Genomic DNA, 57671 nt, shown 5'->3' with positions numbered 1-57671 from the left:
GCGCCATCATCGAGATCAGGTCACCGCGCGGCTCACAATCGACCCGTTCGCTCCAAAGCCGCGTAAAATAGTCCAGGCACTCCGACAGCACCACCTTTCGCTTTTCCCAGCTGTCGATCTGGTCGCCCATTTGTGGAGTCAAGGCAGCTACGTCCGACCAGTAGGTCAGCAACCACCGATCCTGAAATGGAAAATCGAACAGCGTGGCCAGCATTTGGGTCGTCAACTCGATCGAGACCCTGTCGACCCAGTTGAAGGTATCGTTGCGCGGCAAACCGTCCAAAATCTTCTGAACCCGCGAGCGGATCAAGCCTTCAAGATTTGCCAAGTTCTCCGATGCCGCTATCGGACTGATAGTCTTACGTTGCTGAGCATGGAGAGGAGGATTCATTTTGATAAAACTGGGGGTCCAATACTCCTCCGGCGGGTCGACTATTGTGACGCTTCGCTCTGATGAGAATGTTGTGTGATTTGAGTCCACGGCTATGATGTCGCGGTATTTTGTTATCGACCAATATGGTCCGTATGGGCTGTTTTCGCAATAATGAACGGGATCTTCCCTTCGCAGCCGCTCGAAATAAGGCCAAACGGTATCATCCTCGAAGCGCTTGGGTTCGCTTACATCAAGGCGGCTCAGCGGGATATCAGTACTCTCGCAGGCGCTTTCTGTCGATGACGCTGTCATGATTGTCTCGCTGACATTGGCTTGCACTTTTGCTGGATCAGCTGAGTGCGCTGTCTAGAGTTCGGGGGAAGCGCGCTCGAAACACGACGAGCTTGGGCGGTGCACTAACAATGTGTCACGCATGATCATGGCTGGACTTCGCGCGAGGTCCGAAGTCTGAAATCATGTTACGGACTTTGGTTTGGTCCCCGTCAAAGAATAATGGAAAGGCGAGCGAAGCTCCCCTATCAGGATTGGGAGGCGCGCGAACGCGCCCTTTGTGGTACTCAACATCAAGCCGCAAGCACTCGCAGCTGTGGCACCCAGCCGGTTATCGTCATTTTCTCGGGCAGGCAGCCCCTTTGCCACTCGACCACTTACATTGCCGAGGCGACGGACGTCCGAACTGGCAACAAAGTATCTTCCATGCGCTGGAATAGAAGAGAATTGGCACAGCTGAAACAGCTCTGGTCCGAGGGACAGAGTGCCGCGCAGATCGCGGGTCATCTCGAGTGCAGTCGCAACGCCGTTTGCGGCAGGCCGACTCGGTTGGGTCTCACTCGAGGTCACAAGCCACCAACAGCACAAAACCCAAGATTAGATCGGTGCCCAAGCGGAGGGCCGACGTTGATGGCTGCCCGCCGCGATCGCGTCCGAAAGAAGCTGCTGCAATAGGCGCTAAAAACGCGGCCTCAGGAAATGAGCAAGCGCCAGCTTTACGCAATCCTAGCTGAGGCGGTCAGGAATACCGTCTAGAGCTATCGGCGCCGCGATCTCCCGGGGTCTAGGCCGCCGTAGTCGGTTCATTCGGGCTATTTGGTTTCGCGATTTGTGCCTATCCGACGAACAGTGGCGTCCAGTAGAACGTTCGCGGCAGGAGGGCTCGATCGTACATCAAGTCATCCAATCTCAAGAGGCCGGATGCGCTGAATTGGAGAGAAGAGAGCGTTCTGCTTATTGAGTTTTCCGGGTATGCGTTTTGGGGAAGCGCCCGCCGTCCTAGTTTGCGCGGTGTTCGGAACTTTCGGCACACCGCGCCCAACGAACTACACGAGACCGGGTGAAGCCGCTTGATCCTCAACCACTTTCGATATCTGCGACAGGCGTGTGGAGAGCTGGACTGGGACTGAACACTCGGCAAATCATCGAGGTACGACGTTTCCGGGGGTGAGCCCGGTGGCCCTCCGACTGTGATCGGACCTTCTGGGTTTAGACGAAGGCGCGAGTTTCCTCGCCGGCTTCGATAGGTTTGAGCTGACGGCGGAGATGAAACGGAAGAAGGTGAAGCGGTGAGTACCAGATAGCTCCACTATTCGATCTTCGCCTGTTCTCCCGAAAGAACCTCCGATAGAATCGCCTGTCGTCGGGCGGCGCTATGCTTAGCGTTGGAGTGGCTTGACGAGCTGCCCTCGCGGGATATTGCCTGACGTCGTTTAAAAGGTCGGCTCCTGCGGTGCGCAGACACACGAAAACGGCTACCACCAACGTAGGTGCCTTGACGTCTGCGCAAAACCGGCGGCGCCTCTGAGGCGGCCGGCTGTTCAAATGCACCCATCCGTTCTCGCTCACCTACCCGGCTCATTTCGTCACGCCAGCTGCGCGAGAGCCGCCGATAGGAGAGTTTCGCTCGTAGCGATATTGCCGCCGAGTAACGGACGCATGAAAGGACTTCTTCTGCGAGGGATCCATGAAGACGCCCACCGACAATCCCTTCATTGGCGAATTTCACTACATACCGGGACGGAGCCAAGCGGACCCATTATTCCTGGACCGATGGGGAATAGGCCACGCAGAATCAACTACCAACCTTGTCAGTTGACGGAGAATACGGGACCGTATCAATGTTGGTCATTGAACCTCGCACGAGTCAAATCGTGGAGCAGTTCGAGGTCTAGCAGCTTAAACGGCCCTGGTGGGTGTCTCGTTGCCGAAGATCAAAGATTATCAAGGCGGACGAATTGGGGACCCCGCCGTGGCTGTGTTGATTCGAGTATCTCGCTTGCAGAACTTGTTCTCTGTGTCCGAGGGGAGCGGATCGTCATCCGACAGCGCGTTCCTTCCGCAGATCGGCCGTCACGCAAGCTCCCAAGTGCCTAGCGACAGTCCCGATCGCCCTTGGCAAGCAAAGGGATGCAGGACAATTCGCTTGCGACGTAAAACTTCGTAAACATGGGATAACAATCCTTGCAGACCTCGATCTTAAGCACGTATTACGATGCTCGCCTTCCTTGGTACACCATCTATCCAACTGTAGCCCAGTTCTCCAAAGCAGTCGGCGGCGACCCCTGTGAGAGATGGCTGCAGCAGCTGCCGCTTGACCAATCGGTGTCGCTCTATTTCCACATTCCGTTCTGTCGATCGATTTGCTGGTATTGTGGCTTCGCTCGAAGCATCACTCGCCGGCAGTCTCCTATCCTCGACTTTTTGGGGGTTCTTCGTAAGGAGATCGATTTGGTCGCGGCGCAGGTTGCGCAACCGCTGCCTGTGAGCGACGTCCACTTCGGCGGTGGAACGCCGACCCTCATCGAGCCAACGGAATTCCGCCGGTTGATGGGGCTTCTGCGCCGACGCTTTGCGATTTCGAACACGGCCGCCATTGCTGTTGAGATCGACCCGCGCACGTTCACGCTCGCCACATGCGAAGGATTGGCGGCTGCCGGCGTGAACCGCGCGAGCCTCGGCGTCCAGAGCTTCGATCCAATTGTCCAAAAAGCCATCAACCGGGTCCAGAGTGAGGCACAAACAGAGCGCGTTGTCCAGGCGCTGCGGCAGCATGGAATCATGCGCGTCAACTTCGACCTCATCTACGGGCTGCCAAATCAGACGGTGCAGTCCTGCGTTCAGACCGCGACAACGGCGCTGGCAATGCGACCAGACCGGCTTGCGGTGTTCGGCTACGCGCACGTTCCTTCCTTCAAGAAGAATCAGCGCCTGATCGACGAGGCAGCGCTGCCAGACAGCCATGCCCGTGCAGAACAAGCAGCCGCGATGGCCAATACACTGACTGCAGCGGGCTACCGCCAGATCGGAATCGACCATTTCGCCTTGCCGCACGATGAGCTCGCGCTGGCGCAGAAAGCCGGTCGCCTGCGGCGGAATTCACTCGGTTACTCCGCCGACACCTGCAATAAAGTGATCGGCTTCGGACCGTCGGCGATCGGCCGGCTTGGCGAGGGTTACGTCCAGAACGAAGTTACAGCGGGTTCCTACAGCGGCCAAATCAACGCCGGCCGTCTGGCGACGTCAAAGGGCTACTGTCTCAGCCTTGAAGACCGCGTCCGGGCCGCGATCATTGAGCGGCTAATGTGCGATTTCGAGGTGGACGTGCCGGCAATTTGCGCTGCTCATGGATTTGACCCGATCGGCTTGCTCGGTTCAGGCGAACGCTTGGCAATGCTCGCTGAGGATGGGATCGTCGAAATGGAAAAGGGATTCCTCCGCGTGAGGCCGGAGCATCGTTTTCTCACCCGGGCTGTGGCAGCCGCATTCGATTGTTACTTTCGCGCCCCCTCTGTTCAGACCAGCCAACGCAATGATTGGATGAAATGAATCACGTTTTGCTGAACGCGCCAGGAAGCCTGAGGAATGCGTTCGCTCATCTGGCACACTCACAACCAGCTCCAAATCGATCAACGTAGCCGTGCGAAGCTGTGCGGCGGAGAGTCGCCCTGACCCGCGCCGCGAGGACAAGCTGGACGCACTGCTGCCGGGAATTGGACGCCCCGACAACAACGCTCCTCGCTCAAGCAGCGTGACCCTACATCTCGACAAGTTTCATCCCATCACCGCCATTAGCCGTGTAGCCAAGGATCTCGATGGGGACGACGACTGGTTGCGCGACGCCGCCAACCAACTGGAGATCGAGAACTGATCATCTTATGTCGTCGAGATGATGACATCTCGACGTTTAGGGACTTCCGGATCGAAAACCCTGATCGAGCTCGTCCGGATGGACAAGGACATCTGACCCTTGGCTCCGGCGGTGGCAGCCGAAATCATGCGTGATACGGCGCAAAGGATATTCGAGCGCCACAACTACAACCAGATCCGGCGGGATCACGGTCTTCGAAAAGATCGTTCCCTGTAAGAGCTTCGCGCGACGTGGATCGAAGCAAACGCCTAGAATTCACCCGCCGACGCTGCGATACCGATCGGCCGGGAACGCCGGGGCTGTGGAGTCGAGCGACACATTAGCTACGATTCACGCAGCGACAGCCGACCTCCCGCTCAGTCAACTACCAAACCTAGCAATTGATGGAGACGACGGACACATGCCAGTCAGTGGCGGTGAAATTCGCTCGGGCCACATAAGAAGTCGCCGCGCGATTTCATCGATCAATGGAGCTGATGAATGTCTTGCCTCGTCGTCCCCAGGTATCAAACTGTCTCCAATCGTGCCCTCCATCTTCCTCTAAGAGCCACTCGAGGGTTTGTGGCGGCGAGCTTACGGGCCGCCAAGGATGTTAGCCCCTTCTGCCTGCCCGTGCTTCATCCCATCGACCGAGCAGCGAGCGGCGTTTCTTGGATCGGGCGTGTTGTTCTGCGAGCCCCGCTATTGCCGCTGCTCTCTGTTGAAAACTATTCTCCTTCGTTTTGGCAGCGGGTTTGTCGCAAGGTTCCTGGGCTCCGTGTATCGGCCACCAATCTCTTGCTAGCGAACGCGCACACCGAGCAGCCCGTTAATGTCTCGACACCCTCCAGCAGAAGCTCGCCTTGATTAGCGATCGAGCGACTGGGTTGTTTTGCGCTGTGTACCCACACGTAGGCCAAGCGGCGCCGCTGTGGTGATAGCGCGCAAGGTGGGTCTCGCTGACATAGAGAGGCCGCCTGGTGTCAAGCGTCTCCCACCACATTGAGGGACAAGATTTGACATCCGCTCTAAGGCCGTCAGGTGGAAGTGCACTTTATTCAAATCGATGAGCGCGAAACTCACCATGCATCGTTGCGTTATAACGCCGCTATCAACGCAAGCATACCTGGCTGGCGTCGTTGCTTTCATGTCTGGACCAACTGCGAAGCCACGAGGTCGTATTGTCCTTTGTCTGATAGCTAGTCTCGCCAGCAGTTCGGCGGCGCCGAGTCGCGAGATCTCTGGCCCAAGAAGCCCCAGCCCCGATGAGCTCGATGAGGCGACAAGCAGAACAATTTCGGATCCGGCCATCACATTCCGAAGCGGGCGGCCCAAGGGAGCAGCGCGCCTTTCTAGGAGCTCCTTGCCAAAAACAGCTTTGACCACAATTAAGCGCGACGTTGCCATGGAGACGGCCAAGAGCAGAATTGAAAAGCCGATCGACCCATTCGCAAAATTCGAGAAGCTTCGCGAAAGAGGTGGCGCTTTCACGGCTCCTGGTCCTGCGGACACGATAGATCAGGTTACAGCTTCTCTCAGATCCCAATTTTCGGATCTCGGGATTGGATTTGCTGGCTGGACGCTAAACACGTTTGTCGACAATGAACTCGGCAATGCCGCCAGAAGCACCATCGCCAATCAGCAATATGTCGGCCAGAATCCGACATTTAGTACGGTCAACTCTATGATCGTTACTTATGACCTCGCTCGGCTTGGAATTCCCGATGGTCAGATCGTGGTCGGAGCCGAGCATCAACACTGGACATGGCAGAGCGCTGGGCCAGATCGGCTGGGCCTCAATGCAGTTTCTTACTATCAAACGTTATTCGACAGAAGGATCGAACTCAAAGTGGGCTACCTCAGGAACCAACATGAGTTTGCGGGCGCTGGAGACAAAGTGTTCGGACCCTCATCGAAAATGCTGTTCCAAGCTGGCATGAGCAACAATTGGGCGCCAACGCCGGCTCTTAATCTGAAGTACAATTTTGATGATCGCCTATATAACAAGCTCTCAATCCAGCGCTCGGTCAGTCCAGCAGGACAATATGCGCATGTAAGCGAGAATCCCACCGGCTTGAACTGGAGCACGCGCGACGCAGGCATTCTTTTGCTTGATGAGCTTTCCTACAGGAACAAGCCTACTCCGGGTGTAATGGAGACTTGGCTGCGGGCTGGCGCGGGCTTCAACAACAGCCGCTACACGGACCTGCAGCATCCGACAGAAGCGACGACCAAGGCCAACAGCGTCTACTATGTAGGTGCGGACAGGCAATTCTGGCAGTCTGCCGTCCACGGCTCGGCATCTCGCGGAGTCTATGGCGGGCTCTCTGCAATGTATGCTCCGCCTGACCTAAATAGAGCTAGTCAATACTACGAGATTCGCCTTTATACGAAGGGCCTATTGGACAGCCGGCCCACAGATCAGATGAGTCTTGTTGTCAGCAATACCATCTGGAGCCATGTCGCGGTGGACGCTGCACTGGCAAAAGAACAGCTGGCGCACCGTGACAGTACTGCTATTTCAGGACTGTACACGGCGCATCTGGCGCCGGGGATATATACAACCGTAGGACTGACCTACATCAATCACCCGACAAGCATTACCTACACACCCCAAACCGGACACGCCCTGAATATGTTAGTATCTACGTCGGTATTCTTCTAAGGGCTCAGGACTGGGCGTGAATTCACCGGCATGTAGTCGAAATCACAATCGTTCCCTTTCAACGGCTTGGGCCGGTCATCGCGGCGTTTTGCTATCTCTGTGCTCCTGGCGCGAGGCCGGGTACCGCGTGAATTTAGGCATGTCCAAGGTAGCCTGCTGTTGGGAATGGTAGCTTGGAGCCTTTGCTGATTCGGTCTACGAGCGATAGACCGGCGCCGTATCGCGCAAAAGTCGTATCCTCTTGCGGAGCGACATTGTTTCACGTTAGCTGCTCCTGCAGCTCGTCAGACTCGCGTCCGAGCTCTTACTCTGCCATGACAACGCCGAAATCGTGCCCTCGGAGATTCCCGCGACGAGACTTGGTAAGTGGAACCGCGACACAGATGCCAAAATTCAGCCAGCTCCGGCAATCGCGCTCTGTCTGTCCGACGGTCGTGCCGTCGTCCGAAAGGCGATGCGCAAGATCGGCGGAAACGCACCCCCTTCCGTGGGAAAGTCAACCGGACGCGGCCGGATGACTCGCGCCACTCGGCGGCGAATAATTTTCGGCCGGACGAGATGAGCTTGAGCATCTTACTTCAGCAAGTAGGTCGCCTCCCGCGTCTGCGCGCGCGTTAGCTCCTCCCATCCAATTGCGCGTGGCGTTCTGCTCGGCTTAACTTCTCTTCGCAAACATCTATTCGCGCGAACATGCGACAAGGCCAGTGCAATTATGTGAATTTGCCGCGCACTGCTAGGCAACTTTCGTGGACGGGTGCTTCGTCATCTTGAGGCGCGTCACACTGCATCGACCATCGACACTGACGGGCGCGTCACCATCGAGTGTGGCACGATGAACGACGCGATGCTGGTCACCGTAATCGTTAAGGGCATAATGCTGTGTTGCGCGATTGTCCCAAATCGCGACATCGCCTTCTTTCCAGGTCCAGCGCACGGTATTTTCGGGCGCCGTGATATAGGACTGGAATAGTTGAAACAGCTTCTGGCTGTCGCGTTTTGGGATATCAATAAACCTTTGCACCAGATCGCCGAGCACCAGCGCACGCTCGCCGGTCTCGGGATGTACACGGACCACCGGATGCTCCGTCTCATAGATTGTTTTGGTAAAGACCTCATCAAAATGCTTCTGATCGATGTCGCGAACACGGCAGGTCCCGGCGTAGTCGAAGGCGTTGCTGTGAACGGTCCAGAGTTCGTCGGCAAGCCGTTGGAGCGGCCGCGGCAGATCGAGGTAGGCCGCCACAGCATTCGACCAAATCGTATCGCCGCCGGACGATGGGATCACAATAGCTCGCAGCACCGCAGCTTTGGGATAAGCCGCTAGAAAGGTTCCATCGGTGTGCCATACATCGGCTCGGCTACCTCCACGCGCGGAATCAAGCTCGAGGATCGAGGTCGTTCCATTGATCGTACCGAGTGTGGGATGCGGCACCAGCTTTCCCAAACAAGCGGCAAAGCGCTCCTGCTCCGCGTCATCAAGATGCCGCTGATCGCGGAAGAAGATCACTTTGTGTTCGAGCAGCAGGCTATTGATTGCAGCGACGGTTTGGCTCGGCAAATCACCCGAAAGTTTGATATCTCTGATTTCAACACCGATGCGCGCGGCGCGCTTGACGATGTCGGTCGCTGGAATGACACGCTCGGTCGAAGCCGTTTCTTTCATTGCAATTTTTTCCAAGTTTTGCGGATTGTTCAAGCAGACGAGGGTGCATCTCACTCGCTTTCGATGACGAACCTCGCGCTGCGGGTACTCTTGAGCAAGCACCATGCCAGTCGGACACGAGCTGTGAACGTCAGGTTGATGATCCGAACAGCTTGCCAGGAGCTCGATGGCACCTCCAATCCGCTTGCAATCCGAACCCGCAAATACACCAGAGGTGAAAACTCTGAGGCTAGCGCCCCGGTTCGGGGCGAAAGGCACGCAACACCGAGAGGAATTGTACCGCTCGGTACCCGAACAGAAACGCGCCATACGGCCTTCGTGCAACTTTGAGCAGCGAGCCGTGCGTGCCGTTCTCGTCCAGTATGGCACCTGCCCAACTGTTTGCAGCAATCGGCCAAATACGGGCCGCGTCTGCGAACGAGCCATCACCGGCTCTGAAGGTGTCCGGGACCTGCCCTCGCCGCGATCACTACCGGCTTCATCCGCTGGAAATGGAAGAGGAATAGATGACCTTGGAAGAGACCCAAACGATTGAACTACTGTTTCATCCAGGCGAAAGCCATTGACCCGCGGCACTGGGATCGCGATGTTCTCGATGCACCGACGTCCGAGGGCGGTGAGGCAGATGCTCGGCATTGTCCCGGTGGCTTTGCCTAAGACGGCAAAGATATGTCCACTACCGGTCGTTATAGGTGTTTCAATGTTGTCGAAGTAATTACCCTCGACGAGTGCTTGCCCAGATGATCCAGCAACCACTGCATGGAAAACTCCGCAGCTGTGTTGCGCATTCGTGTTGTGGGAAGTAATTGTTAACGAGATGGATAATGGCCTGCGCACCGTCAATGTGCGGCGCCCGCCCCGAGATCTCATGAAAATAGTTATTTGCGATAGTGATCGTCTCCGGGACACCAAGAAACAGGAGGTTCCAATAGTATTTCCCGTTAGAATAGGAGGAATAGACATCGCTGCCATCGAAGTCGTTCCAGGAAAGCGTAATATTCGTCGTGGGGAAAAAGCCGCCGACAATCATCTGACGCCCGATATTGTGAAATCGGTTGTGATCGATCCACACCAGGTTGGCTCGTGCAATTGCAATAGCATCACCGGCAAATATCACGCCTTCATTGATATCACTGATGGTCAGGTTGCGAATAACGACGTTGCTGACCCCACCCCTTCACTTTGATTGTAGCGGCCGAGCCAATGCCGATCACCGTTTTGTTTGAGCCAATTTCCAGGGGGCGCTTGCCGGCCCTGTCGAATGCGACCGACGTCTTCTCCTTGCCATCGCAATGCGCGTCGTTTCCATCGATAAGAAGAAGGGACTCATGCTTGTAAGGTGCCGAACAGGCACGGCCGTATTGGGACCCCTGCCCTTCGCCTCGCCCCTCCGTACCGGTAAAGTCTATGGTTCCGATTACCTGGATCTCGCGCGAACTATCGTCATTGCACTGGCCGAAGCTGTACCACCGACATAACTCATAATTCAGAGCCTGGTTGATCTGACTTGAACTATCTCGCCTCCCAACCCGCCCGTCGCTGCAGAGCCAAAGCCCATGATGGCCTCCGATCGCACATCGTTCGGTCCGAGGAGGGACGAGACGCCGAGGACGGCAGCAAGTCCGCAGAGCACGCGCAACGAACGCTTGATGTGCTCCATCGTGTGTTTCATGGGCATATGATGCTCTCTCTTACCTCCGCAATTCCGCACGACAACCTGAATTTTCGAGCCGAAATGCTGAACTAGACGGGGCCATCAGCATGCGGCGTTAACGCCATTAGATCGTCGTCAATAAGGCAGGCTGGTAACATCGGAAGCATGCTAAACAACGGTCGAGGTGTGCAGCCGCAGGCACCGTGCCAGATGGAATCGACCTGGGTAGCCATTGAGCGGCTCACGACTGATGAAAACAGCGGTCGATGCTTCGAGAACGCGGTCAGAATGAAAGAACATCTTATCCCACGTTTCACCGTAACGCGCACGGCTCGAAGGCAACGGCGGGACCAGTGCAACCGCGCTCTTTGATTTGCGCCTTCGACGCTTGATGGGCTAGCTGCCCTAAGGCCCTGGAATGCAACTATCAAACCTGGCTGTTCCTGTGATCCCGAATGAGGCGTACCGCAGTTCAAATCATGAGACGCCCGGCTTCCGTCGGGCTGTCTGGGAGCTTCACTGATGTACACGCCGTCCTGCTTCCAAGTTCTCGATATCGCCGGCCTTCAACAAACAATGCGCGAGGCACGGACAGCGACACTGGTCACCGCCACTCACGAGGGGCTTGTTGGAACGTTGCTGCCCGTAGTACTCGACGAGAGCGCAGGCTCGATGGGCACGATTTACGCGCACGTGGCGCGTGCTAATCCGCAGTGGAAGCTGACACCAACCGGAGAGGCGATGGCAATTTTCGCTGGGGCGGAGGCCTATATCAGCCCTTCATGGTACGTGACCAAGCACGAGAGAGGCGAGGCCGTACCAACGTGGAACTATGTCGCTGTGCATGCCTACGGACAAGTTGAGTTCTTCGAGGATTCCGATCGGCTCCGCGAGGTAGTCACGCGGCTGACCGATGTACATGAGCGCTCAAGCAAAGACCGCTGGGCGGTCTCGGACGCACCTGCCGATTTCATCAAAGCGGAGCTCGAGGGGATTATCGGCCTGCGATTGCAAATTACACGGCTAGATGGTTCACGGAAGATGAGCCAGAACCGCAATGCCGCGGATCGCGCCGGCGTCATCGAGGGCTTATCCAAGAGCAACCGTGAGGAAGACCGTCGTGCGGCTCACCTCATTCCGAAAGGATGACGAACCCGAGCGAGGTGTTGTAAACGAACCGGTGTCACGTGGACTTCCTCCACTTCCTCGACTGCTGTCCTTCTGCACAACCACGCGCGGGCGGCGGGTTTCTGCTCGCGGCAGGTGCTTTACACAGCACAGGAACGCGCGGCGTCCGCGAGCGGCACCGCGAACGCCCAAGCCGCTAGGCCAACTCCAGCTTTTATGGCGTGCAAGTCTCAAGAGATTTGCAAGGAGCCCTCCAAGCGTCTGGAATCTGACATTGCGGTCAGATTGCAGACTCTCTGACACTTCACGACAATCTGCGGTCGCGCACACTCCCGACGGGCAGCAAGAAACGCGAATGTCTCACATTTGCAAGGTCGCGCAGCTCACTTCTGTCACAATGATCGGGGCTCCCGGACCACCTGCTCGACCTCGAATTCGGCCTAAGACGTCCAAGAGACCTGTTTCGCCTGCTCGACGCCCTCCGGCGCAACGGGTATGCTGAACTGAAAGAAGGCCCCGTGAGGATCATTGGCGCCCGCCCAGATCCGGCCCCCATGCGCCTCAATAATGGAATGGCAAATGGCCAGCCCCATGCCCATGCCTTCTGACTTGGTGGTGTAGAACGCCTCGAACATACGGTCTGCGCTGTTTGGATCGAGTCCTGGACCTGTATCCCGAAAGCTGACCAATACATTATTCGAGCCATCTGTGCGCGTCGTGATCAGTAATTCGCGTTCGCCTTCGTTGATCTCGCTCATAGCCTCGATGGCATTCGTGATCAGATTGAGAATCACCTGCCGTACCTGAACGCGATCTGCCCGAACGAGCGGCAAAGCCTCAGGCCTTCGGGTTTGCACCCACACGTCATTTTGTGCAAGTTCCGCGCGGACTAGGGCCAACACCTCTAAGATCAATTCGTCAATTGCAAGAAGCTCGGTTTGCATGGGCGCTTTGTTCATAAGAGCGCGGATCCGACGGATCACGTTTCCTGCGCGCATACTGTCACGAACAATCAAACCGAAGGTCTGCCGAACCTCTTCCAGATTTGGCGGTTGAGCACCGAGCCAATTTAGCCCCGCCCCCGCATTACTGCTGATCGCGGCAATCGGCTGGTTCACCTCATGCGCGATCGAGGCGGCCAGATGTCCCATTGTCGTGATCCGATTGGCATGTGCAAGGCCCATCAGAGTCTCGCGATAGCGCCGTTCGCTTTCGCGGGCCTCCGCTTCCGCTCTCTTTCGTTCTGTCAGGTCCAGGACGAAGCCAACACCTTGGTCCTCTCGCGCATCGAACACGGCGAGGCCAACGAGCACTGGCACGCGACTGCCATCCTTCCGAACATACTCTTTCTCGAACTGCTGAACAGCTCCGGTCCTTTTTGCTTCTGTGTGAGCATCCATTGTGCGCTCGTGCCATTCTGGAGGCGTCAGATCGAGACCGTTCACTCGGCCTGCGAGGAGATCTTTTTGCTCGTATCCAACCATCGTGAGGAAGGCTTGATTTGCTTCGATGATCTCGCCCCCTTCGTGAATGATAAAGATTCCGATGATGTTAGCGTCGAGCAAGCGCCGGATTTTCGCCTCCCGTTGCTGAACTTCGCTGTACAACCGGCTGTTTTCGAGCGCTGTTGCAGCTTGAGAGGCAAGCATTTTCTGCATTGATGTTCGGGCAGCCGAGAATATGCGCGGGGCGAGATTATTCTCCAGATAAAGTACGCCGATCAGCTTGCCCTGCGTGATGAGTGGCAGGCAAAGAATAGAACGCGCTTTGCGCTCGCGGATATAAGGATCTTCGGCAAATGAAGGCTGGACGACAGCGTCTTCGAGAACCACGTTTTCGCGGACACGTAGCACGAAATGCAGCACGGATTCGGGAAGAGCCATCGGAGTTACGGGCTGTTCATCCACCTTTATAACGAGCGCATCTGCTACCGTTTTGCCTTCCGCTTCGATCCGTGGCTCGTCGCCATGCAGCAGAATCAACACACCTCTTTCGGCGCCGGCCTGCTCAATGGTAGTCCGCATAAGCTTGTCAATTAGCTTCTGAAGCACAATCTCGCCGGAAATCGCCTGCGACACTTTGATCACCGTCGCCAGATCAAGTTGCTCAACCGGAGCTCCGATCGTCATGCCATTCACGGCAAGCGGGGGCTCCTGATGCATGAGATGCGGATGCAGCTCCTCGAGTTGACGCACCTTACCATCCGCTCCCCAACGAAGGTAGCCGCGCCGCGCGTCCTGCAGGTAAACCCGGGAGATCCTGGCAAAACCGCGTGCAGCATAAAAGCGCGCTGCAAGTTCACAAGCGATCCCCTCGTGGTGGGGGAAACCGTTACGTCCTGCGGTTTGGATTGAGTGTTCGTACAGTCGCATTGCGTCTGCATCCCGGCATTCTAACCTCGCAATTTCAGCGCCGACCAAGGCAGCCCGATTCTCGAAGTTGTCGGGGCAATTCGTCGCCCATGTCTGCAGTTGCCTGTAATGAGCATCAATGACATCTCGGTGTGGCTGTTGTTCGCCTTCGCCCAGCCTGTCGCAATAACACGAGTGGGACAGCGCACCATAAAAGTGAAACTCCGCGGTCAAGGGCTCTGTTGGTATGGTCCATAGTTTGGGCTCGGCCTTCGAGCGAGCCTCAACAGCCGCAGCATAATCGCCGGATAGGAAGCGCGCCTGAAGTTTGCGGATCCAGTAAACGGTTTCGCTAGGTGACTCCGGACTTCCTGCCAACGATCGTTCAACGTCTAGCTCGTCAAATTGTTGGTCGTCGAAGCAACCGAGCGAGCGCGTGAGGCCGCGCATGGTTCTGACGATTGCGAGCTGAGCGGCTACCGCCTCAGCAGCAAATTGTACCTTTCTGTTCCGGATCGTAGCAGCGCTTTTCTCTAACTCGTTCTGTACCTCTTTCAGGTGATCTCCGGCCATCATCATACTTCCGGTTAGATGGACCGAACTGTACGCCTCATAGATGACATCACCGCTACTGACCGCGGCTTCGAGGGCTCGCCGGATCAAAACTCGGCCGTCTCTAAGCGGCTTCATCCACGGGATCACGGTGGCTCCGACGGCCAAATAGACGTGAGCCCGAAAACGAGAGAACTCGCCGCGATCAGCCAGATCGCAAGCAAGACGACCAAATTTATCGGCCGCTTGGTAGTCACCGAAGCGTCCGGCCGAGATTCGGCCTAACCATGCGTAATGGGCGCAGGAAGCATCAGTGTTGCCGTATTCGAGGCTGATGCTGACCGCTCGGCAGATCACTAAAGCGGATAAATTGGCGTCTGTGAAACCTGCAGCCGGAAGAATCCGCGTCAACACGGCGAGCGTGGCAAGCTTGGCCTGGTCTGTCATTCGAGGCAAACCAGCAAGATCCTCGATTGCGTCGGGCAGCTGTGACCACATCCGCTGATATTCGGCCAGCATTTCATGGTCCGTCGGACGCTGCGACCACTCGATCCCGACGTCGCGAAGATATTCGAGACCTATGAGCACTGCCCGGCCGTGCTGACCCAGCGTCAAGTAAATATCGACCCGCAAACATGCGACCGTTGCTCGTTGTGGCCCGTTCAAAGCTCGCTTCGACAGTGCGGACAAGAGACGCTCTGCAATCTCCAGCTGGCCTACCAAGAATTCGCATTCGGCCCGGCTGGTCTCGAGTGCGAACGCGAGCTCGCGGCGCCTTTGCCAAAAATTGGGCGCGAGCAGCGCAGCACCGACGGTGAAATATGCTAGCGCCGAGGCGTAGGCCGCCGAGGCCTTGGCACGCTGCCCTGCGATCAAGTTCAACTCGGCGAGCTGCTCTCGCTCCTGACCGGAAGCGATGAGCGCGACGCCTCGATTGAGCTGACTGACAATGTCGAAGATGGCCTCTTCGCGTTTGTGCGCAGGGATGTGTGCCGCGAGCATCCGACCGATCCGCAGATGGGAAGGAGCGCGCGAGGATTCCGGCATCAGCAAGTAGGCCGCCTCTTGAACGCGATCGTGGACAAAGCGGTAGGCTGTCCCATGCCGCACGATCAGTTCCTGCCGGATTGCCGGCCACACGGTCGCGTGCACTTGCTCCTCTGGAATTTCGAGCACAATCGCAAGCTCCGCCGTCCCGGCGATGTTGCCGAAACAGGCCAGCTGTTGCAGCGCTTCCTGCGTTTCCTTGGGCAGCCGGATGAGCTTGCCGAGCATCAGATCGACGACGTTCTCGGTGTACGCTTTTGCGTGAATTCGCTGCAGATCCCAACGCCAGCGCGCCGACACGTGATCGAACGTCAACAGCTGCTCTCCGGCTAGTTCAGACAAGAATTGAACGGCGAAGAACGGATTGCCCATCGTCTTCTGATGCACCAACTTCGCAAGCGGGGCAGCGCGTTTTGGTCCGCAGCGAAGGGTATGCGCGACCAACTGCCCGACGTCGTCTGCGCTGAGCGGCGATAGCGTGATCTCCTGTAGATTTAGGCCGGCTCTCCCGATGGACTCGAGCTTGCGTTTGAGCGGATGATCTGCATCAACTTCGTTGCTGCGGTAAGCTCCAATAAGCAGCAGGTGCAGATCCGGCTGGGTCAGCAGATCCTCGATCAGGTCGAGTGTTGCGGCGTCATACCACTGCAAATCATCGAGGAAGAGCACCAATGGATGGGTTCGCCGGGCGAACACGCCAATAAAGCGACGAAACACGAGCTGGAAACGGATTTGCGCTTGGCGGGCTGGAAGCTCAGCAACCGCGGGCTGCTCGCCGATAACAAGGCTCAAATCGGGGATCAATTCGACCATCAGCCGTCCATTCCCACCGAGCGCCTCCCGGAACGCCTGCCGCCAAGTCGCGAGTTCGCCCTCACTTTTGCTGAGAAGAGGACGCACAAGGCTCTGAAAGGTCTGCACTAGTGTCGCATATGGCACATCGCGCTTCACTTGGTCGAATTTGCCTGATACCAAGAGCCCGCGATAGGGCACGAGTACTTTGTGTAGCTCCTGGACGAGCGAAGACTTACCGATGCCGGAATAACCGGCAACCAGCACCAACCTCGGCGCGCCGCTCTTCACCGCTCGATCGAAAGAGCCAAGCAAGGTCTCGATCTCGCGGGCTCTCCCATAGAGCTTCTCGGGGACGATCAACCGATCAGGTGTGTCGTCTGCGCCAAGTTCAAAAGGCTCGATGCGACCATGGTTGGCCCATGCTGCCAGACAGTGTTGCAGATCGTGTTCAAGGCCAGCGGCAGTCTGGTAGCGTTCCTCGGCGGTTTTCGCGAGGAGTTTCATCGCAATTTGAGAGATTGGCTCAGGGACATTTTGCGATTTCTCGAGGGGCGGTGTTGCTTTTCTTGCAATATGACAATGAATCCACTCCAACGGGTCTGAGCCCGTGAACGGCAGCGCGCCGGTCAGCATCTGGTAGAATATCACCCCAAGTGAATAGAGATCACTGCGAGAGTCGACCGAGCGATTCATTCGTCCGGTCTGCTCGGGCGCCATGTAGGGCAGCGAGCCGGCGATGAACTCGGCAGGCTCAAGCGGCACCCGCTCGCGGGAAAGCCGGGACGCCAGCCCGAATCCGGTGAGTCGCACTTGTTCGTCAGGACAATTGACCAGAATGTGACCGGGTTTCAGGTCCTTGTGGATTAAGCCGCGGCGGTGGAGCTTGCCCACGGACCTCGTGACACCAATAGCAAGGCGCAGGAAGCGCTGAGGCTCCATGCCGACTCCAACTAAGTTTAGCAGCGGCTCGCCGCATGGATCCTCCAGGACCAGCATGGTACGACCAGCTTCCCGGATGAGTTCCAGAGGCCGCACCGCCCATGCCTCATCTAGCTCCTCTCTCAGCTCATACTCGTGGGCGAGGCACTCGATCGTGGCGGGGTGTTCCCCGGTGGGCCGCACGAGAAGCACGACAGCCTTGCTGCCGTTGATTTGCCGCCACGCACGGCAGAACACACGACCTCCGTCCCTCCACAGGGGCTGGATGTCGTTGTCGAGATTTGAGCCGAACACATTTCGGCTGGGAGGGGCGCGCGGCATTTGCCTGACCAGACTAAGAAGACGCGCGCCAAATCTGACACATAAGAGGCGCCATTGTGAAGGAACTTCACAAAATTCGCTGCAGGGTCCGGATCATGGCCGCCAAAGAGAGCCCGCAGCAAGCACAATATAACGGACGCAAGCTGTATGTTAGAGCCCGATCGTGTCGATCGAGCGCAGCCCTGCGCGCAGCTCGAGCCCGGGCGGCGGCTCCGGACTACGCAGCGCGCCGGCGCGGAAGGAGTCCTTCGCGATAGAGCGACTCAAGCCAAAGGCTTCCCACGCCAAGGACAGCGGCTCGATTGACGTGTGGCCGAAAATGCCGCCACTAACAATGAAGTTGTTTGGCACGTCTACTTTGAAGAGGAACAACTCGCCCGGCTGGAGCGCCCGAAACTGCGTGGTGCCGCTGGGTTGCCACGAAAAGGTTAAAGATAGCTGGAATACTGGGCCGCCCTCTGATTCGTATTTCAAGGCGGCGGCACGGACAAAGCCTGGCAGCAATCCTCTTGAGGCAAATGTAGGGGACGGTTGTCGCCGGTCCAGCGGCGATCGAACCTCTCAACCACGAGCACACGGTTGCCTTCAAACTCCTCGATCGCGATGGCGGCGCTCGGAAGTCCGAGAGCTGCTGTCAGCTGGCAGAAGAACTCATTCTCGACGCTGTAGGAAAGATTGAGGCCGTTCGGTAGTCGGTCAATCCGCGGTTTGAGAATGTGCGTCGTGGCTGTAGTCGCCAGCGGATTGTACCAACGCCCTTTCCAGAACAAGAGCGCGGTCTTTTCCTGGGCGCCGGCGATCGAGATCCGAAAGTCCTCGTCCTCACCAAGCTCAAGGAGAGCCGATGCAAAGGTCGCCGAGAAGCCGGGCGATTCTCGTCGTCAACGGGTCTGCCGTCAACAGCCCCGGCAGCGCCCGGGTTCGATGCCGTCCGGCAGGAATTGCAATGGGCCGACGCAGTCCCGTCCGACACCAGTGAGTAGGTCGTAAGCGTCGATGCCCTGAGCGTGGACTCGCTCCGCCATACGATGGCGGATGGGCATGCTGTCGGGCAGGAGATTGTCGGAAACGGCGACGACAGCGGCACCGATATAGCGGTCCCTCACGCAGAGCAGAAATAGCGACACGGGCAGCGCATGCTCCCAGGCAAGCCAGGACGGATCGTACTGAAAGTCGATTGCGCCGACGAATGGTGTTCTGCAATGCGCGTTCACCGGCTTCGGATGAGGAGAGCACAAGGTTCGCTTTGTGGGCAATCTCGGATCGGCACATACTTTGATCCGTCATCTCCTCGACGAAGATGGGTGCGCTGCCTAAAACCCAGCAACGCTCCTTACAAGCTGGGTTCCAGCGATCCCTTCTTCGATAGCCCTTTCGAACGGAGACGGCTGCGATCCTGAACGACGTGTTCCTTGCCTTGACCAAGGCCGGCCACCAGCCTTGGATTGGCGAACAACCCCGCAATGTCAGCATGACAGTGGGCCGTTAAGACGATCTCGTTCACGCTCGACCACCCGGGGCTAGGACGCAGGCCAACGGACGACTCCAAACACCGCATGAAGCTTCCGAAACCCTCCGACTGGAGATCCCGGCCACTGGAGAACAGCGGAACGCCTTCTCGTCCCAGTCGCGCTGCGACAGATCTAACTTGCCAACTACGAACTCCACCTAGTCGGCTCGAGAGATGCTAACTCGATCAATCTACAAGACATGTACAACGTGACCCTACGTACGATTCAAGCCTTTCCCGTCTGTGTGAAGTAGCAGGGAGTCACCATCTACTTTGGCTGCTAAACGAGTCTCAGTTTTGCCACGCGGGTCGCATCATCTGGGACACCATCACCACGGATGTACTGGCGATGTGGGGCGAACCCGGCACACTTCTTCTCAAAGGAGTGCGCCGGGCCGCCTTAATGAGTTGCGTCGGAAGATTGATGAGCTAGTGGGCGGTTGGCGGCTGCTCCAAGCGGACCGCTCGAGCCAGTTTCAGCCCTATACTGCGGCATTGAGGAGCTAAGCTTCGAATCAGCGTGCTCGATACGCACCTATGGTGCCCGCCAATCCCGCGAATGCGCCCTCTCCATTTGAATTACACACATCATCCTCGGATACGAGCAGCGAAGCAATCGGCAGGACGCACGAACGTGGGCGCCCCCGCAGCTCGAGATGATTACATTTCCTACAAAGCACGACCGAAAGGACTTGAATCGCACCATGCGTCAGGTTGTACGAAACCGATGCAAGGTGCTTTCCCAAGCTCGCTAAAGACGCAACTCACAGGCGCTCTGACGACGCAAAAAAAGAATTTATGTGCTGATGCCGCTGCTACTCGTTCTGATGTCCATTTTCTTTACTGCGGGTGCGATAGTCTACGCCTCATGCCGATCTCAACAACGCCGGCGGGATCGGCGCATGCACAGGCACATTGGCCCCAATTCGCTCAGCTCGCGCCCCCGCGTGCAGCTACCCAGGCGGCGGGCATTTTGATCCGGCCGCTTAACGAGAGTCCGCCGACGCCTCATGCGCCTGAACGGGGATGCCAAGCGGCATCCGCCGCCAGCTAGCGAGCGCCTCAACTTGGCTGCTGATTGATTTGATCAATGCCGCCGGGCCGTTCCAACGGGATGGCGGACAGACGGAAGCCAGTTCTCGACCACTCGGGCCCTTTTTGCTAGACTTTCGTGATAATGTCTTACGCACGCAAACGGCTGGCCGTTCGCATACCTGGAAGATCTCAGAGATTTGCACTGCGCGAAAGCTCCTGAGAAGGCCGCCACGAGCAACCTTTGGTCGTGGCTCCACGGAACTTCTACCACGATTGCAAAAGTGAGGCTTTTATCGTGACCACGCGCTCTGAACCGCGGAAGCAAGCCGCAACTGTCGAAGGGCCGGAGGTGAGACCGAGCGTGTTGGTCGTCGACGACGACCTCTCAATGCGCGAATCGCTCGTCAACCTATTTCGTTCGATCGGTCTAGACGTTGTTGCTTTCGGATCGGCCCAAGAACTGCTCCAGAGCGAGCTTCCTGATGTTCCCAGCTGCCTTGTGCTTGATATCAGACTGCCGGGCTTGAGCGGGCTGGAGCTCCAGATTGAATTAGCCAAACTGAAGGTTCACATTCCCATTATTTTCATCACCGCTCATGGCGATATTCCGATGACCGTCAAAGCGATGAAGAATGGAGCAATCGATTTTCTCGGCAAGCCGTTTCGCGATCAGGAACTGCTCGATGGAGTGGTCGCAGCGATCGAACAGGATCGCAAGAGACGAGCTATAGACAAGGTTGTCACGAAGCTGCAGTCCTTGTTCGAGGCTCTAAGTCCACGAGAGCAGGATGTCTTGAGACTGGTCGCCACGGGCCTCTTGAACAAACAGGTAGCCGCGGAACTCGGGCTTGCCGAGATTACAGTCAAAATCTACCGGGGGCACGTGATGAAGAAGATGGGTGCTCGATCACTAGCCGATTTGATTAGAATGGCGGAGAGGCTGGGAATTGGGACTGACCGTTTCAGAGTACAAACCTAAGTATGATTTTACAATTTCTTCGTACACGCGCACCCTTCAGCTGGCCGCCATGCTTCGGCCAGTGCCTTCGCCCAACCAGGACGGGTGGTCTTGTCTAACACTATTTCCGTTGTCGACGATGATCCTTCAATTCGTGTCGCGCTGAACAACCTCTTGAAATCACAGGGCCACATCGTTCATACGTTTGCTTCGGCCGAGGAATTCCTGGAGTCGTCTCAATTGAACAGCACGTCCTGTGTAATTGCAGACGTGCAGATGCCCACGATGAGCGGCTTTGAACTTTTAGAACAGATGCGGGCCCAAGGCCACGCTGCGCCATTCATTTTGATTACTGCCTTCGCGGATGATCGCACGCGAGCCCGCGCTTTGAGCGCCGGCGTGACCGGCTTTTTCGCTAAACCGTTTCCCGCTCTGGAGTTGATGGCCTGCGTCGATGAAGTACTCCGCGAGCACCGTCCCGGAACAAACGCCTGAAAGCGGGGCAAGCAATCTGGACCAAGCCGCGCCCGCGCGGCGCTCACGATGTCGATCAACGCGCGATTGCTCGTGCTTACCCCGCGCCAGTGGCGACCATCACCTTTTGATGTAGCCGCACTCCTGTCGCTGTTGTCGCACTTTCGACGTCTGGTTGAAGCACTTGCTAGTCCGGGCCCCTGACAACATGCCTCCCGTATGATCGCGTAATCCGACGAGGCCGAAGCGCTCGTCGCGTTAATCTCGGCCGCGAGCAGGACCCGATCCGCACCGTCCGCGGCGCCGGTTACGCGCTGGATGATCGGTTTGCCAAGGCGGAGCAGGTCTAGGAGATTTGCGGTGTGATGTTGGCAGACGTGATCTAGCGGGCTGCGGCCGCAATCTCCGAGGTCGTCCCGGCGAAGGCCGGGACCCATAACCACCGAACGTGGTTTGGCAAAGACTCGGAGTGACCCTTTCGCACGACAATTCCGCGCTCGGAGTACTGGTCCCGGCCCCCGTGCGCAAGTGCGCACTAGGCCGGGACGACATTGAACGCAGGAGCGCGCGATCTTGAGTGCGACAACCATTGCTGAGTTCGGCGCGAAAGTGCCACGGATCCGGCCGCCGAGTTTGGGGGAAAAGGAGGCGGCGATCGCGGCCAACATCACGGAGTTTGTCAGACGTTCGCTGCGGAATTCCGAGAAGCCGCAAAGACGTATGTTGGCAGATCGAATGTTGGCGGATCGAACGGTTTGCACCGCCAGATCCGCTAAATTCGGTTCGATCCCAGCAACTCTTCGGACTGAAGCACCGGAAGCTTACGCATCCGTTGGAATGGCAACACAAGTGCCGCTGGCAGATTCGATCTCAAGCCATGCCTTTGCTGCCGAATCCATCCACGCCGACGACTGCCCGGCGATTGTGTCGACCAAGCGCAAGGCCAAAACCGGTCGGGCGGCGGGCGTGTCCTTCTAGCCCCTGAGACCGTGGCCTGAGCATGTCGCTTCCGGCTCGCGGTATCCTGACGCAAGGTACCGCACGCATGCGCAACGTCTTCCCGCGCGGCTAGGTAAACCTGTTCGCGAAAGATGACTTAACACGGGGGCCGTCGCTGGATGGGGACGAAGCTACTAGAGATGGTAGCTTTGTTCCGCCTGGTTCTCAGGTAACCCGTTGGAGCTGATTTTTAGATGCGCTACGCGCAACCCAAACGATGCCGAGAGGCGCGGAACCCGCGGTCATGGCCTGCCAGTCCTGCACGATGTTGGCCCGCGTTGTTTCATCGGGCAGATTGTCTGGTCGACGCGACGACCGCATGGTTGGAGTACACAGGGGAGCCGAATGAAGACAATTGAAACGCTAGAGTCCAATGTGCGTGCGTACTCACGTTCCTTTCCTGCTGTCTTCAATGGGGCGCGCGGTTCAATTATGTTCACAGAGGGCGGCCGAAAGGTCATAGACTTTCTGTCTGGCGCTGGAACGCTAAACTATGGCCACAACAATCAGCAGATCAAAGCAGCAATCAGCGACTATCTGGAGTCGGACGGGGTCGTCCACGGCTTGGACATGGCCACTCCAGCAAAAATCGAATTCATGGAGACCTTTAGCTCTGTTATTCTTCGGGAACGGAATCTTTCCTATCGCTTTCAATTCACCGGGCCTACAGGAGCTAACGCCGTTGAAGCAGCTCTAAAGCTCTCGCGTAAAATCACAGGGCGTCACAACGTCATTTCTTTCACGAACGGATATCACGGCCAAAGCTTGGGAGCCACAGCCGCGAGCGGTAACCGCTTTTACCGTAAAGCCAGCGGGATTCCCTTATCCGGCACAACTTTCATGCCCTATGATGGGTATCTTGGCTCCTCGTACAGTCCGGCGGATTACGTTCGAAAGGTGTTAATGGACGAGAGCAGTGGTACTGATCTTCCAGCCGCCATTCTCGTCGAAACCGTGCAAGGAGAGGGAGGCATTAACGTCGCCGGCAAGGAATGGCTGCAGTCAATGCAGGCTTTGGCAAAAGAGGTCGGAGCTATTTTCATAGTCGACGATATCCAAATGGCCTGTGGTCGCACAGGTGAGTTCTTCAGCTTCGAGTTCGCTGCGTTGTCGCCAGACATTGTCGTGATGTCGAAATCGCTCAGTGGTTACGGCTTGCCATTGTCGATGCTCTTGATCAAGGAAGCGATCGACGCATGGGAACCAGGCGAGCATACGGGAACATTTCGCGGAAACAACCTTGCACTCGTTTCTGGCAAGGCGGCATTGGATCTGTATTGGCGCAACCAGACGTTCTCGCAACAGATCCAACGCTTGGGTGCATTTATGCGGCGTCGACTCGATGCTATCGCGCATCAGCACGGAAACGAGTTTGCCGTTCGTGGACGCGGCATGGTATGCGGCTTCGATTGCAAAACGAGCGAGATCGCAGAGGCGACGTCACGGAGAGCATTTGTGAAGGGATTGATTATCGAGCGATGCGGACCGACGGATCAGGTTGTCAAGTTCTTGCCTGCACTTACGATCGCCGAAGAAACGTTGGAACAAGGGCTCGATATATTCGAGGAGTCATTGACTGAAACCTTGAAGTTGGCCCGACCAAGCTAACTTGCCGGCACACGAGAGACACTGGTCCTAGCGACAGCACCGCCGCCAACGACACTGGCGTGGGTCCTTGCTTCGCGCCGAAACGGTCAGGGGTTGTGAGGCAATAATGTGGAGCTAACGCCTGAACGCCAGCGCTGTTTGTGATCCGCTGAGTCCCTGGTGCGCGAAGAACGCCTTGCTCCCTGCTTGGTCCGCAACACGCGAGTGTGGAGCCCCCTAGGTCCGCCAAAGGCGACCTCGTTGGCGGAGGGGAGTCGAATGGTGTAGTAGGCCTTCAAAGTGCTGCGCGAAGAGTTATTGAATGACGATCGCATCTAAGCCAGACCACAAGTGAGGAGAGTCCGCCCGCCGCTGCGATCTACCGCCTCATCCCCAGGCCAAGCTCAGCTGATATTGATCGAGAAGCCTGCCTCGGCGACGTCGCGCACGCGCATCTGACCGTGCTCTTTCACGCACTCCTGCGTTAGATCTGGCCTCCTTGAGCATTAGGTCATGTTGCTCGAACGCAGTTGGTCATCCGCCCAAGTACGATCAACCAGGCCTCCCCCGGATGCACATAAGCGACGAGCTTCAGCTAGAGATGGTACTCCACACGCGCAGCCCGTTTCACGCCTGGCCTTGATGAGCACGTGTCCATCACACCGGTGCGGACTTTGTCAGGACCGTAGACATTCCGCAGCTGCAATCCAGCCGAGCCGTTTACACTATAAATGCGGCAGCAATCACTGCGGCGGCGGCTTTCAACAAAAGTCGTCACGGCAAGCGCGGTTCAGGCGTGAGTTGCACGAAGCCGAACGAGCAGCTCAATTCAAAAAGCGTTGGTCCTCGGCTTTTGCTCCACAACTCGGAGCACCGATATCCGTGTGCCCCGCAGCCCGATGCCATAGCCCCAAGTTGGCGTGATCGAGTTCAGCTATCAGACGCCCCGTTAGCTTGATCACCCCGGCGTCGACGGGACCAAATGTCGACTATGCTGGGCGAACCGAAGAAGCCCGACGCATCTGCCGGGTCCGAGATGCGTCGGGCTGAGTGGGAGACTGAGTGCGACAGTCTTACTCCCAGAGCCGCGTCTGCAACTAGTATGCCGTGCCCGCACTGCTAGCCCAGCATCTCAAACCAAATATCGGCTCTCTGCCGCACAGTTTGCTGAGGCGTACAGAGACGCTCGGCCCACGGCTAGTTCCTCAAGGCCTAACCAGTTGAGTTTATTGCCCTTCCGAAAACTCCCACCATCACCTTTCGTCTGAACCAAAAATGAGGCAGAAGAAGCGGACAACGGGCCTTCGGCTCATCAACAACAGATATCTAGATGTTTGATAGATTGCAACGGGTGACTGGAATAATGGCCCCGAGCTCGCGCACGACCGGGGCAAGCGATCGAGATCTGAGCTTAGATTTCGCGAAAGGTGCGCTCATTGTCTTGGTAATCGTTGGGCACCTGATCCAGTATGTCATCTATCGAGACGGCGGCTTTTGGTATTCGCCGTACTACAAAGCAATCTATATGTTTCACATGCCACTCTTTATGGCCATAAGCGGCTATCTTTCTTCTCGATCGTTGCTGCAGAAGTCGTTCACTCAGGCCGCCATCGCCCGTGCGACGCAGCTCTTACTGCCCATGCTGTTTTGGTGGGCGCTCATGGAGACAGCTAAGTCAGCGGCATTGTGGCGCGCGACCAGCCTAACTACCGGACTTTTGGAATTTGTAGTCGATCTTGCTGGCACATACTGGTTCATCTGGGCCACGTTTGTTTCTTACCTTCTCATCAAGATACTCACCAGGCTGAGCCACCGATCGTTGGTCATATCTGGCTCAGCGATACTGATTGCACTCGCTCCTCTGACGTTCTCCATATCACCCTTGATCAGGTTCACTTACCCGTTCTTCTGCTTGGGATTCTTGTTTGCTCAATCGAACGAACGATGGACGACTACATCGCGATGTCACAAGCCGCTCTTGATTTTATTTCTCTCGGTCTTGACTTGCGTATGTTTTCTAGCCTGGGGCAAGGACACTTATGTCTACAATAATCTTGGACTGATTCACGATTTTCGGTCGGCCAAAGACGTGCTTCTGATGTTTGTTGGCGCTGCAGCTGCCTCAGCAATCGCCATCGAACTCTTGCTGCAATGCTGGCGCTTTAGTCACTCAACCCGAATCGCCCGCTTTATAGCTATGGAGTTGGGCCAGACCACGCTGCTGCTCTACCTTGTCCAGGGTACCGTGTTCCGTCTAATGGATTTCATACAGCTCGGAGAACTTTGGGATCTTACGACCCGGTTGATCATCGCGGGTCTGCTCGGGGCCGCAATTGTTGCGATCGCGCTAGTGGTCCGCTCGACTGTTCGCGGCGTTCCATATCTGTCTCAGCTCGTGCTTGGAATGCCACCGCGGTCAGGTCTCCCGCGAGCCAAACCCGCAATGAACTAGCTGTATGCATTTGATCGTCCGAGTACGGCAGGATGTTGCGATCGCATCGCCTTGTGCTGCCGCCGGAATAGGGTTCGAAGCCCGATCGGGCGGCGTCGGCGTCCACCGGCCGAGCCGGTCGGCATAGAGTAACCTAACATGCGAGTAACCATCGTCCATTTCGGCACCTTATGGCAAGGCACTCACTCTCAACTCGTTCCGGAAGCCGACGACAACTCAGACTCCCTAGTCTTGCGGAGCCGCACGCGTCTTCAGGCCAGCGCATCGGCAGCGTCATAGACGCCCGCATATATTTCGTGCAGGTCTCCTGGTGTTACACAATATGGCGGCATCACATAGATCGTATTACCGAGTGGGCGCAGCAAGAGATTGCGCACTTTAAAGAAGGCGTGAAGCTTCGGGCCGACGCCTGCGAATGGCCGGTATCCTTCGTCTTCAGATCGAGTGCACTGTGACGGTGCCGCTACGGCGAACGTTTGCAAAGCGCGGATCGCCGCGGAATGGTTCAATTGCCTGCTCTTGCATGGTTGCGAGCGCAGCAATGCGTCTGACTTGTCTTTCCACAGTTCCAGGTTAGCCTTGGCGGCGGCACAGGCCAGCGGATTTGCCGTGGACGAACTCGAGCGAAGGAATGTGCGTGTACGGTCTTTCGAGTAATGAGCATCGAAAATTCCTATGTTCAAGGGCGACTTCAAGCGGCTGAGCCACTGTCCGAGTAGAACACATGGTCCAAGCCTTGGGGTACGAGTTTCAAAAGGAGCCGAGCGACCTCCTCGGCCGGATCATGCGTGTAGCCGGCGAAAATGACTCGCTTCAATTTGCCGGCCTGCTCGTGAATCGCGCTCACGATCTGCGGATGGCAATGGCCGTGAGTGACGACCCCACCAGGATGCGACTGCATCTATGATTCGATGATCATCCGCAGTGTGGAGATAAGCACCGTCGCTACGCACAACCTTGGTCATCTCTTGTGAAGCGCATGCTGCGCGAATGGATGCCAGATTGGCCACCGGTTGTTTGGCTTCATGGCTGGAAGTCGCTGGAAATGAGCGAGTCTTTGAAGACGACCCGTAGGCTGTCTGCCGTTAGAGGAGAAATCCAGGGCAGCCGGCCTAACCAACGCACCCGCGCGATGTTACAAATTGCGCTTTCAGTTTCAGCATTTCTTTCCCCCGATAATGCGATCCCAAGAATGTCGATCTGGCGCTTTCGCAATGCCTCAATCGGCAGCAGGGAGTGATTGATGGTCCCGAGTAGCGTGCGGGCGCGGAGCACGACGGGAAGCCGCCCCCCCTCGAAGATGTCGATGTAGAGTGGGCTACGGTTCAGCGGCACCATCAGCCCGCCGGCGCCTTCGATGACGAGCGGTCGCTCCCCCGCCTGCGGCCCGGTGAGCGAATCCGGGGTCGATGCGAATTCCGTCTATCTCGGCCGAATGATGCGGGGAAGCGGGTATTTTAAGGCGGTAACGCTCCGGAACGATCCGATCGGCCGGAAGACCGCTCAGCCGTGCGACCAGCTGGCTATCGGTCTCCCCTTCAAAACGATTCTCGCCAACGATATGGGGCAGGATCTGCGAATTCGCAGGACCTCTCTCGCCTCGCACAGCCATCTCCCGATGCGTGAACGCGACCAGCTTCGTCAGCCGTTCTTCGCTCCGGCTCCTCCTACAGGATCAACAGAGACTCCCGCAAGGCCACCGCCATCACCAGCGACCGAGCGGTCGCGAAGATGAACGGGCGACAGCGATTGATCGTGCGCAGCACGCCAGAGGCGGTGACAAGCGCGCCGGAAGTTCCCAGCGCCTTACCGCAGGTATGAACAACGAGGAGATTCTCGCGTCCTTCATAGGCCGCCGTGAGCCCTCGCCCTTGCTCGCCGTAAACGCCCGTTGCATGAGCTTCGTCGACAACCATGAACGAATCGTGCAGGTGCGCGATCCCGAGCAGGTCTCCAAGCGGGGCGACTTCGCCATCCATGCTGTAGAGGCTCTCGACTACGATCCAGACCCGCCCGGCTCCTGCGGCGGGGCGCCAGTCGCAAATTGCGCTTTCGATAGCCTGCGGATTGTTATGGGCACTGATTCGAAACGCTGCTCGGCCCGTTCGCGCTCCTTCATGAATACTGGCGTGAACCAGCGAATCAAGGACGAGCAGGTCGTCTTGTTGCGACAGCCTTGTCAGCACAGCAACATACCCGCAATGACGGAATTCATTCATCACTCGCTGAGCAACGACGGACGGCGCAAAAACTCCCAACTGGCCGGACAGGGTCTTCCCGCGTTTGCTTGTTGGGTTCAAACTTGCAGGATGGGATTTTCTCGATCAACCGGCACAATGCGCGGCCTGACGATGCTCGCATCCTCCTCGTCAAGTGACGCGTATGCAACGATACTTGTCTTATCTGCGGGCATCGCCAGTCGCGCCGCCGCACCGTTTACGTCTACGGTGCCGGACCCTTGTGGCGCTTCTGTCACAAACGTTGCAAAGCGTGTTCCCGTCTCGAGGTTGTACAGTTCGACGCGAACGTTAATCGGGTACCGGCCGCGTCCAGCAGCGCGCGATCAATCGAGATCGAGCCTTCATAGTGCAGGTCGGATTCAGTGACCGAGGCGCAATGATATCGTTCCCTTCATCAGGACAATCTGCATTTCTTTACCTACGCTGATGGCTTGCGCGCGGCACGCCCATTGTTCTGGATGACTTAAGCGGGTCAGACATAATACCGAGCCGGGCTAGCACACTTGCATCCCGGTCAACTTGCGGATTTTTGGTCGTCAGCAACACATCGCCGACAAAGATGGAATTCGCACCAGCCAAGAAGCATAGGGCCTGGAGTTCATCAGTCATGTACTGACGCCCGGCGGCCAACCGTATGACGCCGTTGGGCATCATGCTCCGCGCGGTCGCCACCAGGCGCACCGGTGCAATCGGATCCGGACGCTCCGCCGTGAACCTCACCGGCACGCCATTCACCTCGTTCCAGAGCTTGATCCGGATGCTTTCCGGATGGTTCGGAAGATTGGCGAGCAGTAGCAGCATGCCGAAACGCTGCTCGACGTGGTCACCGATGCCAATAATTCCGCCGCAGCAGATCTTGATGCCCGCCTGGCGCACGGGCGTAAGAGTGTCGATTCGCTCTTGCAAGGTCCGGGTCGTGATGATGCTGCGGTAGAACTCAGGCGAGGTGTCCACGTTGTGATTGTAGAAATCGGGGCCGGCGTCGGCGAGCCGTGCGGCGTGCTTTGGCGTGAGCATGCCGAGCATTACGCACGTCTCCATGCCACAATCTTTAACGGCGGCAATCATATCGCAGACCTGATCGAGGTCGGGTCCTTTGGATTGCGCCAGGCGCGGCCACGCAGAAGCGGGTCGCCCCGGCGGCCTTGGCCCGTTGCGCGGCGGCGACCACGTCAGACCGATCCATCAAGCGAGCCGCCTTCAGTCCAGTGGATACAAACACCCACATGCGCAGCTCCGGAAACTACACTCTTGCCCGCTATTGAAGGAGAAATATCGCCGAGTTGCGCGGGCCATCGCGCGCATATCAGGCTAATAGCCGGCCCGCCTTCCAGGATTTCATCGCAGCATCGAGGCACGCGCAACAACGCTGCCCGACGCGCCTCACCCAGGTCACTAGCCGATGCGTACGTAGTTGCGCCCCGTAGGTCCTTTACTGATGCGAGGATTTGGCCGCCCGCAATGTGTACCGGATCGACCGATCCGCTCTAATTCGTCACCTGGCCGATTCCTCGCTGGCGTTGTTATGCGCGTCACATTGCGTACAATAGACAAGCCGATTCTGCGGCGTGCCTTGCCGCTTTGAGAAGCGCAGCGGCCTTTGGTGCGCAGAGTGGTGCCCGCGGGCCCTTGGCGGGCCTGTGGCCGCCTAGGCTCCAGCGCCACTGCGCTCTCGATTACGTGCCGCCGCTCGACTTGGCATCGATGCGGCCGGATCCGTTAAGACATGGCACTCATCTGCGCAAACAGAATTGCCGCATCAGACGGCCCCAGCCCGACGATGCCCACGAAGGCTGACGGAGGCATCGGAATGACCTGACGGGTCGGCCTCCAGAGATGCAGGCAATAGCGACTGTTGTTCACATACTGTGACTGAGGAGGATGCAGCTGCATCACGCATTCCTCCTGATGCCAAAACAGATCTTTGGCGAGACACATCTCCTCCCAATTTGGAGATCGCCGTGGCGTCGACACAGAGACATGCTCCCATCCCGGACGAACGAAGCCGATGATCTTGAGCTGACAGCCACAAGGCCCCTGCACGAAGAAGAGACCGGAAGGACCAGATCCGGGTGCGGTGGCGAACTGGCCATCGCGCACGCGTCCCGCTTCGAGCCTTTCTACAATTTGCTTCCTCACACCTCCTCCCTCTTTTGACCGAATCCGGCACCACGCGTGTTGTCCGACTCATACATCGACCGGCCGCCGCGCCGGCATGGGCAATCCCAACTACTGCGGACCATCTGCACCGAACTTAGTTGGAAGACGAACATCGGCTTTGTCCGGATCGTCCAGCGGAGAGTTTCTCCTGCAGTTTATCTTTCGACATCTGATCTTTCCTTGGATTTTCTCGTCATTCGTGCCTTCGTTGCGAACTTGCCTCATGCAGACAATCGGCACAGACATCTACGATGGTTGTCGCGGCGAGCCGGGCCTGCAGGAGCTGCTGCCGCCCCTTCGCCTAAACAAGTCCGCAAGGTATGGCGTTGGGCTAACCGTGCTTGATGCCAGAACCGACTGAAATGCCTCAGAGCAACAATGGCGGCGGAGGCCATTTGGCGCGGCATGATCCGGCGAACCGGCTAGTTTGGCACCAAACAAACGTCATCGGCTTTCAGAATGCAAAGCGACGCCAATGTATCGCCAGCTCGTCAACGAGAGGCTTTGCTCTTGCGCCGATCTGACGGTGGGCTTTCATCTCAGTCCTTTTCATGTCGAGCGGTTAGCCGGCTCACCGCCTGACACCGTCAATGCGTCATATATGTGGCCGGTCACAATGGATCCACGGCCAGGGAACGCGTGACGAAGTTTCGCAGTTCAGCCCTAGAGGGCCTCGAGCTCCAACACGGCGAGACTTCGGTGGCCGCAGTCACAGTTCGCTCCGGTAGCGATCAGAACTGCCCGTCAAGCTCGCTTCTTTTCCGCCCCTCCGCGAGGCGAGCCAGCTTGTCATATTCCTCAGCGACCTTGAGGAGCCTGCATCTAGATGTGTCGTCCTCGATCGACTCCGCTTTTAGTCGGGTCGCTTCCGCACGGCCTCGCCAATGTTTGGCGTCTGAGAATAGATTTTTCTGCTTCATGCAAACGAGGATGCAATGTTTAGATCAAGAAAATGCGACACTGGCCCTACGTAAGATCCCGTAGGCTGGCTTTCGCAAAAGCACCTCATTTGCCGTTAGCGCTGCCACTCGCTTTGTTAATGTCCGACATGCGACAAGCCGCTGGCAAGAGACGTAAGCGCGGCGAGTAAGCTTCACTGCAATCCCTCGACTGAAGGCCGATTGGAAAGGCCACGCGAACGGAGCATGATGGACGAGATTTGGCTTCACCGGCCGTTCACGCAGAATTCTGCGCGAAATGCGCGGCTCTCGACATAAATGGCTTGAATCGGACGCAGCGTCAGATTGTAGGGTCTTCTTGCGGGCGAGCGTCCACGATCGCCTGCCGATGGCTTGGGAGCGACGGCTTGCAGACGGGACGCACTTGGCCTGTGCAGCAGATATTTCGGGGTGAGGGCGCCAGCGCTACCTGTCCGAACTCCAGTCAGCTTGCGTGAGCAATGTCGCGGTCCGATTGCAGTTCGAGATCCTGGCCAGGGAAGGGTTGTCAGATGACGCGCCCTGGACAAGCAGTCTCACTCGACCGGCACCGCTTGGAGCAGCACGTTCGCGCGGAGCACTCAGAGCCACCAAATCGAACGATGGCCACACTCGATGAGCTTCTCGCAACGATCAGCCACGCTTGCCGTTGTCAGGACGTTCGCGCATTCTCAGTTTCACTTTTCGACGATTCCAAGCAACTCACGAGATCAAATCGCGCACGCTTCCTGCGAAAGGCCGCGACTGCGTTCAAGATCGCATTTGTTCCACGATTTGAGGAAGACATCCGCCTCAAGCTAGCATCGAAATACGCCACAATATGTGATGCGCTCAGCCGGCAGTCTGGCGGTCAGGCAGGTACCGATGTTTCCAAAGCTCTAGCGGCTCAGCTCTCCCGCCTTAATGACGCACTGATGGAACAAGTCGACTTCACATCACTTTCGCTCTTTGCGTGTTCATTTGGCCGCCATCCTGCGTCTTCCGACTGCCGCGATGGCATGATCAGAATTGCTGAAGTTTGCCGCGACAAGAGCGAGCCGCTCCAGGACCTAACCGGCCAGCACCTATCATTGCTTATAAGCGGCCTTAGCAAGTGGCCGGATCAACCGGCGGTTCGTGAAGCCGCTCTCAGGATGGCGACTGAGATTTCTTGCCGTACGCGTTCGGATGATCGCCTCTCAGCGCTCACCCCGCGACATCTATCAATGCTCGTGAACGGCGTCGGAAAATGGCTAGGAGAGGAACGCTTTCACACGGTAGTTGTGATGATCGCAGATGAGCTTGTGCGCCGAAGCGATCGGCTCTCCGATTTTACCCAGGAACAGCTGGCGAATCTGATCAGCGTCTTTAGCAAGCGGCCGGAAGATTCCAGTTGTCGCAAGGCAGCGATCGCGATCAGCAACGAACTTCTCCGCCGCTGCGATCAGCTCTCCGATTTCAGTCAGCAGCGTCTGGCTAAGCTCGTAAACGGATTCAGCAGGTGGCCGGGCGAGCTCGCGCCTCGGCAAGCCACCGCCAAGATTGCAGGAGAACTCGTTCGTCGCGGGCTTTCCGTCGATCACCATGAGTTGGCGAGCCTGGTAAACGGCTTCAGCAAATGGACGGCGGAGGTTGCCTGTCTCGCGGCGAGCGTCGCGATCGCGGATGAAGTCATCCGTCACGCTCGCGGTGCCGAGCGCCTCTCTTATTTTCGTTACCAGGAACTCGGGGTGCTGGTAAACGGCTTCAGCAAATGGCGGCAGGACCCGAGCTGCCGCCAAGCCACAATTGAAATTGCCAGTGAAGTGCTCGCCCGCTGTGACCGCGTCGACGGCGTCTCCTGCATTACTGAACAGGCACTGGCGAACCTCGTAAATGGGTTCAGCAAGTGGCCACAACAGCTGTCTCTTCGCGACGCGACGGCTGCGCTCGCCCGGGAGGTCGTTTACCGTGCCCGACGGGCCGGTCAGCTCTATGATTTTACGCAGCAAGGACTGGCTATTCTGTTGAACGGCTTCAGCAAATGGCCAACGGAAGTTCCGCTGCGCGAAGCTAAGACTGCGATCGCGCACGAGGTCCTTTCTCGGGCCTGCCGTTCCGACCGGCTTTCTCATTTTACGCGTCGAGCACTGGCGATTCTCGCCAACGGCTTCAGCAAATGGCGACAAGAGGAGATCTCTCGCCATGCGACGGTAGCCATCGCGCAGGAGATTCTTCGCCGCACTTTCCAGGTTTGTGATTTTAGCGAGCAGGAGCTTGCTCAGCTCATGCGTGCGTTCAGTCACTGGCCGAAAGAGGTCACCTCTCGCGAAGTCGCAGTCGTGATCTCCCAGGAGGTCCTGCGCCGCCTCACCGGGACTGCGCGTTTCACCGAGCAAGAGTTCGCATACTTGGCGAATGGGTTAGCCAAGTGGCCCGAAGTGGCGATCTGTCGTCGAGCCGCTGCGGCTATACGCAATTGGACAGCGCTAGGCGACCGACGACGAACACCATGTCATGCGGCGTTTTGAAGCAAACGGAACACGGCTGCACACCGCTCGTAAGGCACGAAGGGCTGCGCTGCTCCAAAGGACGATAACTCAATGCAGGATCACGCGAGCATGCGGCGCGACCAACGGCACCACACTTTTAGGCGCGAGGTGATCGTGATAGGCGACGAGATGGGCTCGCAACCTCGTTCAGCGGGGCGGATTTCTGGTCGTACTTTCAGCCATCGAGGCAATGACCCACGCGTAGTGAGTAGCGAGGTTTTGACCGGCGGCACTATGTCGAATGGTACATTGAACGGCCGCGGCAGATCTCTGCAGATGCTCGGCGCTATGCGTTCAACGGCGTTTCCAGAAGAGCACGGAGGCGGCGTCATCGCCGCCGCTCTCGGCGGAGATGCATCAAGTGTTCGCTCACGCCGCAGCCCTTTCTGGCGGATTGCTTCCGAGCCCGCGTCCATCGTGTTTTTCGGGACGGCAACAGCGCCTCCAGAGTGCAGTGGCTTCTGCAGCTTTGGATGCCAAGCAGTCGTTCAACTGACGACCATGTAGCGCGAGCTCAAACCACAGGGAACTCTCTATTTATGCTCTGCCAGAAATGTCACAGAGATAACTGGTGCGAGATCGCAATGCACGATCCCTGGACCGGCCGACCAGTGATCACCTGCAACACTTGCGGCGAGTATGCCGAGTACAACAGCCTCCAGCGCAAAACGGCTCACGCGATCATGGCAGCTACCTTGGCCTGTAGCGTGAGCATAGAGGACCGGCGCGATCCCCGGGTGGTTGCTGATAGGATCTTGGATGCACTGGAGAATGCCGGCCTAACAGTCGCTCGCGCCTCAAGATGAATGGGGAGGAGCGCCGATCGGCGCCGTCTTCCAACGCATGACGACCCCCACATGAATCGAAGCCGCAATGATCGTTGACCTGACGCGGCCTGCACCTGACGGCGCCTTTCGAGGTCCATCGTCCAAAGTTTGTCTGGAACGGCAAAGTCACTGCTTAGTGCCTTGACGGAAATTGCACTCATTGACCAGAATAACCGCTGCCAATGGATCTCGTTTCCCATTCTGCCCAGCGGCGCCAGCCCCGAGAAATCCCGGGAAACAGCCCCGCCCAGACAGTGTAGCGGGAGAGCTCGGCCGGATAGACGAGGCGCCAATTCGCACAGATCCCACAGCGCATCCTCGCCATGGACGCTTGATTCGGCCGGCGAGCGCGGTCCTATTCCATGCACCTTACAAGAATTTCATTGACACGCGTGGTCGCTCGTTGCCACGAGCAGCAGCCTCACCGCCGCGGCGTGGCTATGCCGGCACACTTGGGCTGACCCTGGCTGCGCAATTCCGCGGAGGACGAATAGCGAAAGCCAGCCGCTTTGGCGCAGCGCCTCCCGCCCTCCTCCCGTCGAGGCTGGCTCCTGGCGTGAGATATTCCCGCAATAACCCCCGCAGGGGATTGAATCGTACGTAGCGTCGGATTGTAGAGTGCCCCTGCTAGGTGGCTCCAATCTTCAGTCGCCCTAGAATTCCTGTGGACAAAAGCGGAGCAAGCCGATCGCGTGTGATGAGGGGTGTTCTGCCAAAGCGGCTGAGGAATCGCGCTGAGTACGAAGGGACGCTGGTCCTGTTCTGTCTACGCAAATCGCCAAGTCGCATGAGGTCACGATTGCACAGATGTAAGAAGGACCAATCCAGCATTGGAGACTTCGAAATACGATTGCGAGCGCCAAGTGCCAACGAGCCGCTGCGAGATTGATGCGCTATCCTGGAGCGGTGATGTGAGAAGACCCGATGGATCCAACACGGTGTTGCTCGTCGACCATTGTGAGGGCCAATGTCGGGCAATTGTTGGCTTCAAGAATGGCGATCCTGGAAGAGCGTATATGTGCGGGGAGCCAATTGTGACGGGACTGCGCCAAAAGCCGTCATCATGGTGCGCTTACCACCATGTCCGAATGCACGTCATGCCATCGTCGGACGGACGCGCCCGTCCTTGAACGAAAGCAGACTAGAAGACAACGAGTAGTCCGGGACGAGGGCGCGGCATGGATAGCGGCTGATTGCGGCAGCAAGAGAGCTGCCGCTAGCTCCGCGAGCTGGGCATGCTCGAGATGCAGGCCCGACGATTGCCCAGGGCCGACGCCGATGCAGGCAACAAGCCCTTTAACACACGACGAACGAGCATTGGAAACCTCATGTGATCGCCTTGGAACGGAAATGATGTGGAAGTTTAGACACGCGAGCGATCGAAGATTGATCTCGGCACCTTGATTGAGCGCTACGCGGCGTTCAAACCCGATAAAGCCAGCGATCCATTTCGATGGCGCGCCTCTAAGCTCACGCCCCTTTTGGCGCATTCGAGCAGGCGGCGCGTGCTTGAACAGCCCGAGTCGGCTCGCTCCACGATCAGCTCATCCCGCGTGTTTCTGCCGTGGGGCTGCAATATGCGCGCCTTCCCCTTTTGCTTGGCCGACCACCAACACGATCGTCCAGGAATTGATCGATGATACGGACTGCGCGACAGAGAACACCTTTCAAGGCTTTGCTTGCCCGGCTTGCTCGCAGTCGCACTGGATGAACAGCAAGACTAGAAAACTTCTAGGCAAGGACAAGGAATGAGGGACACTCCCTGGCTCGACGCCCAAGCTGAGCACGGAGAGACTGTAGAACGCTTCTCGGCCAAATGGTCTGCTACCTCTTAGCTGCCCCGCAATTCATTGGGCGCACCGAAGCAATAGAGAAGCGCCTGACGAAGGCCGAACAAACTCTGCCGGACTACAAACTTTCGTATAGTCCTCCAAAACCTTTTCGACGCGGACGGTTTACCTCCATACAGTTGAGCAATCGACGCAATGCCTGTAGAGGGTCCACACTTCGGCAGTTCGAGAGCGTGACGCTTCCACATCTGAAGAGCCAGACGCGATTGACCTCGTCGATTGGAGAATGACATTAGCCTGCGCAGAGGAATCATTTGTTAAACCAAGAGAGCAAACGGCGGGTCGCTCTAATCACCGGCGTGACCGGCCAGGACGGCGCCTATCTTGCTGAATACCTGTTGTCGCTCGGCTACATCGTGCACGGCGTAAAACGGCGCTCGTCCTCGTTCAACACCGCACGGATCGATCATCTCTACCAGGACCCGCATCTCGGCAATGTGCCGTTCCTGATGCATTACGGCGACATGACGGATTCGACCAACCTGATCCGTCTCGTGCAGCAGATCCGGCCGACCGAGATCTACAATCTCGCCGCCCAGAGCCACGTCGCCGTCAGCTTCGAGAGCCCGGAATACACCGCCAATGCCGACGCGATCGGCGTGTTGCGCCTGTTGGAAGCGATCCGCATCCTCGGGATGGAGAACGAGACGCGGTTCTACCAGGCCTCGACGTCGGAGCTCTATGGCCTCGTGCAGGAGGTCCCACAGAAGGAGACCACGCCGTTCTATCCGCGCTCGCCTTACGGCGTGGCCAAGCTCTACGGCTACTGGATCACGGTGAACTACCGCGAAGCCTACGGCATGTTCGCCAGCAACGGCATCCTGTTTAATCATGAGAGCCCAATCCGCGGCGAGACTTTCGTCACCCGCAAGATCACCCGCGGCGTCGCCCGCATCGAGCTCGGGCTGGAGCAGACGCTCTATCTTGGTAACCTCGAGGCCAAGCGGGACTGGGGTCATGCCAAGGATTATGTCGAAGGCATGCACAAGATCCTCCATGCCGACAAGCCGGACGATTTCGTGCTCGCCACCGGTGAGATGCGCTCGGTGCGACAGATGGTCGAGCTTGCCTTTGCCGAAGTCGGCCGCCGTATCGAATGGCGCGGCAAAGGCATCGACGAGACCGGCGTCGATACCAAGAGCGGCAACACCGTACTCCGGATCGATCGCACCTATTTCCGCCCCACCGAGGTCGATCTCCTGGTCGGCGATGCCAGCAAGGCGCGCAAGGTACTCGGCTGGACGCCCAAGCGGACGTTTGCCCAACTCGTCGCGGAAATGATGGCGAGCGACCTGGCGGATGCCAAACGGGATGTGGCCAGTGGCAAACGCACCATTTGAGCTGAAGGGCAGAAGCGTCTACGTCGCCGGCCACCGCGGCATGGTTGGCAGTGCGCTGGTGCGCCGGCTGGGGCGGGAGGACGTGAATCTCGTCACGGTGGACCGGCGCGACGTCGATCTCTGCAACCAGGACGCCGTGTTCGACTGGTTCGCCAAGACGCGGCCAGAGGTGATCTTCGTTGCTGCCGCCAAGGTCGGCGGCATTGTCGCCAACGACACGCTGCGTGCCGAATTCATCTATGACAACATCGCGATCGCGGCGAACGTGATCCATGCCGCGTATCTCAATGGCGCCGAGAAGCTGATGTTTTTGGGCTCGTCCTGCATCTATCCGAAGCTGGCGCCGCAGCCCTTGCGCGAGGACACGGTGCTATCAGGTCCGCTGGAGCCGACCAACGAGCCCTATGCGATCGCCAAGATCGCCGGCATCAAGATGGTGGAGGCCTATCGCCGCCAGTTCGGCAGCGACTTCATCAGCGTGATGCCGACCAATCTCTACGGCCCCGGCGACAATTATCATCCCGAACAGAGCCATGTCGTCGCGGCGCTGATCCGGCGCTTTCACGAGGCGAAGGTCGCGGGTGCCAAGAGTGTTGCCGTGTGGGGCACCGGCACGCCACGGCGCGAATTCCTCTATGTCGACGACATGGCAGACGCCTGCGTGTGCCTGATGAAGACCTATTCGAGCGCAGAGCTGATCAACATCGGCACCGGCGAGGACATCACCATCGCCGAGTTCGCGCGCGTCGTCGCAGAGATCGTCGGCTACAGCGGCGAGATCGCCTTTGACAGCTCGCGTCCCGACGGCACGCCGCGCAAGCTGCTCGACGTCAGCCGCCTCGCAAAGCTCGGCTGGCGCGCGAGGACACGGCTTACAGATGGAATGCGGCAGACCTACCAGGACTTCTTAGCGGTATCGGCCAAATCGGACAAAAGGAGAGAATCATGCAGCTGTTAATTGCTGACGGCGCTCATTGTCCGATTGCCAGAAAGTTGCTTCAGATCGCCTGGCGACTTCGATTGGGCTTCCGGTGTTGCTTTGAGTTCGCGCACGCCGAGTGACGCGTGCGCGATGGTAGGCCGGCACGACTACACCGGTCGATAAATAGCGAGCGAATTGGTCAGGCGCGTCTTGCGAGACGGTCTGTTTTGAAGTTGAGGTAAACTGGTTACCATGTGCGGAATTGTAGGCATCTTGGGGCGCGGTCCAGTCGCGGATCGCCTCATCGATTCACTTAAACGACTGGAATATCGCGGCTACGACTCAGCTGGCATCGGAACGCTCAAAGGAAATCATATCGAGCTTCGACGCGCCGAGGGAAAGCTGAAAAACCTTGAAACACGTGTTCGCTGCCATCCGCTTTCAGGCCATGTCGGGATTGGGCACACGCGCTGGGCTACTCATGGCAAGCCAACCGAACACAACGCTCATCCGCATGCAACGGACAATGTTGCAGTCGTCCATAACGGCATAATCGAGAACTTCCGGGAGCTGCGCACGGAGCTGAAACAGCATGGCGCCTGTTTCGCCTCTGAAACAGACACGGAGGTGGTGGCGCATCTCATCGACTCTTATCTAAAGAATGGCAGCTCGCCGCAGGAGGCAGTAAAAGCGTCGCTGCCGCGGCTAGTGGGCGCGTTTGCGCTTGCAATTCTGTTCAAGGGCCGACACGACCTCATGATCGGTGCGCGCAAGGGCTCACCACTCGCGATCGGGCATGGCGAAGGCGAAATGTATCTCGGATCGGATGCTATCGCGCTCGCGCCCCTTACCGACTTGATCACCTACCTTGAGGATGGCGATTGGGCTGTGCTCAACCGCAACTTCTGCGTGGTCTACGACGCACAAGGCACAGTCGTCCGCCGGGATGTGGTGAACTCTGGCGCGTCGTCGGCACTCGTCGACAAAGCGAACTACCGCCACTTCATGGCGAAGGAAATCCACGAACAGCCAGAGGTGATCGGGCAGACGCTGGCGCATTACGTCGATATTGCCCGCGAGAGCGTGGCACTGCCGCAGGAGCTTCCGTTCGACTTCAATGACATCGGACATATCTCGGTCACGGCTTGCGGTACGGCAGGCTACGCAGGCCACATCGCCAAATACTGGTTCGAGCGGCTGGCTCGTATTCCGGTCGAGCTCGATGTCGCCTCCGAATTTCGGTATCGTGAGGCACCGATGCGCCAAGGAGATCTTGCTATCTTCATCTCGCAGTCCGGCGAGACCGCCGATACGCTGGCCGCGCTCCGCTACGCCAAATCGCAAGGTCTGCATACCCTCTCGATCGTGAACGTACTGAGTTCGACCATTGCGCGCGAAAGCGGGACAGTGTTGCCGACATTCGCGGGGCCCGAAATCGGTGTTGCCTCGACCAAGGCGTTCACATGCCAGCTGGTCGTCCTGGCGGCGCTGGCGGTCGCTGCCGGCAAGGCCCGCGGTGAATTGTCGGAGGGCGACAGCACCGATCTGGTACGCGAGCTGATCGAAGTTCCTCGGCTCGTTTCAGCGGCGCTGGCCAACGAGCCGCAGATCGAGAAGCTCGCACGCGACATCACCAAATCGCGTGACGTGCTATATCTTGGTCGCGGCACGTCGTTTCCACTGGCCATGGAAGGGGCACTGAAGCTGAAGGAGATATCCTATATTCACGCCGAGGGCTATGCGGCCGGAGAGCTCAAGCACGGCCCGATCGCCTTGGTCGACGAGAGTGTTCCCGTAATCGTCATCGCTCCTTCCGACCGGGTGTTCGAAAAGACGCTCTCGAACATGCAGGAGGTCGCTGCACGCGGTGGCAAGATTATCTTGATAACCGACGCTAGGGGAGCCGCAGACGTGTCCATGGATTCACTCGCGACCATTGTGCTGCCGGAGATGGGTGCGACATTCACTTCGATTGTCTATGCGATTCCGGTGCAGCTCCTGGCCTACCACACGGCCATCCTCATAGGCACGGACGTCGACCAACCCCGAAATCTCGCGAAATCGGTAACCGTCGAATAAGGCAAAGCGATGCGACCTCGGTTGTCGTGGTCAGATTCCGAATGCGCGAGCCGCGGTCAGATCGTATCACGATGTGCCGCCCAGCTCCAGGCCCCCATGCCACCGCGAGGCTTGTACCTGTTCTTGGCCCTGTTTACGGAGACGCCGGGTTTGGACCACATACGAACCGGAGCGCCCCTCGAACTACGAGGCGCGCCTCGCTCGAAGGACAACGTGGCTGTTTCCAAGCACGGCCATCGGCGCCGCGCTTGATCGCCAGCGCGCTCACAAAATCCTATCCGGCGAACCTCCAGTTAGCTTTGAGCATATCGACATCGCTGGAGATCGGGCGAGATAATAGCGCAGTTTCGGCCCCAATCGCAGGCTCGCGAGCTGTTCTAGCACGACATCTCACGGAGCTCCTCGCTGCGGCTCCTATGCCAGCGATCTCGTCCTTCCCTTTCACTGCATATCGGTACGTTTGATGAGAACTTCGGCCACGCCACAGACAACAACCTTGTCGACGACCTTGACGCCGAGAATTGCCCGAGGGTTCAGTAGCTTGAGAGCCACTCCTGCTGCACGAGCGGCATAACGAGCGAAAATTGTGAGGGTTTGCGGCAATTGCCGAAAATATGCCGGAAACGTCAGGCGCTTACGGTTTGGTCGATAGTGCCCTGATGGTCGATTCGCGGCCATGAAACTGCACGCGGCTGCGGTGAGATTTTCTCCGGAAGCGGCCATTTCAAAATCGAGAGGAAACTCGCCATGTCACCAGCGCCCATTGCGCACGCCTCAAATGCCAAATCGCGCATTGGCGCCATCTTACGTGCCACGAGCGGCAACTTCCTCGAGCAGTTCGACTTCTTCTTATTCGGGTTCTACGCCAGTGCCATCGGAAACGCGTTCTTTCCATCAGGAAGCGAAACCGCTTCACTGCTTAACACGTTCGGTGTGTTCTGGTTGGGTGCCTTGATGCGACCTGTTGGTGCGATCGTGCTTGGAGCCTATATTGACCAGATTGGCCGTCGGCAAGGCCTGATCATCACGCTTTCGATCATGGCCATTGGCACCATCATCATCGCCTTTTGTCCGGGCTATGCGACGATCGGCATTGCCGCACCTGCGATCGTGCTGTTCGGACGGCTGTTGCAGGGCTTTTCTGCCGGCGTTGAGGTTGGTGGTGTTTCCGTTTACCTCTCCGAGATTGCCACTCCGGGCAACCGCGGCTTTTACACATCTTTCCAGTCCTCGAGCCAGCAGGTTGCGATCTTTGTCGCGGCTCTTATCGGATATTTTTTGAGCGAAGTACTTCCGGCCGAAATGGTTGCCGCTTGGGGCTGGCGGATCCCGTTCTTCCTTGGCTGCTTGATCGTACCGCTTATCTTCTTCCTGCGTCGGACGCTGGAGGAAACTCCGGAGTTTCTGGTCATGAAGAACCACCCAACGGCCCGCGAGGTCTTTGCCTCCACACTTGCGAACTGGCGCATCGTCATTCTCGGCATGATGATCGCGATGCTGACGACCACGACATTCTATTTCGTGACGGTGTACACGCCCACGTTCGGCAGGCACGTATTGCAGTTGTCCTCGCAGAACACGCTCTTGGTGACGCTTTTGGTCGCGGTGACGAACTTCATGTGGAACCCAATTGGCGGCGCGATTTCCGACAGAATCGGTCGGAAACCGGTCCTGCTGACCATTGCCGGCCTTGCCTTGGTGACTGCATATCCAGCGTTGTCTTGGCTTGCAACGGACCCAAGCTTTGGCAAGATGCTGATCGTGGAGATGATGTTCTCGTTTTACTTTGGCACCTATAGCGGCGCCATGTTGGGCGCTCTGGTCGAAATCGTGCCGAAGCACATTCGCACAACTTGCTTTTCTTTGGCGTTCGCACTCGCCGCGGCTCTGTTTGGCACGTTTACGCCGCTTGCATCGACTTGGCTGATCGACCGGACAGATGACAAGGCGTCGCCCGGTTTCTGGTTGATGTTTGCGGCTTTGCTCGGCATTATCGCCGCGCTCACGATTTATCCAGGAAACACCAAGAGAGTTGCGAAAGCCGTTGCGACCCGAGCGGCCTAACCCGGCGGTAAGCGCGCAATTTATCACGCGTTAGCACGCGCGCCCGCGGGACGTTGGGGGCCCAAGGCTGAACTGAAGTTGGTGCGCGACTCTCCCTGCGGTGATTTTCACGACGGTGCGCGGCCGTTCTGCCGATCACGGTTCTTCCTATGTGATCTGGGGCAGTATAGGGACGAGCTGGCGGTGATGTTGACCGGGAAAGGCTGAGCTTATCAGCCAACCTCGATTCCATCCGGTGGTCGGACGGTGCGCTGCCCGCACTTGCAGTCGCGTGAAACGCGGCGGATTTCGCGCGAGGACTGGGATCCCTCGCGCGAGCTCCACGCTCTGATATTCTGTGCGGCCGCCACAAAACTCGAACGCGCACATCGTCGGGCTGCGTGAAATTCCCCAGCGGACTGGTCGTCTCGCAGGTAGCGACAAACGTTAGCGTAGCGGGCCGTCTTGTATCCTGGTCCGATACCGACCTCTCGGCGCGCGGATACGCAGGTTGAAGGCTCACCTTCTTGTCGCATCTGGCGGGGAGTGTTCGAGAAGTTTGGTCGCGCCTGTACAACGAGCGACCGGCCAATGCGTAACCAGACCCAGGCTGTTGCTCGCTGCGCTCGATCAGCCGTGACTTCACGCACCGCGAGCTTGCGCAGATGAGGCGAGCTGTGCGAGCTCCGTTTCGAGCATAGGGTTGCGCTTGAACATAGCGTCGATCAATGCTTGGGCCGGCTGCTCGGCCGCCTCCACCCACGTCGCCTTCTCCGCTCGCGCGGAGGGCGCGAACACACGCTTGACCACGGTCGGCGATCCCCTCAGACCACAATTGGCCATGTCATCCACGCCAGCACTTTGGGCGCTCCATTTCACGATTGTGGTGCGGGCGGCACGCAACGCATCTATCATTGCGCCGCGGCGAATTTGATTTGTTGCCTCTAACATGCTGACGAGACACGGCAGCTTGGAACCCAACACCTGGACGCCTCCTTCGCAGCGCCGTTCGGCCTCGATGGTCCGTAGCTTGAGGTCCAACGCTTTGATCGTGGAAACATAAGTGAGCTGCTGGACCCCGAGCCGCCTTGCAATGCCAGGTCCCACCTGCGCCGTATCGCCGTCGATCGTCTGCTTGCCGGTGAATATGACGTCCGGTGGGCCATATTCCTTGCCGATGTTGCGAATCGCGCTCGCCAACGCGTAACTCGTCGCCAGCGTATCCGAGCCGGCAAAGCTACGGTCGGTGAGCAGGACAGCGCGATCGGCACCAAATGTCAGTGCCTTTCGGAGAGATTCTTCGGCCGACGACGGTCCCATTGTCAGGACGGTGACTTCGCCGCCGAATTGATCTCTTAGCTCGAGCGCAGCTTCCAATGCAAAGAGATCATAGGGGTTGATGATTGTCGGCACGCCCTGGCGCATGATCGTATTCGTAACAGGGTGCACGCGGATTTGCGCGGAGTCCGGGACCTGTTTGATGCAGACGATGCTGTGCATGTACTTCTCCTAAGATGCCGAGCCGACTCCCGACGCAGCAAATGTCATACCATCCAAGGCATTTCGCCAACGAGGAATGAATGCAGGCTGACGACGAGCCGGTTGTCGCAACTGCGATGGCTTACGCACCGGCGTGATCTCAAGCTGATCGGAGTCAGGGGCGGCAACGGAGCCGCAGCGATCACGCGCCGCTTCGACGCCAAAGCCATTTTCAGGGCGCGTACGTTGCAAACAGACGATGACAAGACTGGCCGAAGCGAAGACGCCCTACGCGTCGCCGGCGAGTAAATCCCAACCAAGGCACAACGCTAGCATCCCCATCATGCATCCGAGCTGGCGACCGCCTCTTTTCCACGCTTTCCTATCCCAGTCGGCCGAGCGAGAGAGAGAGGAGCGAGCTCGACGCTTGGCTCAGAAGCGTTTGATCTCGATGCCGTGTCTTCGCAAGGCGTAGCCAATCTGGCGCGGGGTCAGTCCAAGCAGGCGCGCCGCCTTCGCCTGTACCCACCCGGATCTTTCCATGGCTGCGATGACGCGCTCGCGATCGGTGACTTTCGCGGCACCCACCACGGGGCGCCCGGGTGGCTCCAGCGGTGTCAGCTCGCTGCTCACCGGCCGAACGGGTGTGACGGCTTGTGTTGGCGGCATGCTCAGCCTCGTGGGCAGTGAGATTGTCGGGCTCGGCTGTCGGGCCATTTCCGCCGGACCACACTTCCATAGCAAAGCCGACAGGCATTGCCCGTGGCAGCACGCAAAATCATCTCTTACGATCGACGATCCTCGCGCTAGTGTCGCGGTCCGCTGCACGCAGTTTTCGAGCTCACGGACATTACCGGGAAATCCGCAATTCATGAGGACCTCAATCGCACTTGAATCGAATACCAGAGTACGGCCGTTCTCATTGTTAAAGTTCCTCAAAAAACGAGCGGCGAGAAGCGGAATATCAGTGCGTCTTTCCCGCAGCGGCGGCAATAGCAGAGGAACAACGCTGATGCGGTAATAGAGATCGGCACGGAACTCGTTCCTTGCCACCGCCTCTTCAAGATTTTTGTTCGTGGCCGCAATCACGCGGACGTCGACTTTGATCGTCTGATTGCCGCCCACCCGCTCGAATTCCTGCTCCTGAAGCACGCGCAGAAGCTTCGCCTGGAACGAGCCCGAGATCTCTCCAATCTCATCCAGAAACAGCGTTCCCTTGTCGGCGATCTCGAAGCGCCCCTTGCGCGCGTTGAATGCGCCCGTAAACGCCCCCTTCTCGTGTCCGAACAATTCAGATTCCAGCACGGTCTCGGTGAGGGCTGCGCAATTCAGCTTGATAAAGGAGCGTTTAGCGCGCGCTGAACGCTCGTGAATAGCCTTCGCGACCAGCTCTTTGCCGGTACCCGATTCGCCACGCAACAAAACCGTGCTATTTGACTTTGAGATCACCTCGATCTTGTCAAGTAGCGCGCGCAGCGCCGGGCTGTCGCCGATCATTCCCTCGACTTGGACCTTCTTACGGTCCCGCCCATGAGGCTTGAGCTCGGAGAGTTGCTTCTGCAGCCGGAACTCCTCGTCCATAAGGCGCCCGCGATCGCGCACAAACGAGCAATGCAGCTTCGTCGTCTGGCCTAGCAGGCTGGCGACCATCGTCAGAAGGCGGAGGTCGTCGTCGAGCTGCGCACGCGTCCCATTGTCCGCGATGCGGTCAATGCTCAGCGTACCCACAACTTTGCCGTCAACGTCTATGGGAACGCCGATGAACGCAACACGCGCATGACCGCCGGCATTTAGCATATCGACCTCCGAAGAACTGAAGGCCGAATGCAGCGCTACATTCTCCACGATGAGCGGCTGCTCCGATGCGACGATTTGATCGATTGCTCCTTGCGGCAAGCGCACCCGGCAGCGGGCATCGCGGTCTTCGCTCCTGCCGTCCTCTACGATGATCTCCGGCCCGCCGTCATGCTCGAACAGACATACGATGCCGCGCCGCATCTGCACGAGCGATCCCAGGCGCTCGATGACGCTCGCCAGCTTAGCCTCGAGCCGACATAGGCCAGTGAGCGTGTGCGCTATTTCAACAATCGTGCTTAGCGATTTCTCTTGGGACCGCACAATACAAGCGGAAGCATCCGCGTCGGAGGTTGAGTTTGGCTTTTCGCGCAGGGAAATGCTGTCTAGCATGACGACTTCTCCGTTCCTTTCTCGATCCTCCCCATCGGACCTGTTGGATTCGTGTTGCATGCCCGATCTGACATCCAGTTCTCAGGGCGGGACGAGAGATTACCCCTCTTCATGGCACGTCGGCAGCACTTAGAGTAACTAGCTTTGCCGCTTTGTTTTCCAACTCGCTGCGCGGATTCACCCCGGCCAACATGACTTCCATCGATGAAGCTCAGAACAGCCGGTGCTCTTTAGGGGCTGATTGAATTATAAGTGTTGCCCGCCATTGATCGGCACTTCGGCGCCGGTGACATAACTTGCCGCATCTGAACATAGGAAGAAAATGACCTTGGCGACCTCTTCGGGTGTACCCACTCGGCGGAGTGGGATCTTTGGCACAAGATGCGCTTCCGTGTCAGGCGACAAAATGTCCGTCTTGATTTCGCCGGGCGCGATCGCATTGACGCGAATGCCATGCGCGGCGTAATCGTGCGCCATTTCGCGCGTGAGACAAGCGAGCGCAGCTTTCGAAGTCGCATATGCCGAGCCTGCAAATGGATGCACCCGCGAGCCGGCGATCGACGTCACGTTGACGATCGAGCCTGACGCCCTTTTTAATTCGTCGAACAGGCCTTGAGCGAGTAGAATCGGTGCCACCAGATTGAGGTGGAACACGCTCATCCAGGTGTCGACTGAGGTCGCCAGCGATGTCAGCCTGGTACCGTTTGCCGCTTTTGGTGAGTTTCCGGCATTGTTTACCAGTCCGTGCAACGGTGCGCCAGCAAGGCGCTCCTTGATCTCGGCAATCACGCGCGGCAGCATCCGATGATCGCCCAGGTCGACTTCGATATAGCTGTCGCCCTCTGAGTCTGATGGGCGACGCGCCGCGTCCAATGGTTGGCGCGCGCAAGAAATGATGCGCCAACCGGCTTTCGAAAACAATTTTCCGGTGGCGCGACCGATACCGCGCGATGCCCCGGTCAATACCAGCGTCTTTCGCTCTCGTAGCGGACGGCCCGCTCGATCGGCGTGAATTGGACCGCTAGGGTCCGTTTCCGACGATTGAGGTACGACCGCTTTGTCATCTGGTAGATCTAGCTTCACACGCGGCTCCCTTCCGCTCCCATCGGCTGTGCACCTTGTGCAGGATCCGGGCCAAAGCGACGCAGGGCATAAGGGGCGCACTTTGCGACAAATGGCAGGTTCTGAACATCTGGCCTGTTTGCTTTTCGACAACAGCAACGCCGCGTCAAGCCCCCGGGCGCGTTGACCGCGTCGCACTCCAGGGGTGGTCTGTGGCTCATTCGAATTGGCGGAGATAGTTTAGCTGCCTTTTGCGGAGATCAGGATCGATGGCCAGTTCGTTCAATTTCCTCGGTTGGACGCGCCGCCGCAGATGCGGCTCTGGTTCGACATCGGTGGGCTGGGGCTCGTGCCGTTGATCAGATGCGGTCGAAAGTATTTCGCAACCAGCGCATGAACAAGGCCGTCGTCCAGAAGACGAGCTGACCGCGAAGGGATTAACGCAGAAACGGCGATACGTCTACCTGACGCGCGTCCTTGCTGCTGGGACATTCTGACGTGACCGTCTGCTACGTCAGATTCCTCGGCGGCCCGGGCCACCACTGCCGTGCTCTTCACCGCGTGGCCACCGATGGCGGTTTCGGCCCGGCGATGCCGGGACCCTAACCTTTTCTCCGGCCCGTCGACCTACACGTCGCGGTCCGACGTATCCCGGGACAAGGCCGCCGACGCTCGCCGGCATTGGCCTACGCTTCGGTGAGCATTCGCTGTACCACTGCATCCCGGCAGTGCGTCGGTCTGCCCTCAGCTGCGGACGTTGCGAAACCCGATGCTGTGGAAGCCAGCAGTATCAGGCCGACGATCTAGGCGACGATTGCTCAGGTTCAGATTCGCGCCACCTCATGAAGCCGCGAAATGCTCGTATGGATTATCGACTAGGGTCAACTGCTCCGGATTGCTCAGATCGAATTCAATAATGCGTGGCACGAGCAGACGGGCATAGCGCGTAAAGGCGCTGGTGGGGGGAAAGCGGATCACGGTGGCGCATCGCGCAAGAAGATACATGTCGATGAGCGCGGAAGCTCCACCTTCAATTCCCATTTCCGCACTATGCAACGGCCCTGCCAGATCGGCCTGGAACCGTTTTGGTACGGCGAAGATATCGGGAAACAGACCCGATATGTGATCGAGCACCCGTGCGCTATCCGTGCACAGGAAGATCTTAACAGGCTTTGGATAGGGCAACGCCATGGCTTTACGGATTGCCATGCAGACCTGACGAAGAGCGAGCTCCGAATCGGCCCAGTACGGAGCATGCCCCATGATATCTTCGCCATTGCCGTTCCGAACATGAACGCCGATGATACTATGGCCGCTAAAGTGTTGCTCATACAAGTCCTCGATCCGCGCTCGAATCTCAGACCTGAGTTTGATGTTTCGGAAGATCAGTCGTTCGGCTTCCTCACCACAACGCCACATCAGGCAAGCGTCACAGACAATGGTGTTGGCCTCGTTATGGTCTCCTGCTTGGAACAGCTCAGTCAGTTCGTCACGTTCTCGGAAGATCTGCTCGTCCGGACGATTGATACAGTCGATCGATGGCCTATTCCACCACGGCGGGAAGAACGGGCCGGGAAACGAGAGCTGGTTGACCCTGTCATCGCAAATCACCGGCACGCCAGCGATCTCCTCAACCGGCTCGAAGAACACCGGAAAGGCATTGCTGAACGGTTGGTCGACATAACAGGAACCGCGCCAGTCAATAACGAGCGTTCGCCCGGTCCGCTGCGCGTACGACCAGGCTGATGCCAACGACCAGAGGCAATCACCAAAGCCGGTGCGCCTCCGCGAAACAACAAAGCGTTCCTTCGTCACGTTATCAAACCCTTCTCGTTGCGCGAGTGTGGCGCACCAAATCATCTGCGATGCCGATCCACTGTCCGGTATGGCCGAGACTCGCACGGGTCATTACCGCGAGCGTCATGGTTCCAGCCGCGCCCGCCATCCAGGCGTGGATGCCCGCGCTCGGCGGCAACAAACTCATCCTGCACGGCACTGCGATTGGCAGGTCATGCTAGAGGTGTCACATTACGTACCTTTTACGACGGCCCAGTCTGTGACGGATGCAGCCGAATACGACGCTGATCCCACAGCCCGCGCAGTTCGTTCAGGAGAGCTTCGCGCCTGGTCCTGTCAGAGGTGACCCTGGCGAGAAGATCGGCCAGAACAGCTTCCTTCTCGATTTGCATCAGCATGTCGAATAGGTCATGCGAGACGCGTACGCTGTCATGGCTGGAGTGACCCATGCGGATCTCGCAGATTGTCTCCTGGCGGTCTCGGCCCGCATGAGCGCGAACCCGGTAAAGAGATACATGGGGCGGCAGGGATACAGCGAGTGCGGTCCAATTTTCGAGCGTTGTTGCCCGCTTTTTGATGAGGAATGACCCGACCACAAGGCCATCCAGCTCGGTCGACAAAAACGCCGTAATCGCATCGGCAACGGAATCTACGATCGGTTCGGCATTGTTGTTGAACGACGTATTAAGCAGAATCGGGACGCCCGTTCGAGCTTTGAACGCATTGATAAGTTCCCAATAGGCGGCATTGCTCGTGCGGGACACCGTTTGCAGCCGAGCCGTACCATCGATATGCGTGATCGCGCCCAGCAATGCACGCATGGATTCGCGCACGCGCACGACGAAATTCATGAAGGGATATTCTGCGCGACCATCCGGCAACTCAAAGAACGCGCCCGCATCCTCCTCGAGAACCGATGGCGCGAACGGTCGATAACTCTCGCGCTTCTTGACCATCGCATTGATCCGGTCCTTGTTTGCCGCGGGCCTCGGGTCCGCAAGAATGCTGCGGTTGCCGAGCGCACGAGGGCCGAACTCGGACCGGCCCTGTACCCACCCGATCACAGCGCCATCAGCGATCCACTCGGCTGCTCTGGCTGCGACGTCAGCGGTCCGTTCAATCTCGAGGTGTCCGGCCCATCCCTTCAGTTCCTGTTCAATGCTGTCGTCGCTGCCGACATCGGGCCCCCAATAAACCGCCTGTAGTCGTTCGCGGGGCGGAGCCTGCCCGGCCTCGTTCGACACCATCAGCGCCGCACCCAATGCGCATCCGGCATCATGCGAGGCCGGCTGCACAAAAATCTCTTCGAACAGCCCTGAGTACAGCAGTTTTCCGTTTAGCGTGCAGTTGTGGGCTACCCCGCCAGCCAGGCACAGCCGTTTCATTCCGGTCTGCTCACGATAATGCCGAAGAATGTGAAAGACGATCCGCTCCAGCGCCTCCTGCAATGAAGCGCTCACATCTCGGTGTTGTTGCGTGAACGGCATTCCCTTTCGCCGGACCTCGATATTGCGCAGCAATGCCGGGCCGATACGGTCGAGGTGAACGCGGTAGGCACCGTTGGGGGAGAGCTCATAAAATTGGGAGAAAAGCTCGCGATAGCGAGCGGGATCTCCATAAGGAGCCAATCCCATGACCTTATATTCGTCGAACAGGCCGTAGCCGAGGTATCGGATCGTTTCCAGATAGAACAGTCCGAGAGAGTTGGTCTCTGGAAAAGTCATGAGCTCGGTCATTTCGGTGCCCGACCCCACCGCCAACAGACCCGAGAGGAAGTCGCCACAGCCGTCGATCGCGAGAACCAGGCTTTCTTCAAAACCAGACATTGCCAACGCGCTTACGGCATGGGCCTGATGATGGCCTACGAATGACACCCGCGAAGGGTCAACTTGGGTACCGAACTCTGCCGCGAGAAGGTGCTGCAACAGGAGATTCGCATCTAGCGGAATTGAGATCTCAGGTTGTGAGATGAACAACCGTTCGAGCATCGAATTGCAGTAGGCTTCAGTCGCGTAGAACGCAATACGATCGACGTCGCGAAGCTCCACGCCCGCGGCTGCTAGACAGTATTCGATCGCACTACTCGGAAGCTTGTTTGAGTGTTTGATGCGGTTGAGACGCTCCTCTTCGACGGCAGCGATCACGCGACCGTCCTTGACGAGCACCGCGGCACCGTCGTGCAGAAACGTGTTCGGTAGTTGCAGCGGGTTTTCATAGACCCTGTCAAGCCCGCCACTCAATCCTAGACAAAGCATCTTGTTCTCCGTTCATTCTGAGAGGTCTGTTGACCTATTTCGTATCGCTCGCTTGGCGAGTCGGCCGCACGTCGCCGCGGGGCCGCAGGCATCGCCAACGAAACGAGGCTCATATAAGCGTCGGCGGCGAATCGAACGTTCGTTACGTCCGGTGTTTGATCTCGCACGCGCGGCGCTTCGCTTTACGTCTTATTCCTTTCACCGCATCAGGCGTTGCCGAAGCAGCGCGGCCGAGACGAAGAAGGGCAACGCTGCGCAGACGCAAAGTGCGCCCACATGCAAACCGACGCTGTCGACCGGCCGACCGAGCATTACTGGACGAATGAGATCGACCGAATGTGTCAGGGGCAACAAGGCCGATATGCGTTGAAATGAACCCGGTAACTGGCTGATTGGGAAGATCGCGCCACTCAGATACATCATGGGGGTGAGGATAAGTGATTGGTAGAAGATGAAATAGTCGTGGCTCGGTGCAAGAGCTGAAACGACCATTGCGAGGCTCGCGAAAGCAATGCCAGTGAGGGCGATGGCTGGTAACGCATAGGGAATGGACGACCACTCTGCATACCCCAGCGCGACGGCAACAATCGTGATCGCCGTCCCGGCGAGCAAGGCCTTGCTCGCTGCCCATGCCATTTCACCCAGAACAATGTCGCCGAGCGTCAGGGGCGTACAGAGCACAGCCTCCCACGTGCAACCTGTCTGCATGCGAGCGTAAGCCCCATAGATCGTTTCGAAGGTTGAGGAGACCATTGCGCTTGTGGCGACCATGCCAGCCGCCAGAAACGCAATGTATGAAGTTCCCTCAACGCCACCTACGATCATTCCGAGGCCAAAGCCAAGACCGAACAGAGAGCTCATCGGCTCGGCCAGATTCCCAAGAATCGACGCCAGAGCGACTTTCCGCCAGACCAGAAAGTTGCGGCGCCATACCGCGATCCAATTCCATGGATTAGCAGGGAGCGCGGACGCAAAACGTTGCCACATCGTTCAGTCCTTCATCTCTCGCCCGGTTAGCCGTAAGAAGACATCCTCCAGATTTGGCGGACGCTGCAGAAGGCGGAGATCCGGACGGTTGCCAAGTCGGCGACGCACCTGCTCGGGATCCTTGACATAGCAGAACAGTGTCTCCCCGCTCACCTCGGCGTGCTGCACTGTGGTTCTAACCAGCGGCAGCAGGTCATGGGCATTACCACCGTAGATCTCGATCACCTGGCAGCCGATCTGCTGCTCGATCAGAACATGAGGCTGCCCTTCCGCGATTTTGCGGCCGTGCTCAAGCACGCACAGGCGATCGCACAATCGCTCCGCCTCTTCCATGAAATGGGTGGTGAGAAGAATCGTTTTGCCGCGCGCTAATAGCCAGCGCAAGCGTTCCCAGATGAGATGACGGCCGTGCGGATCGAGGCCAGTCGTCGGCTCGTCAAGTACCAATACCTGCGGGTCGTTAATGAGGGCACGTGCCAGCGTCAGCCGCCGCTTCATGCCGCCGGACAGTTCGGCGACGCGGGCGTCCGCCTTGTTCTCCAAGCGGGCGAATTCGAGCAGTGACGGCGTCACCGCGTTGACCTCGGTCGCGCTCATGCCGAAGTAGCGACCGAAAACGAGCAAGTTTTCGCGCACGGTGAGCTGAAGATCGAGGTTGTCGAACTGTGGGACAACCCCGATGCCCCGACGCGCCAACGGCGCATGTGCCGGCACCGGCTCGCCAAGCACGTGGATCTTACCTGCGTCGGGCGATGCAACACCCAGGATCAATCGCGCAAGCGTACTTTTACCCGCTCCGTTTGGTCCCAGCAGACCGAAGCACTCTCCGGGCGAGACCGTAAACGAAAGAGCGTCCACGACGGTCCGGTCCTTGTAGGATTTACTCACCTCGAAAAGGTCGATTGCCGGGGTTGACATTTGCTTACGCGATCGCGACGGACGTTGTCCGCACCGCGTCCTTTGTCGCGTGCTTTTTCGTCCAAAGCAGGCCGTCACACCACACGTGATCGACGCGTCCCCACTGGCACGCGGCGGCAGCATCCGGGAAAAAGCCGCGTCCATGCAAATTGGCGCTGGTATTGCAAAGCAGCGGAATGGCTGTGAGCTTCTCGTACGCGATGAGAAGCTCGACCACTTTATGCTGAGATGTTCTGGAAACCGTCTGTAGGCGAGCAGATCCATCGAGATGCACGACGGCGGGAATTTTGTCCCGCCATTCCGGTCGCGTCTGGTGATCGAACAGCATGTACGGATCGGGTACTCCAGGGCTAAAAATCTCCGCCGCACGATCCTCCAGGCATATCGGCGCTACCGGCCTGAAATGCTCTCGAAGCTTGACGTCGTTGAGATGATCTTTCATTCCCTCCCAGCTCGCAGCCGCGAGAATGCTCCTGCCACCCAACGCACGTGGTCCGAGCTCGGCACGCCCGGCAAGGAAGACCACGGGCTTGTCACTCGCGAGGATTGCCGCGAGTTCGCCCATCGTGCAGGGCGCGCCGTCCCATCCGGGCGGGACTTCGCTGGGACGAACGGCCGGTCCACTGTAGACCGTCCATTCCAGAGCTCTAAAGCCTTGCTGTGCCGCCAGTGCAGAGCAAGCAGCACCGATCGCTGAGCCGCTGTCGTTCGGAAAGGGCGGCACCCACACGTCATCGAACAGGCCGGTCGCACGAAATGCACTATTCCACTTGATATTCAGGCCACAGCCGCCGGCTATGCAGAGGTTACGCCCCCCCGCAAGATCCGAATGTCGCTGCACAACATCAGCAATTGTGCGAACCAGCAGGCGCTCTAGAAAGACGTGAAATGACGCAAGGATGTCTTCGGCCTGCTTGGCCTTCAATCCCAGTGCGCACGCATCGAAGAAGTCGTGCAGAGCTTCAAGTGGTGATAGTGAGCTGTTGATCTGTGCAAGCTTATGACAAGCGCCCTCAGCATCCGTGCCAAAGTGCGCCTGATAACGCTCCTGAAACGTTTTAATAATCTCCTCGTCGGGAGCTCCGAGAGCGATATAGGCCATCAGCTTGCCGGCTATGCCGAGATCCCAGCTGGTCCGGTCTGCCCGCCTGTAAGGTCCAAAGTGATGTCCTGCCGTCGCATAGGCGTGGCCTATCATCGGAAACAGGCACTCGATGAACCGAATCCCGTGCGGCCCGACATAGTAGAGGCGCGGAAACATGCAGCCGTCCCACACCAAGCAGAAAGCAGATTGTGCGGATTTGGCAAACGAGCTGGTGCAGTATGCGGATGCTACGTGCCCGGTGACATGGGGATAGCTTTGATACGGATATAGTTTCCCATCAAGCATAAGGCCGATGCGATCGCGGGACGCGAGGGGGCTATCGCCTTGGCGTTCGACATACGGCGCGCCCTTGAGCTTGACGGTCGTCGTCCCACTAAGGACTTCAAACTGGGATTCGAACTCTCCATCCCAGCCATCAATGACGAACTGATCGACATCGCTCGGATCGAGCCCGTGCTCCGCCAAGGCGCTAACAACGGAATCCAGGTTGTCGATGGTCTGATAACGCGGATTATTGTTCAGCTTCTCCTGCTCGACGCAGAACACCACTCGCCCGTCCTCAATCAGAGCGACGGCCCCGTCATGCGTCAACTTGATACCGCAGATACGCATAGTGGCTCCTCTCAGCCTCGGCCGTTGGGTGGGATCGAAGATGGCTCCGGATTCCGAAAGCGGACCAACAGGCAGTCTTCGTCAGCCGACAGCCCCTGGCACTGCACGCGTTCGACCTCAATGAGGGCTTCAGTCAAAATCGTGATGACCGTCTCGGCGCCAGCGACATGCCCCCATCGCTTGCAGGTCGCATCACGTGCAGATCCGAAGACCAGATGCCCACCCGGAGCAAGCATCTTGACCATGTTGTCGACTGCAGTACGCATTTGTGTCATGTCTTCGAGATAATAGAGAACTTCGGCGACCACGATCAGATCGAACAGCTCTGCGGCCGAGAACTGCAGAATGTCAGTCGCCGCCCAGCTGATATGCGACCACCTCTTGGTCCGCTGGACCGCTCGACCGATCGCTCGCGGCATAACATCGATGACCGTGAGCCGTTTGCAGTGAGGAGCAAGCTTCTCTGTAAACGCACCGGCCGCGCACCCGATTTCGAGGCCATTTGAGACGGCGCTGTTCGACAGCGACAGCCGCAGCAATTGGGTGTGACGCTCACGTTCGAACGGATTGTCGTCGAGCCGCCACGGATCCTCATTAGACAGCTCCCGTTCCAACGATTGATATGTCTGATGCACGTTCACGGCCTAATCTCCTACAAAGCTGCTTACTCAGTCTCGGCCGCAATGCCATCCGGCGCGATCAGCTGCGATGGAGCGCGCGAAAGACCTACCCTGCGAATTGCGCCAGGCATTTCCGATCCGGGGTTAAGGCTTGGTCCAGTTGTGGCGTCTTCGGTCGAGCCCTTCGATTCATCAACGTCTGATGATTTCGCTATTTTGCGCGAGAGCCAATCGCTGTTGCTCAAGGTACAGAGCGCATAGGCTTTCATCGGGAGCAGGAGGAAGATGTTGATCGGGGTGTGCAGCGAGAAGCCAATAAATCGAAGCTCGCCGGCGCGCAGGGCTGCCACGCTGCATCGAATCAGGGTCATCGCGACGATGGTCAGACCGGTCCACCAGGGCACGGTGCCCGTGAGCGCGAGCTGAGCGAGCGCGGCAATCGATGAGATGGCGAGCAGCAGCGGGCCGAGGTTCTGTCCAACCACGTCCAGCGTGAGGTACCGGTCAAGGCCGGGCAGCAGGTGCAAACCGAGCAGGGTGTCGCGGTAGGTGCTGCGCGCCCAGCGGAGCTGTTGGCGCAGATACGGCAAGAGCGTGTCCGGGACCACCGTGGCGGCGATGGCGTCCGGAACGTACTCCGTTCGGAACCCTGCCTTGAGCATGAGGATGGTCAGATGACGGTCCTCACCGAAGTCGCTGGGTTTTCCCCGGAAGAACTGCGTCTCGTATTGCTCGAGCAGCAACAGCAGCGCGGAGCGCCGGTACATGGCGCACGGCCCACAGCAGCACATGACGGCACCAAACCGCGTCTGCGCCGCGCGCTCCTCGTTGCAAGCCAACCAGTACTCCATGTCGATCAATCGGGTCAGCCAGCTCTCGTTTCGGTTGCTGGCCTTCAATTGGCCCATGGCCGCGCCGACGGCTGGATCCTGCATCTTCCGCACGAGCTTGCTGACCACGTCGCTGTCGATTTCCGTGTCGGAGTCGACGTTGAGCACGAGATCGCCGAATGAGCGGCGAATCGCTGCGATCTGCGCCTTGCGTTTTCCAACATTGCTTGGCAGCAGAATGATGGTGAATCTCGGGTCATACGCGT

General features: G+C 58.0%; 35 protein-coding genes and 5 pseudogenes (1 of these 40 cut by a window edge). 15 read left to right on the top strand and 25 right to left on the bottom strand.

Annotated elements, in window-relative coordinates; all coding sequences use genetic code 11:
• Positions 1-685, bottom strand: the 5' portion of a protein-coding gene (locus BRA1253DRAFT_RS28670) for a cytochrome P450 (protein ID WP_007600157.1). The gene continues 554 nt to the left of window position 1, outside the view; 685 of the gene's 1239 nt are visible here — the first part of the coding sequence; it begins with the start codon at positions 683-685; the stop codon falls past the left edge of the window.
• 201 nt (positions 686-886) lie between these two features.
• On the opposite strand from BRA1253DRAFT_RS28670, the gene BRA1253DRAFT_RS46290 reads away from it, so the two are divergent.
• The 4 genes from BRA1253DRAFT_RS46290 to BRA1253DRAFT_RS28660 all read left to right on the top strand — a co-directional run bounded on the left by BRA1253DRAFT_RS46290 (position 887) and on the right by BRA1253DRAFT_RS28660 (position 7179).
• Entirely contained in the window at positions 887-1339 is a 453-nt protein-coding gene (locus BRA1253DRAFT_RS46290) for a GcrA family cell cycle regulator (RefSeq protein WP_371261341.1), read from the top strand.
• A gap of 1509 nt (positions 1340-2848) precedes the next feature.
• Positions 2849-4213 carry an oxygen-independent coproporphyrinogen III oxidase gene (hemN, locus tag BRA1253DRAFT_RS28665; RefSeq protein ID WP_007600155.1) on the top strand — a complete coding sequence of 455 codons (1365 nt, stop codon included), beginning with the start codon at positions 2849-2851 and terminating at the stop codon, positions 4211-4213.
• Between the two features lie 91 nt (positions 4214-4304).
• The gene (locus BRA1253DRAFT_RS43815; protein ID WP_157158633.1) at positions 4305-4535 is read left to right on the top strand and encodes a hypothetical protein; all 231 of its coding nucleotides are present in this window, start codon (positions 4305-4307) and stop codon (positions 4533-4535) included.
• A 1342-nt stretch (positions 4536-5877) separates the two neighbouring features.
• Complete coding sequence (locus BRA1253DRAFT_RS28660) at positions 5878-7179, top strand: carbohydrate porin (protein ID WP_245285982.1); 1302 nt, start codon at positions 5878-5880, stop codon at positions 7177-7179.
• 733 nt (positions 7180-7912) lie between these two features.
• Here BRA1253DRAFT_RS28660 and BRA1253DRAFT_RS28655 read toward each other — a convergent pair.
• On the bottom strand, positions 7913-8842 hold the full coding sequence (locus tag BRA1253DRAFT_RS28655) for a TauD/TfdA family dioxygenase (protein WP_007600153.1): 930 nt from the start codon (positions 8840-8842) through the stop codon (positions 7913-7915).
• A 715-nt stretch (positions 8843-9557) separates the two neighbouring features.
• Positions 9558-9959: a hypothetical protein gene (locus BRA1253DRAFT_RS46285; protein ID WP_371261340.1), complete on the bottom strand. Its 402-nt coding sequence runs from the start codon at positions 9957-9959 to the stop codon at positions 9558-9560.
• Positions 9960-11018: 1059 nt separating this feature from the next.
• Here BRA1253DRAFT_RS46285 and BRA1253DRAFT_RS28640 point away from each other — a divergent pair.
• Complete coding sequence (locus BRA1253DRAFT_RS28640) at positions 11019-11645, top strand: FMN-binding negative transcriptional regulator (RefSeq protein WP_007600152.1); 627 nt, start codon at positions 11019-11021, stop codon at positions 11643-11645.
• 419 nt (positions 11646-12064) lie between these two features.
• Here the strand turns inward: BRA1253DRAFT_RS28640 and BRA1253DRAFT_RS28635 are convergent, their stop codons facing one another.
• The 4 genes from BRA1253DRAFT_RS28635 to BRA1253DRAFT_RS45430 form a co-directional block, all read right to left on the bottom strand.
• Positions 12065-17629, bottom strand: coding sequence for a trifunctional serine/threonine-protein kinase/ATP-binding protein/sensor histidine kinase (locus BRA1253DRAFT_RS28635; protein ID WP_007600145.1), 5565 nt, complete (start codon positions 17627-17629; stop codon positions 12065-12067).
• Between the two features lie 150 nt (positions 17630-17779).
• On the bottom strand, positions 17780-18103 hold the full coding sequence (locus BRA1253DRAFT_RS45440) for a hypothetical protein (protein WP_007600143.1): 324 nt from the start codon (positions 18101-18103) through the stop codon (positions 17780-17782).
• A complete protein-coding gene (locus tag BRA1253DRAFT_RS45435) occupies positions 18100-18399 on the bottom strand; it encodes a HipA domain-containing protein (protein ID WP_245285980.1) in 300 nt (99 codons plus the stop codon). The genes BRA1253DRAFT_RS45440 and BRA1253DRAFT_RS45435 overlap by 4 nt, the downstream gene beginning before the upstream one ends.
• A 126-nt stretch (positions 18400-18525) precedes the next feature.
• Positions 18526-18756, bottom strand: a complete 231-nt coding sequence (locus tag BRA1253DRAFT_RS45430) for a HipA N-terminal domain-containing protein (RefSeq protein WP_245286097.1) — start codon at positions 18754-18756, stop codon at positions 18526-18528.
• A gap of 1713 nt (positions 18757-20469) precedes the next feature.
• Here BRA1253DRAFT_RS45430 and BRA1253DRAFT_RS28625 point away from each other — a divergent pair.
• From BRA1253DRAFT_RS28625 to nolL, 5 genes are all read left to right on the top strand, one after another.
• On the top strand, positions 20470-21153 hold the full coding sequence (locus BRA1253DRAFT_RS28625; RefSeq protein ID WP_007600142.1) for a response regulator transcription factor: 684 nt from the start codon (positions 20470-20472) through the stop codon (positions 21151-21153).
• An 84-nt stretch (positions 21154-21237) separates the two neighbouring features.
• Positions 21238-21627, top strand: a complete 390-nt coding sequence (locus tag BRA1253DRAFT_RS28620) for a response regulator transcription factor (RefSeq protein WP_007600141.1) — start codon at positions 21238-21240, stop codon at positions 21625-21627.
• A gap of 552 nt (positions 21628-22179) precedes the next feature.
• The gene (locus BRA1253DRAFT_RS43800; RefSeq protein WP_157158632.1) at positions 22180-22584 is read left to right on the top strand and encodes a hypothetical protein; all 405 of its coding nucleotides are present in this window, start codon (positions 22180-22182) and stop codon (positions 22582-22584) included.
• 366 nt (positions 22585-22950) lie between these two features.
• The gene (ectB, locus tag BRA1253DRAFT_RS28615; protein ID WP_007600140.1) at positions 22951-24213 is read left to right on the top strand and encodes a diaminobutyrate--2-oxoglutarate transaminase; all 1263 of its coding nucleotides are present in this window, start codon (positions 22951-22953) and stop codon (positions 24211-24213) included.
• Between the two features lie 1309 nt (positions 24214-25522).
• Positions 25523-26644 carry a nodulation factor fucose acetyltransferase NolL gene (gene nolL, locus BRA1253DRAFT_RS28610; RefSeq protein WP_371261339.1) on the top strand — a complete coding sequence of 374 codons (1122 nt, stop codon included), beginning with the start codon at positions 25523-25525 and terminating at the stop codon, positions 26642-26644.
• A gap of 251 nt (positions 26645-26895) precedes the next feature.
• On the opposite strand, the pseudogene BRA1253DRAFT_RS41925 reads toward nolL, so the two are convergent.
• The 6 genes and pseudogenes from BRA1253DRAFT_RS41925 to BRA1253DRAFT_RS42990 all read right to left on the bottom strand — a co-directional run bounded on the left by BRA1253DRAFT_RS41925 (position 26896) and on the right by BRA1253DRAFT_RS42990 (position 31023).
• Positions 26896-27671, bottom strand: a pseudogene (locus BRA1253DRAFT_RS41925) (aminotransferase class III-fold pyridoxal phosphate-dependent enzyme).
• Positions 27668-28184, bottom strand: a pseudogene (gene bioD / locus BRA1253DRAFT_RS44600) (ATP-dependent dethiobiotin synthetase BioD); the annotation flags it as partial. The pseudogenes BRA1253DRAFT_RS41925 and bioD, both read right to left, overlap by 4 nt.
• Positions 28185-28311: 127 nt before the next feature.
• A complete protein-coding gene (locus tag BRA1253DRAFT_RS28595) occupies positions 28312-28863 on the bottom strand; it encodes an aminotransferase class I/II-fold pyridoxal phosphate-dependent enzyme (protein ID WP_198288342.1) in 552 nt (183 codons plus the stop codon).
• Between the two features lie 77 nt (positions 28864-28940).
• Positions 28941-29294: pseudogene (locus BRA1253DRAFT_RS41920) on the bottom strand (aspartate 1-decarboxylase).
• Positions 29295-29298: 4 nt separating this feature from the next.
• Positions 29299-30094, bottom strand: a pseudogene (gene bioB, locus BRA1253DRAFT_RS28590) (biotin synthase BioB); the annotation flags it as partial.
• A gap of 509 nt (positions 30095-30603) precedes the next feature.
• Positions 30604-31023, bottom strand: coding sequence for a hypothetical protein (locus tag BRA1253DRAFT_RS42990; protein ID WP_035994108.1), 420 nt, complete (start codon positions 31021-31023; stop codon positions 30604-30606).
• A gap of 1561 nt (positions 31024-32584) precedes the next feature.
• Here BRA1253DRAFT_RS42990 and BRA1253DRAFT_RS41915 point away from each other — a divergent pair.
• The 4 genes from BRA1253DRAFT_RS41915 to glmS all read left to right on the top strand — a co-directional run bounded on the left by BRA1253DRAFT_RS41915 (position 32585) and on the right by glmS (position 41510).
• Positions 32585-34471, top strand: a complete 1887-nt coding sequence (locus BRA1253DRAFT_RS41915) for a hypothetical protein (protein WP_245285979.1) — start codon at positions 32585-32587, stop codon at positions 34469-34471.
• Positions 34472-37423: 2952 nt separating this feature from the next.
• On the top strand, positions 37424-38509 hold the full coding sequence (gene gmd / locus BRA1253DRAFT_RS28565; RefSeq protein WP_007600132.1) for a GDP-mannose 4,6-dehydratase: 1086 nt from the start codon (positions 37424-37426) through the stop codon (positions 38507-38509).
• Entirely contained in the window at positions 38490-39467 is a 978-nt protein-coding gene (locus BRA1253DRAFT_RS28560) for a GDP-L-fucose synthase (RefSeq protein ID WP_007600131.1), read from the top strand. The genes gmd and BRA1253DRAFT_RS28560 overlap by 20 nt, the downstream gene beginning before the upstream one ends.
• Positions 39468-39683: 216 nt before the next feature.
• A complete protein-coding gene (gene glmS, locus BRA1253DRAFT_RS28555) occupies positions 39684-41510 on the top strand; it encodes a glutamine--fructose-6-phosphate transaminase (isomerizing) (RefSeq protein ID WP_007600130.1) in 1827 nt (608 codons plus the stop codon).
• A gap of 441 nt (positions 41511-41951) precedes the next feature.
• Here glmS and BRA1253DRAFT_RS43795 read toward each other — a convergent pair whose 3' ends face one another.
• Positions 41952-42233 (bottom strand): hypothetical protein, encoded by a 282-nt coding sequence (locus tag BRA1253DRAFT_RS43795; RefSeq protein ID WP_157158631.1) that lies wholly within the window; start codon positions 42231-42233, stop codon positions 41952-41954.
• A 24-nt stretch (positions 42234-42257) separates the two neighbouring features.
• On the opposite strand from BRA1253DRAFT_RS43795, the gene BRA1253DRAFT_RS28550 reads away from it, so the two are divergent.
• Positions 42258-43574 (top strand): MFS transporter, encoded by a 1317-nt coding sequence (locus BRA1253DRAFT_RS28550; protein ID WP_007600129.1) that lies wholly within the window; start codon positions 42258-42260, stop codon positions 43572-43574.
• A 621-nt stretch (positions 43575-44195) separates the two neighbouring features.
• Here the strand turns inward: BRA1253DRAFT_RS28550 and BRA1253DRAFT_RS28545 are convergent.
• The 11 genes and pseudogenes from BRA1253DRAFT_RS28545 to nodC all read right to left on the bottom strand — a co-directional run.
• Positions 44196-45053: an electron transfer flavoprotein subunit beta/FixA family protein gene (locus BRA1253DRAFT_RS28545; RefSeq protein ID WP_007600128.1), complete on the bottom strand. Its 858-nt coding sequence runs from the start codon at positions 45051-45053 to the stop codon at positions 44196-44198.
• 411 nt (positions 45054-45464) lie between these two features.
• Positions 45465-47219 carry a nif-specific transcriptional activator NifA gene (gene nifA, locus BRA1253DRAFT_RS28535; RefSeq protein ID WP_007600127.1) on the bottom strand — a complete coding sequence of 585 codons (1755 nt, stop codon included), beginning with the start codon at positions 47217-47219 and terminating at the stop codon, positions 45465-45467.
• 246 nt (positions 47220-47465) lie between these two features.
• Positions 47466-48302: an SDR family NAD(P)-dependent oxidoreductase gene (locus BRA1253DRAFT_RS28530; RefSeq protein ID WP_007600123.1), complete on the bottom strand. Its 837-nt coding sequence runs from the start codon at positions 48300-48302 to the stop codon at positions 47466-47468.
• 819 nt (positions 48303-49121) lie between these two features.
• The gene (locus BRA1253DRAFT_RS28525; RefSeq protein ID WP_198288266.1) at positions 49122-50141 is read right to left on the bottom strand and encodes a nodulation protein NodZ; all 1020 of its coding nucleotides are present in this window, start codon (positions 50139-50141) and stop codon (positions 49122-49124) included.
• Positions 50101-50256: pseudogene (locus tag BRA1253DRAFT_RS41910) on the bottom strand (NnrS family protein); the annotation flags it as partial. The gene BRA1253DRAFT_RS28525 and the pseudogene BRA1253DRAFT_RS41910, both read right to left, overlap by 41 nt.
• A 64-nt stretch (positions 50257-50320) precedes the next feature.
• Positions 50321-52333, bottom strand: a complete 2013-nt coding sequence (locus tag BRA1253DRAFT_RS28520; protein ID WP_007600119.1) for a carbamoyltransferase — start codon at positions 52331-52333, stop codon at positions 50321-50323.
• Between the two features lie 198 nt (positions 52334-52531).
• Positions 52532-53320, bottom strand: a complete 789-nt coding sequence (locus BRA1253DRAFT_RS28515) for an ABC transporter permease (RefSeq protein ID WP_007600117.1) — start codon at positions 53318-53320, stop codon at positions 52532-52534.
• A gap of 3 nt (positions 53321-53323) precedes the next feature.
• Positions 53324-54238, bottom strand: a complete 915-nt coding sequence (gene nodI, locus BRA1253DRAFT_RS28510) for a nodulation factor ABC transporter ATP-binding protein NodI (RefSeq protein WP_007600116.1) — start codon at positions 54236-54238, stop codon at positions 53324-53326.
• Between the two features lie 4 nt (positions 54239-54242).
• Entirely contained in the window at positions 54243-55955 is a 1713-nt protein-coding gene (gene nodU, locus BRA1253DRAFT_RS28505) for a nodulation protein NodU (RefSeq protein WP_007600115.1), read from the bottom strand.
• An 11-nt stretch (positions 55956-55966) separates the two neighbouring features.
• Positions 55967-56596: a nodulation methyltransferase NodS gene (gene nodS, locus BRA1253DRAFT_RS28500; RefSeq protein ID WP_007600114.1), complete on the bottom strand. Its 630-nt coding sequence runs from the start codon at positions 56594-56596 to the stop codon at positions 55967-55969.
• A 23-nt stretch (positions 56597-56619) separates the two neighbouring features.
• The coding region (gene nodC / locus BRA1253DRAFT_RS28495) for a chitooligosaccharide synthase NodC (protein ID WP_007600113.1) at positions 56620-57671 on the bottom strand (1052 nt) is incomplete at its 5' end.

Origin of the sequence: Bradyrhizobium sp. WSM1253 (genome assembly GCF_000244935.1) — a bacterium.
GTDB lineage: Bacteria > Pseudomonadota > Alphaproteobacteria > Rhizobiales > Xanthobacteraceae > Bradyrhizobium > Bradyrhizobium canariense.
This window is presented reverse-complemented; position numbering and strand designations above follow the sequence as displayed.

What these genes read in the sequence shown, in the direction of transcription:
- BRA1253DRAFT_RS46290 (WP_371261341.1), top strand. Translation starts at nt 887, where the DNA reads ATGGAAAGGCGAGCGAAGCTCCCCTATCAGGATTGGGAGGCGCGCGAA.
- BRA1253DRAFT_RS28655 (WP_007600153.1), bottom strand. Translation starts at nt 8,842, where the DNA reads ATGAAAGAAACGGCTTCGACCGAGCGTGTCATTCCAGCGACCGACATC.
- BRA1253DRAFT_RS28640 (WP_007600152.1), top strand. Translation starts at nt 11,019, where the DNA reads ATGTACACGCCGTCCTGCTTCCAAGTTCTCGATATCGCCGGCCTTCAA.
- BRA1253DRAFT_RS28635 (WP_007600145.1), bottom strand. Translation starts at nt 17,629, where the DNA reads ATGCCGCGCGCCCCTCCCAGCCGAAATGTGTTCGGCTCAAATCTCGAC.
- ectB (WP_007600140.1), top strand. Translation starts at nt 22,951, where the DNA reads ATGAAGACAATTGAAACGCTAGAGTCCAATGTGCGTGCGTACTCACGT.
- nolL (WP_371261339.1), top strand. Translation starts at nt 25,523, where the DNA reads ATGTTTGATAGATTGCAACGGGTGACTGGAATAATGGCCCCGAGCTCG.
- BRA1253DRAFT_RS28595 (WP_198288342.1), bottom strand. Translation starts at nt 28,863, where the DNA reads ATGAATGAATTCCGTCATTGCGGGTATGTTGCTGTGCTGACAAGGCTG.
- BRA1253DRAFT_RS41915 (WP_245285979.1), top strand. Translation starts at nt 32,585, where the DNA reads ATGGCCACACTCGATGAGCTTCTCGCAACGATCAGCCACGCTTGCCGT.
- glmS (WP_007600130.1), top strand. Translation starts at nt 39,684, where the DNA reads ATGTGCGGAATTGTAGGCATCTTGGGGCGCGGTCCAGTCGCGGATCGC.
- BRA1253DRAFT_RS43795 (WP_157158631.1), bottom strand. Translation starts at nt 42,233, where the DNA reads ATGGCCGCTTCCGGAGAAAATCTCACCGCAGCCGCGTGCAGTTTCATG.
- BRA1253DRAFT_RS28550 (WP_007600129.1), top strand. Translation starts at nt 42,258, where the DNA reads ATGTCACCAGCGCCCATTGCGCACGCCTCAAATGCCAAATCGCGCATT.
- BRA1253DRAFT_RS28545 (WP_007600128.1), bottom strand. Translation starts at nt 45,053, where the DNA reads ATGCACAGCATCGTCTGCATCAAACAGGTCCCGGACTCCGCGCAAATC.
- nifA (WP_007600127.1), bottom strand. Translation starts at nt 47,219, where the DNA reads ATGCTAGACAGCATTTCCCTGCGCGAAAAGCCAAACTCAACCTCCGAC.
- BRA1253DRAFT_RS28525 (WP_198288266.1), bottom strand. Translation starts at nt 50,141, where the DNA reads ATGATTTGGTGCGCCACACTCGCGCAACGAGAAGGGTTTGATAACGTG.
- BRA1253DRAFT_RS28520 (WP_007600119.1), bottom strand. Translation starts at nt 52,333, where the DNA reads ATGCTTTGTCTAGGATTGAGTGGCGGGCTTGACAGGGTCTATGAAAAC.
- BRA1253DRAFT_RS28515 (WP_007600117.1), bottom strand. Translation starts at nt 53,320, where the DNA reads ATGTGGCAACGTTTTGCGTCCGCGCTCCCTGCTAATCCATGGAATTGG.
- nodI (WP_007600116.1), bottom strand. Translation starts at nt 54,238, where the DNA reads ATGTCAACCCCGGCAATCGACCTTTTCGAGGTGAGTAAATCCTACAAG.
- nodU (WP_007600115.1), bottom strand. Translation starts at nt 55,955, where the DNA reads ATGCGTATCTGCGGTATCAAGTTGACGCATGACGGGGCCGTCGCTCTG.